Source organism: Methylobacterium organophilum (genome assembly GCF_022179465.1).
GTDB lineage: Bacteria > Pseudomonadota > Alphaproteobacteria > Rhizobiales > Beijerinckiaceae > Methylobacterium > Methylobacterium organophilum.
This window is the reverse complement of sequence record NZ_BPQV01000010.1, coordinates 115,344-170,168: the sequence shown is the minus strand read 5'-3', so window position 1 is coordinate 170,168 and position 54,825 is coordinate 115,344. Positions and strand designations below refer to the sequence as shown.

The 54,825-nt window shown below is 70.4% G+C and carries 54 protein-coding genes and 1 tRNA gene (2 of these 55 running past the window's edge); 32 read left to right on the top strand and 23 right to left on the bottom strand.

The genetic code is table 11. The features are described from left to right. The 4 genes from MFF21_RS17065 to MFF21_RS17050 all read left to right on the top strand — a co-directional run. Positions 1–1,752 carry the 3' portion of a magnesium chelatase subunit D gene (locus tag MFF21_RS17065; protein WP_238312491.1) on the top strand. The gene continues 15 nt to the left of window position 1, outside the view, so only the last 1,752 of its 1,767 coding nucleotides appear in the window; its start codon lies off the left edge, out of view; it ends in the stop codon at positions 1,750–1,752. 49 nt (positions 1,753–1,801) lie between these two features. Next, entirely contained in the window at positions 1,802–2,725 is a 924-nt protein-coding gene (bchO, locus tag MFF21_RS17060) for an alpha/beta fold hydrolase BchO (RefSeq protein WP_238312490.1), read from the top strand. 66 nt (positions 2,726–2,791) lie between these two features. Then, the gene (locus MFF21_RS17055) at positions 2,792–4,321 is read left to right on the top strand and encodes a phytoene desaturase (RefSeq protein ID WP_238312489.1); all 1,530 of its coding nucleotides are present in this window, start codon (positions 2,792–2,794) and stop codon (positions 4,319–4,321) included. Continuing rightward, positions 4,302–5,351 (top strand): phytoene/squalene synthase family protein, encoded by a 1,050-nt coding sequence (locus MFF21_RS17050; protein ID WP_238312488.1) that lies wholly within the window; start codon positions 4,302–4,304, stop codon positions 5,349–5,351. The genes MFF21_RS17055 and MFF21_RS17050 overlap by 20 nt, the downstream gene beginning before the upstream one ends. Positions 5,352–5,526: 175 nt before the next feature. Here MFF21_RS17050 and MFF21_RS17045 read toward each other — a convergent pair whose 3' ends face one another. Beyond that, positions 5,527–6,417 (bottom strand): LysR substrate-binding domain-containing protein, encoded by an 891-nt coding sequence (locus MFF21_RS17045; RefSeq protein WP_238312487.1) that lies wholly within the window; start codon positions 6,415–6,417, stop codon positions 5,527–5,529. Positions 6,418–6,497: 80 nt separating this feature from the next. On the opposite strand from MFF21_RS17045, the gene MFF21_RS17040 reads away from it, so the two are divergent. Continuing rightward, a complete protein-coding gene (locus MFF21_RS17040; RefSeq protein ID WP_238312486.1) occupies positions 6,498–7,670 on the top strand; it encodes an MFS transporter in 1,173 nt (390 codons plus the stop codon). 68 nt (positions 7,671–7,738) lie between these two features. Here MFF21_RS17040 and MFF21_RS17035 read toward each other — a convergent pair whose 3' ends face one another. Next, the gene (locus MFF21_RS17035) at positions 7,739–8,305 is read right to left on the bottom strand and encodes a NifU family protein (protein ID WP_238312485.1); all 567 of its coding nucleotides are present in this window, start codon (positions 8,303–8,305) and stop codon (positions 7,739–7,741) included. 166 nt (positions 8,306–8,471) lie between these two features. On the opposite strand from MFF21_RS17035, the gene MFF21_RS17030 reads away from it, so the two are divergent. Both MFF21_RS17030 and nudC read left to right on the top strand, forming a co-directional pair. Next, positions 8,472–8,888 carry an HIT domain-containing protein gene (locus tag MFF21_RS17030; protein ID WP_238312484.1) on the top strand — a complete coding sequence of 139 codons (417 nt, stop codon included), beginning with the start codon at positions 8,472–8,474 and terminating at the stop codon, positions 8,886–8,888. Further along, positions 8,885–9,808, top strand: a complete 924-nt coding sequence (gene nudC, locus MFF21_RS17025; protein WP_238312483.1) for an NAD(+) diphosphatase — start codon at positions 8,885–8,887, stop codon at positions 9,806–9,808. The genes MFF21_RS17030 and nudC overlap by 4 nt, the downstream gene beginning before the upstream one ends. Before the next feature lie 6 nt (positions 9,809–9,814). Here the strand turns inward: nudC and modC are convergent, their stop codons facing one another. Continuing rightward, positions 9,815–10,912, bottom strand: a complete 1,098-nt coding sequence (gene modC / locus MFF21_RS17020) for a molybdenum ABC transporter ATP-binding protein (RefSeq protein WP_238312482.1) — start codon at positions 10,910–10,912, stop codon at positions 9,815–9,817. 62 nt (positions 10,913–10,974) lie between these two features. Between modC and MFF21_RS17015 the strand changes: the two genes are divergently transcribed. Further along, the gene (locus MFF21_RS17015; protein ID WP_238312481.1) at positions 10,975–11,631 is read left to right on the top strand and encodes a glutathione S-transferase; all 657 of its coding nucleotides are present in this window, start codon (positions 10,975–10,977) and stop codon (positions 11,629–11,631) included. Between the two features lie 2 nt (positions 11,632–11,633). On the opposite strand, the gene modB is transcribed toward MFF21_RS17015, so the two are convergent. Together modB and modA are read right to left on the bottom strand one after the other, a co-directional pair. Next, on the bottom strand, positions 11,634–12,329 hold the full coding sequence (modB, locus tag MFF21_RS17010) for a molybdate ABC transporter permease subunit (RefSeq protein ID WP_238312480.1): 696 nt from the start codon (positions 12,327–12,329) through the stop codon (positions 11,634–11,636). Positions 12,330–12,354: 25 nt separating this feature from the next. After that, entirely contained in the window at positions 12,355–13,158 is an 804-nt protein-coding gene (modA, locus tag MFF21_RS17005) for a molybdate ABC transporter substrate-binding protein (protein ID WP_238312479.1), read from the bottom strand. A 539-nt stretch (positions 13,159–13,697) separates the two neighbouring features. Between modA and MFF21_RS17000 the strand changes: the two genes are divergently transcribed. From MFF21_RS17000 to MFF21_RS16985, 4 genes are all read left to right on the top strand, one after another. After that, positions 13,698–14,618 carry a 50S ribosomal protein L11 methyltransferase gene (locus tag MFF21_RS17000; RefSeq protein WP_238312478.1) on the top strand — a complete coding sequence of 307 codons (921 nt, stop codon included), beginning with the start codon at positions 13,698–13,700 and terminating at the stop codon, positions 14,616–14,618. Positions 14,619–14,683: 65 nt separating this feature from the next. Then, a complete protein-coding gene (locus MFF21_RS16995) occupies positions 14,684–16,519 on the top strand; it encodes an aminopeptidase P family protein (RefSeq protein ID WP_238312477.1) in 1,836 nt (611 codons plus the stop codon). After that, positions 16,516–16,986 (top strand): low molecular weight protein-tyrosine-phosphatase, encoded by a 471-nt coding sequence (locus MFF21_RS16990; RefSeq protein WP_238312476.1) that lies wholly within the window; start codon positions 16,516–16,518, stop codon positions 16,984–16,986. Before MFF21_RS16995 ends, MFF21_RS16990 begins: the two co-directional genes overlap by 4 nt. Further along, positions 16,983–17,786 (top strand): fructosamine kinase family protein, encoded by an 804-nt coding sequence (locus MFF21_RS16985; RefSeq protein WP_238312475.1) that lies wholly within the window; start codon positions 16,983–16,985, stop codon positions 17,784–17,786. The genes MFF21_RS16990 and MFF21_RS16985 overlap by 4 nt, the downstream gene beginning before the upstream one ends. A gap of 4 nt (positions 17,787–17,790) precedes the next feature. On the opposite strand, the gene MFF21_RS16980 is transcribed toward MFF21_RS16985, so the two are convergent. The 3 genes from MFF21_RS16980 to MFF21_RS16970 are packed head-to-tail and all read right to left on the bottom strand — an operon-like array spanning position 17,791 to position 19,792. Further along, positions 17,791–18,285 carry a hypothetical protein gene (locus tag MFF21_RS16980; protein WP_238312474.1) on the bottom strand — a complete coding sequence of 165 codons (495 nt, stop codon included), beginning with the start codon at positions 18,283–18,285 and terminating at the stop codon, positions 17,791–17,793. Continuing rightward, positions 18,272–18,637, bottom strand: a complete 366-nt coding sequence (locus MFF21_RS16975; protein ID WP_238312473.1) for a rod-binding protein — start codon at positions 18,635–18,637, stop codon at positions 18,272–18,274. Before MFF21_RS16975 ends, MFF21_RS16980 begins: the two co-directional genes overlap by 14 nt. Before the next feature lie 15 nt (positions 18,638–18,652). Then, on the bottom strand, positions 18,653–19,792 hold the full coding sequence (locus MFF21_RS16970; protein ID WP_238312472.1) for a flagellar basal body P-ring protein FlgI: 1,140 nt from the start codon (positions 19,790–19,792) through the stop codon (positions 18,653–18,655). Positions 19,793–20,039: 247 nt separating this feature from the next. Between MFF21_RS16970 and MFF21_RS16965 the strand changes: the two genes are divergently transcribed. Then, positions 20,040–20,468 (top strand): flagellar assembly protein FliX, encoded by a 429-nt coding sequence (locus tag MFF21_RS16965; RefSeq protein ID WP_238312471.1) that lies wholly within the window; start codon positions 20,040–20,042, stop codon positions 20,466–20,468. 188 nt (positions 20,469–20,656) lie between these two features. Here the strand turns inward: MFF21_RS16965 and MFF21_RS16960 are convergent, their stop codons facing one another. Next, positions 20,657–21,694, bottom strand: a complete 1,038-nt coding sequence (locus tag MFF21_RS16960; protein ID WP_238312470.1) for a Hint domain-containing protein — start codon at positions 21,692–21,694, stop codon at positions 20,657–20,659. Positions 21,695–22,100: 406 nt separating this feature from the next. On the opposite strand from MFF21_RS16960, the gene MFF21_RS16955 reads away from it, so the two are divergent. The 4 genes from MFF21_RS16955 to MFF21_RS16940 all read left to right on the top strand — a co-directional run bounded on the left by MFF21_RS16955 (position 22,101) and on the right by MFF21_RS16940 (position 25,485). Next, on the top strand, positions 22,101–23,474 hold the full coding sequence (locus tag MFF21_RS16955) for an MBOAT family O-acyltransferase (protein WP_238312469.1): 1,374 nt from the start codon (positions 22,101–22,103) through the stop codon (positions 23,472–23,474). A gap of 14 nt (positions 23,475–23,488) precedes the next feature. Beyond that, positions 23,489–24,496: a hypothetical protein gene (locus tag MFF21_RS16950; protein ID WP_238312468.1), complete on the top strand. Its 1,008-nt coding sequence runs from the start codon at positions 23,489–23,491 to the stop codon at positions 24,494–24,496. A 312-nt stretch (positions 24,497–24,808) separates the two neighbouring features. Next, the gene (gene dksA / locus MFF21_RS16945; RefSeq protein WP_238312467.1) at positions 24,809–25,228 is read left to right on the top strand and encodes an RNA polymerase-binding protein DksA; all 420 of its coding nucleotides are present in this window, start codon (positions 24,809–24,811) and stop codon (positions 25,226–25,228) included. Between the two features lie 80 nt (positions 25,229–25,308). After that, entirely contained in the window at positions 25,309–25,485 is a 177-nt protein-coding gene (locus MFF21_RS16940) for a hypothetical protein (RefSeq protein WP_238312466.1), read from the top strand. Positions 25,486–25,523: 38 nt separating this feature from the next. On the opposite strand, the gene flgH is transcribed toward MFF21_RS16940, so the two are convergent. The 4 genes from flgH to flgF are packed head-to-tail and all read right to left on the bottom strand — an operon-like array spanning position 25,524 to position 28,947. Then, a complete protein-coding gene (gene flgH, locus MFF21_RS16935; protein ID WP_238312465.1) occupies positions 25,524–26,288 on the bottom strand; it encodes a flagellar basal body L-ring protein FlgH in 765 nt (254 codons plus the stop codon). A gap of 29 nt (positions 26,289–26,317) precedes the next feature. After that, the gene (gene flgA, locus MFF21_RS16930; RefSeq protein ID WP_238312464.1) at positions 26,318–27,385 is read right to left on the bottom strand and encodes a flagellar basal body P-ring formation chaperone FlgA; all 1,068 of its coding nucleotides are present in this window, start codon (positions 27,383–27,385) and stop codon (positions 26,318–26,320) included. A 14-nt stretch (positions 27,386–27,399) separates the two neighbouring features. Next, on the bottom strand, positions 27,400–28,191 hold the full coding sequence (gene flgG, locus MFF21_RS16925) for a flagellar basal-body rod protein FlgG (protein WP_238312463.1): 792 nt from the start codon (positions 28,189–28,191) through the stop codon (positions 27,400–27,402). A gap of 15 nt (positions 28,192–28,206) precedes the next feature. Then, the gene (gene flgF / locus MFF21_RS16920) at positions 28,207–28,947 is read right to left on the bottom strand and encodes a flagellar basal-body rod protein FlgF (protein ID WP_238312462.1); all 741 of its coding nucleotides are present in this window, start codon (positions 28,945–28,947) and stop codon (positions 28,207–28,209) included. Between the two features lie 282 nt (positions 28,948–29,229). Between flgF and fliL the strand changes: the two genes are divergently transcribed. The 6 genes from fliL to MFF21_RS16890 all read left to right on the top strand — a co-directional run bounded on the left by fliL (position 29,230) and on the right by MFF21_RS16890 (position 35,122). Further along, positions 29,230–29,739, top strand: coding sequence for a flagellar basal body-associated protein FliL (gene fliL, locus MFF21_RS16915; RefSeq protein ID WP_238312461.1), 510 nt, complete (start codon positions 29,230–29,232; stop codon positions 29,737–29,739). A 15-nt stretch (positions 29,740–29,754) separates the two neighbouring features. Next, the gene (gene fliM / locus MFF21_RS16910) at positions 29,755–30,993 is read left to right on the top strand and encodes a flagellar motor switch protein FliM (RefSeq protein WP_238312460.1); all 1,239 of its coding nucleotides are present in this window, start codon (positions 29,755–29,757) and stop codon (positions 30,991–30,993) included. Between the two features lie 7 nt (positions 30,994–31,000). Next, complete coding sequence (locus tag MFF21_RS16905; protein WP_238312459.1) at positions 31,001–31,477, top strand: DUF6468 domain-containing protein; 477 nt, start codon at positions 31,001–31,003, stop codon at positions 31,475–31,477. Then, the gene (locus tag MFF21_RS16900; protein WP_238312458.1) at positions 31,474–32,289 is read left to right on the top strand and encodes a MotE family protein; all 816 of its coding nucleotides are present in this window, start codon (positions 31,474–31,476) and stop codon (positions 32,287–32,289) included. The genes MFF21_RS16905 and MFF21_RS16900 overlap by 4 nt, the downstream gene beginning before the upstream one ends. Positions 32,290–32,617: 328 nt before the next feature. Next, on the top strand, positions 32,618–33,685 hold the full coding sequence (locus tag MFF21_RS16895; protein ID WP_238312457.1) for an HD-GYP domain-containing protein: 1,068 nt from the start codon (positions 32,618–32,620) through the stop codon (positions 33,683–33,685). Positions 33,686–33,982: 297 nt separating this feature from the next. Beyond that, positions 33,983–35,122, top strand: coding sequence for a hypothetical protein (locus tag MFF21_RS16890; protein WP_238312456.1), 1,140 nt, complete (start codon positions 33,983–33,985; stop codon positions 35,120–35,122). A 139-nt stretch (positions 35,123–35,261) separates the two neighbouring features. Here MFF21_RS16890 and MFF21_RS16885 read toward each other — a convergent pair whose 3' ends face one another. From MFF21_RS16885 to MFF21_RS16860, 6 genes are all read right to left on the bottom strand, one after another. Then, entirely contained in the window at positions 35,262–35,588 is a 327-nt protein-coding gene (locus MFF21_RS16885) for a catalase family protein (RefSeq protein ID WP_238312455.1), read from the bottom strand. A gap of 123 nt (positions 35,589–35,711) precedes the next feature. Beyond that, positions 35,712–36,023: a hypothetical protein gene (locus MFF21_RS16880; RefSeq protein WP_238312454.1), complete on the bottom strand. Its 312-nt coding sequence runs from the start codon at positions 36,021–36,023 to the stop codon at positions 35,712–35,714. Between the two features lie 164 nt (positions 36,024–36,187). Then, entirely contained in the window at positions 36,188–36,460 is a 273-nt protein-coding gene (locus MFF21_RS16875) for a hypothetical protein (protein ID WP_238312453.1), read from the bottom strand. 482 nt (positions 36,461–36,942) lie between these two features. Beyond that, complete coding sequence (locus MFF21_RS16870) at positions 36,943–37,197, bottom strand: hypothetical protein (RefSeq protein WP_238312452.1); 255 nt, start codon at positions 37,195–37,197, stop codon at positions 36,943–36,945. A gap of 249 nt (positions 37,198–37,446) precedes the next feature. Further along, positions 37,447–37,522 (bottom strand) — tRNA-Lys (locus MFF21_RS16865). Positions 37,523–37,630: 108 nt separating this feature from the next. Next, positions 37,631–39,181, bottom strand: coding sequence for a 2-isopropylmalate synthase (locus tag MFF21_RS16860; RefSeq protein WP_238312451.1), 1,551 nt, complete (start codon positions 39,179–39,181; stop codon positions 37,631–37,633). A 411-nt stretch (positions 39,182–39,592) separates the two neighbouring features. On the opposite strand from MFF21_RS16860, the gene MFF21_RS16855 reads away from it, so the two are divergent. Together MFF21_RS16855 and MFF21_RS16850 are read left to right on the top strand one after the other, a co-directional pair. Continuing rightward, the gene (locus MFF21_RS16855; RefSeq protein WP_238312450.1) at positions 39,593–39,919 is read left to right on the top strand and encodes a hypothetical protein; all 327 of its coding nucleotides are present in this window, start codon (positions 39,593–39,595) and stop codon (positions 39,917–39,919) included. A gap of 104 nt (positions 39,920–40,023) precedes the next feature. Further along, the gene (locus MFF21_RS16850; protein ID WP_238312449.1) at positions 40,024–43,254 is read left to right on the top strand and encodes a PAS domain-containing protein; all 3,231 of its coding nucleotides are present in this window, start codon (positions 40,024–40,026) and stop codon (positions 43,252–43,254) included. A 52-nt stretch (positions 43,255–43,306) separates the two neighbouring features. On the opposite strand, the gene MFF21_RS16845 is transcribed toward MFF21_RS16850, so the two are convergent. The 4 genes from MFF21_RS16845 to MFF21_RS16825 all read right to left on the bottom strand — a co-directional run bounded on the left by MFF21_RS16845 (position 43,307) and on the right by MFF21_RS16825 (position 48,275). Then, positions 43,307–45,325: a family 2A encapsulin nanocompartment cargo protein cysteine desulfurase gene (locus tag MFF21_RS16845; protein ID WP_238312448.1), complete on the bottom strand. Its 2,019-nt coding sequence runs from the start codon at positions 45,323–45,325 to the stop codon at positions 43,307–43,309. Beyond that, entirely contained in the window at positions 45,312–46,703 is a 1,392-nt protein-coding gene (locus MFF21_RS24000; RefSeq protein ID WP_276518033.1) for a family 2B encapsulin nanocompartment shell protein, read from the bottom strand. The genes MFF21_RS16845 and MFF21_RS24000 overlap by 14 nt, the downstream gene beginning before the upstream one ends. 484 nt (positions 46,704–47,187) lie before the next feature. Continuing rightward, on the bottom strand, positions 47,188–48,069 hold the full coding sequence (gene cysE / locus MFF21_RS16830) for a serine O-acetyltransferase (protein WP_238312447.1): 882 nt from the start codon (positions 48,067–48,069) through the stop codon (positions 47,188–47,190). A gap of 14 nt (positions 48,070–48,083) precedes the next feature. After that, positions 48,084–48,275, bottom strand: coding sequence for a hypothetical protein (locus MFF21_RS16825; protein ID WP_238312543.1), 192 nt, complete (start codon positions 48,273–48,275; stop codon positions 48,084–48,086). 286 nt (positions 48,276–48,561) lie between these two features. Here MFF21_RS16825 and MFF21_RS16820 point away from each other — a divergent pair, with 286 nt between their 5' ends. The 7 genes from MFF21_RS16820 to MFF21_RS16790 form a co-directional block, all read left to right on the top strand. Then, a complete protein-coding gene (locus MFF21_RS16820; RefSeq protein ID WP_238312446.1) occupies positions 48,562–49,005 on the top strand; it encodes a protein tyrosine phosphatase family protein in 444 nt (147 codons plus the stop codon). After that, positions 49,002–49,418, top strand: coding sequence for a YeeE/YedE family protein (locus MFF21_RS16815; protein ID WP_238312445.1), 417 nt, complete (start codon positions 49,002–49,004; stop codon positions 49,416–49,418). Before MFF21_RS16820 ends, MFF21_RS16815 begins: the two co-directional genes overlap by 4 nt. After that, a complete protein-coding gene (locus tag MFF21_RS16810) occupies positions 49,415–49,873 on the top strand; it encodes a DUF6691 family protein (RefSeq protein WP_238312444.1) in 459 nt (152 codons plus the stop codon). The genes MFF21_RS16815 and MFF21_RS16810 overlap by 4 nt, the downstream gene beginning before the upstream one ends. A 312-nt stretch (positions 49,874–50,185) precedes the next feature. Continuing rightward, positions 50,186–50,536 carry a septal ring lytic transglycosylase RlpA family protein gene (locus tag MFF21_RS16805; protein WP_238312443.1) on the top strand — a complete coding sequence of 117 codons (351 nt, stop codon included), beginning with the start codon at positions 50,186–50,188 and terminating at the stop codon, positions 50,534–50,536. A 124-nt stretch (positions 50,537–50,660) separates the two neighbouring features. Then, positions 50,661–50,975, top strand: a complete 315-nt coding sequence (locus MFF21_RS16800; protein ID WP_238312442.1) for a polyhydroxyalkanoic acid system family protein — start codon at positions 50,661–50,663, stop codon at positions 50,973–50,975. Positions 50,976–51,357: 382 nt separating this feature from the next. Next, the gene (locus tag MFF21_RS16795; protein WP_238312441.1) at positions 51,358–53,175 is read left to right on the top strand and encodes an ABC-F family ATP-binding cassette domain-containing protein; all 1,818 of its coding nucleotides are present in this window, start codon (positions 51,358–51,360) and stop codon (positions 53,173–53,175) included. 450 nt (positions 53,176–53,625) lie between these two features. Beyond that, positions 53,626–54,825, top strand: the 5' portion of a protein-coding gene (locus tag MFF21_RS16790; protein WP_238312440.1) for a porin. Its footprint extends 480 nt past the window's final position; 1,200 of the gene's 1,680 nt are visible here — the first part of the coding sequence; the start codon lies at positions 53,626–53,628; its stop codon lies off the right edge, out of view.

Here is a 54,825-nt window from a genome sequence, read left to right as displayed (position 1 = left end):
TGGAGCGACGCCCTGCGCGTGGCCGCCCTCGTCGCGGCGGATCCGCATGGGCTCGGCGGGGTGGTGGTGCGGGCCGGAGCCGGCCCGGTGCGGGAACGCTGGCTCGCGGCCCTCCGGGCTCGGCTTCCGCCGGAAACGCCATGGCGGCGGATGCCGGCGGGAATCGCCGACGACCGCCTGATCGGCGGCCTCGACCTCCCCGCGACGTTGCGCGCCGGCCACCCGGTGGCGCAGGCGGGGCTGCTCGCGGAGGCCGATGGCGGGCTCATCGTGGTGCCGATGGCCGAGCGCCTCGCCGCCGGCACCGTCGCCCGGCTGGCCGCCGCCCTCGACACCGGTGCGGTCGCCCTCGAACGGGAGGGCTCGAGCGCCCGGCTCCCGGCCCGGATCGGCCTGATCCTCCTCGACGAGGGCGGCGCGGAGGAGAGCGTGGCCGAAGCCCTGGCCGACCGGCTCGCCTTCCGCATCGATCTCGACGGCCTCCGGCTCGCGGATCTGGCAGGCGGCCCCTCCGGGGCGACAGGCGACGGGGATCACGCCGAATCAGTCGGGGCGGGGCCGTCCGCACTCTCCTCCCCCCCTGCTCCCGCGGTCGCGGAAAAGCCTGCCGACGCGGCCGCGATCCTATGCGAGACGGCTTTGGCCCTCGGCATCGCGTCTCTGCGCGCGCCCCTGCTCGCCCTGCATGTGGTCCGGCTCGTCGGGGGGGATGCGCCGGTGGAGGCGGATCTCGCCGAGGCGGCGCGGCTCGTCCTCGCTCCGAGGGCAACGCGTCTGGCTTCGGAGCCGGCTTCGGAGCCGGAGGCGGAAGGCTCCGAAGCCGATGCGGGTGAGGAAGCGCCCCCTCCGCCCCCCGCCGATCCCGGCACGGGCCCGGACGAGTCCGTCGGCGAGGCCGCCGAGACGGTGCTCGACGCGGCCCGGGCGGCGATCCCCAAGAACCTCCTGGCGCAGCTCCTGGCGGAGGGGCCGCGCCTGCGTTCCGCCAAGGCGGGCCGCATGGGCGCTGCGGCGAGCGCCCCCCGCTCCGGCCGGCCGGTCGGCAGCCGGAAGGGGGATCCACGGCGCGCCCTCCTCGACCTGATCGCCACCCTGCGGGCCGCCGCGCCCTGGCAGCGCCTGCGGAAAGGACCGGAGGAGACGCGGCGCATCGTCGTCCTGCCCGACGACCTGCGCATCCGCGTCCTGCGCCAGAAGAGCGAGACCACGACGATCTTCTGCGTCGACGCCTCCGGCTCCGCGGCCCTGGAGCGGCTGGGGGAGGCCAAGGGTGCGGTCGAGCTGATGCTGGCCGAAGCCTATATCCGCCGCGACCGCGTCGCCCTGGTCGCCTTCCGCGGCCGCGGCGCGGAGGTGGTCCTGCCGCCGACGCGCTCCCTGGTGCGGGCGAAGCGCAGCCTCTCCGGCCTGCCGGGGGGCGGGGGCACCCCGCTCGCCGCGGGGCTCGATGCGGCCACGAGCCTGGCGCTGGCGGTGCGCCGGGCCGGCGGCCATCCGGTGATCGTCCTGCTCACGGACGGGCGCGCCAATGTCGCACGCTCGGGGGAGGGCGGCCGGGCGCGGGCCTCGGAGGACGCCCTCGCGGCGGCCCGCGGGCTGCGGGCGCAGGCCCTGCCGCTCCTCGTCATCGACACGGGGGCGCGGCCGGACGGCGCCCGCCGCCTCGCGGAAACCGCCGCCGCCCGCTACTGTCCCATGCCCAACGCCGATTCCGGCGCCCTCACCGCGGCCGTGCGCGCGGCCGCTTCCTGACCGGCTCCGCGAGCCTTCCCCCGGGAAGGCGCCGGGCCAGCGAGATGCCATGGCGCTACAGAAGAACTTCGACCGCCTGGACTGGGCGACGGACGGCGCCGACTGGCCGAACCGGGCGGCGAGCCGCCGCGTGGAGACCGCGGGCCTGACCTGGCATGTGCAGGAATTCGGCGCGGCGGAGGCGCCGGGCCTGCTGCTGCTCCACGGGACCGGCGCCTCCACCCACTCCTACCGGGCGCTCGCGCCCCTGCTCGCCCGCGATTTCCGCGTGGTGGTGCCCGACCTGCCGGGCCACGGCTTCACCGATCCGCTGCCGCCCGACCGCCTGTCGCTGCCCGGCATGGCCCAGGCCATCGCCGGCCTGCTCGACGCGCTCGGCTTCGCCCCCGTCGTGGCGGCGGGGCACTCGGCCGGAGCGGCGCTCCTCGTCCGGCTCTGCCTCGACGGGGCGATCGCGCCGCACCTGCTCGTCGCCTTCAACGGGGCGCTGAAGCCCTTTCCCGGGGCGGCGAACTTCCTGTTCCCGACCATGGCGCGGCTCCTGTTCCTCAACCCGTTCACGCCGCGGGTCTTCGCCTGGACCGCCGACCGCCCGGCGGTGCAGCGGCTCATCGGCGGCACCGGCTCGAAGCTCGATGCGGAGGGCATCGCCCTCTACAAGCGCCTCTTCGCCAGCCCCGGCCATGTCGCCGGGGCGCTCGGGATGATGGCGAACTGGGACCTCGCCGGCCTCGACCGGGACCTGCCCCGGCTCACCACCCGCACGCTCCTGATCGTCGGGGGCGAGGACAAGGCGATCCTGCCCGACACCGCCTTCGCCGTGCGCGATCGGCTGCCGGAGGCGCGGGTCAAGCTGATCCGCGGCCTCGGCCATCTCGCCCACGAGGAGGCGCCGGAGCGCGTCGCCGGTCTCCTGCGCGCGGAAGCGGAGGCGATGGGCATGCTTCCCGCGGATACCTCAGTCCGCGCCTGACGAAGGCCTTGTCCGCGCCTGACGAAGGCCTTGCGAAGCGTCAACTTCGCACGATAGTGTCAGCTTATGTTGACACTCGACGACAGGCCGCGCGCCGAACCGTCGACCGATCGGCGGCCGCATGCGGTGGTGATCGGGTCCGGCTTCGGCGGCCTCGCGGCGGCGGTGAGACTTGGCGCGCGAGGCTACCGCGTCACGGTCCTGGAGCGCCTGGAGCAGCCTGGAGGCCGCGCACGCGTCCACCGGCAGGACGGCTTCACCTTCGATGCCGGGCCGACCATCGTCACCGCGCCTTTCCTGTTCGAGGAGCTGTGGCGGCTCTGCGGCAAGCGCCTCGCCGGCGACGTCGCCCTGGTGCCGATGCAGCCCTTCTACCGGATCCGCTTCGCCGACGGGGCGAGCTTCGACTATTCCGGCGACGAGGCGGCGATGCGCGCCGAGGTACGCCGCTTCGCCCCGGACGACGTGGCCGGCTACGAGCGCTTCATGGCCCACAGTCGCCGGGTCTGCGCCCTCGGCTTCGAGGAGCTCGGCCACGTGCCCTTCGACCGGGTCGGCCGCATGCTGCGCATCGCGCCGGACCTGCTGCGCCTCGGCGGCCACCGCTCGGTCTACGACGTGGTCGCCCGCTTCGTGAAGGACGAGCGGCTGCGGACCATCTTCAGCTTCCACCCCCTGCTGATCGGCGGAAACCCGTTCCGGGCGAGCGGCATCTACTGCCTGATCGCCTCTCTGGAGCGGCGCTGGGGCGTGCATTTCGCCCTCGGCGGCACGGGCCGCCTGGTCGAAGGAATGTGCGGGCTGATCCGGGGGCAGGGCGGCAGCCTCCGCTGTGGGGCGGAGGTGGAACGGATCCGGGTCGAACGCGGCGTGGCCACCGGCGTGACGCTCGCCGACGGAAGCACCATCCCCGCCGATATCGTCGTCTCCAACGCCGATTCGGCGGTCACCTACGCAAAGCTCCTGAAGGACCAGCCCCGCCGCCGCTGGAGCGACCGGCGGCTCGCCCGGGCCGCCTCCTCGATGGGGCTGTTCGTCTGGTATTTCGGCACGAGCCGCAAATATCCGGGCGTGGCCCACCACACGATCCTGATGGGACCGCGCTATCGCGGCCTGCTGCGCGAGATCTTCGACACCAAGACCCTCGCGGAGGATGCGAGCCTCTACCTGCACCGGCCGACCGCAACCGACCCGCTGCTCGCCCCGGAGGGCTGCGACGCCTTCTACGTGCTCGCCCCCGTGCCGAACCTGGCCGGCGGCCAGGATTGGGGCCGGATCGCCGAAGGCTACCGCGCGCGCATCGCGGCGATGCTCGAAGCCTCCGTGCTGCCGGGCCTCGAAGCGGCCCTCGTCACCTCCAAGGTGACGACGCCGCAGGATTTCGCCGACGATTTCCTGAGCTATCGCGGCTCGGGCTTCGGGCTGGAGCCGGTGCTCACGCAATCGGCCTGGTTCCGGCCGCATAACCGCTCGGAGGAGGTCGAAAACCTCTTCCTCGTCGGGGCCGGCACCCATCCCGGCGCCGGCCTGCCCGGCGTGCTCTCCTCGGCACGCGTCCTCGATTCCCTGGTGCCGGATGCCCGCCTTCGTGCCTGAGCCGTCCCCGGCGACCGATCGCGCCGCCTGCGCCGCGATGATCCGCACCGGCTCGAGGAGCTTCCACGCCGCCTCCCTGCTGCTGCCGCCCGCCGTGCGAGCCCCGGCCTACGGCCTCTACGCCTTCTGCCGGCTCTCCGACGATGCCGTGGACGAGACCGGGGGCAACCGCGCCGCGGCGGTGGCGCGCCTGCGCGAACGGCTGCGCCTCGCCTATGCCGGCCGCCCCGGCAACCACCCGGCCGACCGGGCGCTCGCGGCGATCGTTGCCCGGCACGCCATCCCCGAGGCGCTGCCCGCCGCCCTGCTCGAAGGCCTCGCCTGGGACGCGGAGGGGCGCCGCTATGCCGATCTCCCGGCGCTCTCGGCCTATGCGGCGCGGGTGGCGGGAGCGGTCGGGGCGATGATGTGCCTGATCATGGGAACGCGGGACCCGAAGGTGCTCGCCCGGGCCTGCGATCTCGGCGTGGCCATGCAGCTCACCAACATCGCCCGGGACGTGGGCGAGGATGCCCGGGCCGGTCGCCTCTATCTACCCCTCGACTGGCTCGACGCTGCGGGGCTCGCGCCGGACGAGCTGCTCGCCCGCCCGCAGCCGAGCCCGGCGCTCGCCGCCGTCACCGCGCGCCTGCTCGCGGCGGCCGACATCCTCTATGCCCGCGCGGAATCCGGCATCCCCGATCTGCCCCTGGCCTGCCGCCCGGCGATCCGCGCGGCCCGGCTGATCTATGCGGAGATCGGCCGCGCCATCGCACGGAACGGCCATGACAGCATCGGCCCCCGCGCCCGCGTCCACGGCGCCCGCAAGGCGGCCCTGCTGGCCCGCGCCACGCTGCCCCTGCGCGGAACGGACCGCGACGCGCCGCCCCTGCCGGAGACGGCCTACCTGATCGAGGCGGTCGCCCGGCACCCCGCGCCCCTGCGCAGCCTCCCGCCCTGGTGGAACATCTCCGGCCAGGTCGTGCGGGTGCTCGATCTCATCGAGGTGCTGGAACAGCGCGACGCCTTCCGACGCTCGGCGCCGTCCTGAGCAGGGCACGCGCTGGCTCCGGATGAACGCCGCGGGCCGTCTCTTCCTTGCGAGCGCGAGCGAAGGAAGCCAGGGGCCGGGCTTTTCCCGGAAAGATCGCGCCCTGGATTGCTTCGGCTCCGCCTCGCAATGACGGTGGAGGGCTTTGTCGAGGAAACTCGACCGCGTGGTGGCTTCAAGTCACGGCCGCCGCTTCCGCCAGGATCCAGTCTCGGAAGGCGGCGATGCGGGAGATCCGGGTCCGGTCGGGCCGGGTGACGACGTAATAGGCCACTGTCGTCGCCACGGAGGCGGGAAAGGCGCGCAGGATGCTTCCCGCTCCGAGCGCCCGGGCCGCGTAGACGTCCCGCACGACGGCCAGGCCCTGGCCCGCGATGGCGGCCTGGATCAGCAGGGCGTCGTCGGCATAGCTCGGCCCTCGGGCTGCGGCGCGGCCAGGCTTTGCCCCCTGCGCTTCGAGCCATGTGGACCAGTCGGCGCGGTCGCGGTCCTGAAGCAGCGGGTAGTCCAGGCAGGCGGCCAGGTTCGGCAGGGATCCGTCCCGCAGCAGGGCCGGAGCCCCGATCGCCACCAGGCGCGGCGAGGCCAGCAGAGCCGTGTCGAGGCCGGGATAATCCCCGGAGCCGTGCCGGATCGCTATGTCGACCCGGTCGCCAGCGAGATCCGCCAGCTGCACCGAGGTCTCGATGCGGATCTCGATGCGCGGATGCCGGGCGGCGAACCCGCCGAGGCGTGGCGTGAGCCAGCAGGCGGCGAAGGAGGGCGTGGTGCTGACGACCAGGGAGCTTGGTCCCGGCCGGCGATGCTCGAAAAGCTGCACGGCGGCGTCGATCAGCTCGAAGCTCGACGCGATCTCGCCGAGGAGGCGCCGGCCATGGGCCGAGAGCGTCACCCGGCGATGGCCGCGTTCGAGAAGCAGCACGCCGAAGCGCGTCTCCAATGCCTTGATCTGCTGGCTGACCGCGCCCGGCGTCACGTTGAGCGCCTCCGCGGCGCCCTTGATGCTGCCCCGGCGCCCCACTTCGACGAAGCTGCGCAGGGCGCCGAACGAGACCGGGGACGTCATGGCCCGAGTTTAGCTGAACTAAACCGTCGGGGACCAGGGATGGTTTGCGCGATGGGCGGCGGATCGCCTGTCTACCGGGCATGCAGACGAACGCCCTCCGCTCCGAGATCCTGTCAGCCGCCCTGATCCGCCTCCTCGCCTTGGGGGCCGGCGCGGCGGTGGCCAACAGCTACTATAACCAGGCCTTCCTCGGTCATCTCACCGTGGAATTCGGGCTCGCCTCCGGCACGGCCGCTCTGGTCCCGGTGCTGACGCAGGGCGGCAACGCCCTCGGCGTGCTGTTCCTGGCGCCCCTCGGCGACCGGCTGGAACGCCGCGCCCTGATCCTCGCCACCATCGCCGCCCTGGTGGCGGCACTGATCGGCGGGGCGCTCGCGCCGGGTTTCGCTTGGCTCGCGGCAGCGAGCCTTGCCATCGGATTGTTCGCCACCGTCGCGCAGCAGATCGTGCCGCTCGCCGTGCATCTGGCCCCGGCTGCGGAAAGCGGGCGCGTCCTCGGCATGGTGACCGGCGGCATCCTGATCGGCATCCTGCTGGCGCGGACGGTCAGCGGCACGATCGCGGATCTCTGGGGCTGGCGCTGCGTCCTTTGGTTTGCCGCCGGGCTCATGGTGGCGGTCGGCGGAGCGCTCGCCCTGTGGCTGCCCCGCGCAACCCCGACGACCGACCTGAGCTATCCGCGCCTGATCGGCTCGCTCTGGACGCTGGTCCGGACGCATCGCGTCCTCCGGCAGGCGGTCGCCGTCCAGTTCCTGATCTTCGCGGCCTTCATGGCCTTCTGGTCCAACCTCGCCCTGCTGCTGATCGCGCCGCCCTACCTCATGGGGGGAACCGCGGTCGGCCTGCTGGCGCTGGTTGGCGTCGTCGGCGCCCTCGCCGCGCCGCTCGCCGGCGGCTTCGCGGATCGCAGGGGGCCGGCAATCGTCGTCTCCGCCGGCGCCGGGATCGTGCTCCTCGCCTTCGTCCTGTTCGGGCTCTGGCGGAACTCCCTCGTCGGCCTAGTCGCCGGCATTCTAGTGATGGATCTCGCGGTGCAGTCCTCGCAGGTCGCCAACCAAGCGCGGGTCTACGCCCTCGACCCGAGCGCGCGCAGCCGCCTCAACACGGTGTTCATGGCGACGATGCTGGCCGGAGGCGCGCTCGGCGCCGGGATCGGCGGGGCCGCCTACGCCGCTTGGGGCTGGGCCGGCACCTGCCTGTTCGGCGCCCTCACGAGCGGGGCAGCACTGCTGGTTTCGCGCCGGAGCGCCTGACCCGGCCTCTGGATACGTGCTGCCGCCTCGCGATGACGGCAGCAGCGGGGTCGTCGCGCGGACGGCGGTTACACCGCCTGCACTTCCCGCACGCTCGGCAGGAAGTGGCGGAAGAGGTTCTGCACGCCCTGGCGCAGGGTGGCGGTGGAGGAGGGGCAGCCGGAGCAGGCGCCCTTCATCTCCAGGTAGACGATGCCGTCGCGGAAGCCGCGGAAGGTGATGTCGCCGCCGTCGCTCGCCACCGCCGGGCGCACCCGGGTCTCGAGCAGATCCTTGATGGTCACGACCGTGTCGTGGTCCGCCTCGTCGTAGAACTCCTCGCCGTGGGGCGAATCGAGCACCGCGCCCTCGGCCAGGACCGGGGCGCCGGACTGGAAATGCTCCATGATCGCGCCGAGCACCGCCGGCTTCACCTGCGGCCACTCGCTCACGCCGTCCGCCTTGGTGACGGAGATGAAGTCGTGGCCGAAATACACGCCGCTCACGCCGGGAATGGCGAACAGGGCGCTGGCCAGGGGCGAGCGCTCGGCGCTCTCGGCATCCTTGGCCTCGAAGGTGGCCTCGGGCAGCACGACGCGGCCGGGCAGGAACTTCAGCGTCGCGGGATTGGGGGTGGCTTCGGTCTGGATGAACATGGGGGAATGGACCTCGTCCTCTGCGCCGGTTCAAGGCCGGCCGGGAACGGCGCCAGGAGACGCGGCGCCACCTCCCATGTGGACCGTAAAGCGGCGTTTCACAACTGCGGAAGGCTCTCACGTCCCGGCTCGCAGAAGCCGTGTTCCTGCCCTACATCGCTTCTCCATGAGCGATGCCTTCGATCTGGACTTCCGCCTCGCCGCCGAGACCACTCCGGTGGGCGATTTGAGCCTGTGCTCGGTCCTGCTGCGGGACGACGCGCGCTTTCCCTGGCTGATCCTGGTGCCGCGCCGGGCGGCGTTGACCGAGATCACCGATCTCTCGACGGAGGATGCTGGCGCGCTCATGGCCGAGATCCGCATCGCCGTCTCGGTGATGAAGCTGCTCTCCAAGCCCGACAAGGTGAACGTGGCTGCCCTCGGCAACGTCGTGCCGCAGCTCCATGTCCACGTGATCGGCCGCTTCCATTCCGATCCCGCCTGGCCGAACCCGGTCTGGGGCGTGGGCGAGCGCATGCCCTACCAGCCCCATGCCCGTGCCCAGCTGATCGAGCGCGCCGCCGGGCTCTTCGCCGCCCAATGAACAGGTCGGGGAGCGGGCGGGACGCCCTCGGCTTCGCGACGAGCCGCCTGATCCGCCATTCCGCGGAGCGCGAGCACCTGCCTCTCCCCGATCGCGAGGCGCCCGACAGCCTGCACGTGCTGCTGGTCGGCGGGGACGTGCTGCTGCGCGCGGGGAGACCGGAGACCTGCCTGCTCGGCCCCGCCCAGAGGCGGGCCGCGGCCGGACCCGCCATCGACGTCTTCCTCGGCACGCTCGACGAAAGACCGGTCTTCGCCGCTTCGCTGCCGGCGGAGGCCGCCGCGTCCTTTCCGGAGCCGGATTTCCGCACGAGCGACCTGCGCTGGCTCGCGGTCGAGGGCAGCGTCGAGCCCCACGAGCTCGGCCTGCTCGCCACCGCGAAATCCCTGCTGACCTGGCATGCGCGCCACGGCTTCTGCGCCAATTGCGGGACGCCGACCGAGATCAGGGCCGCCGGGTTCCGCCGGGAATGCCCGAACTGCGGGACGCACCATTTCCCCCGCACCGACCCGGTCGTGATCATGCTGATCCGCGACGGGGATCGCTGCCTGATCGGCCGCGGCCCCCACTTCCCGGAGGGCATGTATTCCTGCCTCGCCGGCTTCCTCGAACCCGGCGAGACCATCGAGGACGCGGTCCGACGGGAGACCGCGGAGGAGACCGGCATCCGCATCGGCGCCGTGCGCTATCATGCCTGCCAGCCCTGGCCGTTCCCCTCCTCGCTGATGATCGGCTGCGTGGCCGAGGCCGAGAGCCGCGACCTCGTCATCGATCCGGCCGAGCTCGCCGATGCCCGCTGGGTCGACCGGGTCGAGCTCGCGACCCTGTTCGCCCGCACGCATCCGGAGGGGATCTTCGCCCCCCAGCCGATGGCGATCGCCCATCTGCTCCTGCGGAACTTCCTCGACGGGCGGCTCTGAACGGCCTCAGATCTCGATCCGCCCCGCCGCGCCGACGCCGAGACCGACGGGATCGACGGCGACGCTCTTGACCACCGCATAGACCGGCAGCCCGACCACGAGCCCGAGGTCGCGTGCCGAGGCGGCGGTGAGCCGGGCGGGCACGGGCGTGCCGTTGCAATCGATCTCGACCAGGGCGCCCGGCCCCGCCTCGGTCAGGCTCGCGATCCGGCCCGCCAGCACGTTGCGCGCGCTCAGCCCCTCGGGGATCCGCGTCGCGACGAGGACGTCCCGCGCCGGCAGGCGCACGCGCACGGAGCGGCCGGCGGGCAGGGCGAGCAGCGGCACCGAGAGCTGCCCGGCCTCGCCCGAGAGCCGCGTCAGGCCGGCCGCCGCGTCGTGCGCCGCAACGGTCAGGGTCAGCACGGCGCCCGCCTCGTCGGGCACGAGGTCGAAGCGGCGCAGGACGGCATCGGCCGGCCCCTGGCCCGCGACCCTGCCCCCGTCCAGCATCACCACGGTGGTGGCGAGGCGGGCGACCTCGGCCACCGAATGGCTGACATAGACGATCGGCAGCCCGGCCTCGTCCCGCAGCCGCTCGAGGCAGGGCAGGATCTCCCGCTTCCTCGCCTCGTCCAGCGCCGAGAGCGGCTCGTCCATCAGCAGGAGGCGCGGGCGGCTGAGCAGGGCCCGGCCGATCGCCACGCGCTGGCGCTCGCCCCCGGAGAGCCCGGCCGGGCGCCGATCGAGCAGGTGGCCGATGCCGAGGAGCGCGACCACGTCGGCCTCCGCGAGCTGCTCGGGCCGGCGCCGGGCGAACCAGCGGCCGAAGCCGAGATTCTGCCGCACGCTGAGATGCGGCAGCAGCCGCGCCTCCTGGAAGACGCAGGCGATCCGGCGGCGATGCACCGGCACGAACAGCCCCTGCTCCGTGTCGACCAGGGTCTGGCCGTCGAGGGTGATGCGCCCGCGATCCGGCCGGGAGAGGCCGGCGATCAGGTCGATCAGCGTGGTCTTGCCCGAGCCGGAGCGGCCGAACAGGGCCGTGAGCCCGCTGCCCGCCGCGAAGCGGGTTTCCAGGGCGAAGGCGCCGCGGCGCAAGGCGACGTCGACCGCGATCGTCACGAGAGCGGGCTCCGATCCGGCGCAGCGGCGTTGTCGGCGGGGAATGCACAGGAGCCCGCCCGTTGATCACCGTCCATCATCTCGAGAACAGCCGCTCCCAGCGCGTGCTCTGGCTCCTGGAGGAGCTGGGCCTGGCCTACGAGGTCAAGCGCTATGCCCGCGATCCCGAGACCATGCTGGCCCCGCCCGAGCTGCGGGCGATCCATCCCCTCGGCAAGTCGCCCGTGATCACGGACGGTGACGTCACGGTCGCGGAATCGGGCGCGATCGTCGAATACCTCACCGGGCGCTGCGGGGGCGCCCTGGTGCCGGAGGCGGGCAGCGCGGCGCGGCGGGCCTATGCCTACTGGCTGCATTACGCGGAGGGCTCGGCCATGCCGCCGCTGCTGCTGAAGCTCGTCTTTTCCCGCCTCGCCCCGGGCAGTCCGGCCCTGGTGCGGCCCCTGGTGCGCCGCGTCGCCGACCGCGTCCTGGCCCGCTTCGTCGATCCGGAACTGCGCCGCCATGCCGCCTACTGGGAGCAGGCGCTCGCGGAGGGGCCGTGGTTCTGCGGGCAGGACTTTTCCGCCGCCGACATCCAGATGAGCTTCCCCCTCGAAGCCTTCGCCGCCCGCGGCACCGGCGCGGGCCCGCGCGTCACGGATTGGCTCGCGCGGATCCATGCCCGCCCGGCCTATGCCCGCGCGCTGGAGCGGGGCGGGGCCTACGCCTATGCGTAGCATCAGGCGGAGAGCCTGCGCCCGAGGCGGCGGGCCAGGAGCTCCGACAGCATCAGGGCGAACATGGAGACGGCGACCGAGATCAGGGTGAGGCGCAGGGCGCCGGCCTCGCCGCCGGGCACCTGGGTGAGGGTGTAGATCGCCGAGGGCAGGGTCTGCGTCTCGCCGGGGATGTTCGAAACGAAGGTGATGGTGGCGCCGAACTCGCCCATCGCCTTGGCGAAGGCGAGCACCGCCCCCGCGAGGATGCCCGGCAGGCTGAGCGGCAGCGTCACCGTGAGGAAGACGGCGGCCGGCCCGGCGCCGAGGGTGGCCGCCGCCTGTTCCAGCTTCCGGTCCACCGCCTCGATCGACAGGCGCATGGCCCGCACCATCAGCGGGAAGCCCATCACGGCGCAGGCGAGCGCCGCCCCGGTCCAGCGGAAGGCGAAGACGATGCCGATCTCGGAGAGAGGCGCGCCGAGGAAGCCCTTCCGCCCAAAGGCGATGAGCAGAAGATAGCCCGTCACCACCGGCGGCAGGATGAGCGGCAGATGCACGAGCCCGTCGAGGAGCGCGTGGCCGGGAAAGCGCCGCCGGGCCAGCAGCCAGGCGACGAACAAGCCCGGGATCAGGCTGCACAGGGTCGCGAGAGCGGCCACCCTCAGGCTGAGGGCGACCGCCGTCCACTCGTCGGGCGTGAGGCCGAAAGCGTCCAAAGGTGGGCGTCCGGTCGCCGGTGCGTCAGGACTTCTTCTCTTCGCCGATCACGGTGAAGCCCTGGCGCTCGAAGAAGGGCCGGGCGGCCGGGCTCTTGAGAAAGCCGATCAGGGCCTCCGCGTCGGGGTTCTTGGAATCCTTGGTCACCGCCAGGGGATAGACGATCGGCGGGTGGCTGTCGGCCGGGAAAGTGCCGACGATCTTCACCGCCGGGTCGGAGACGGCATCCGTCGCGTAGACGATGCCGAGGGGCGCCTCGCCGCGGGAGACCAGGAGCAGGGCGGCACGCACGTTGTCGGCCTGGGCGACCTTGTCCTTCACGCCGTTCCAGGCCCCGAGCTTCTCCAGAGCCGCCTTGCCGTACTTGCCGGCGGGCACCGCTTCGACGTTGGCCATGGCCAAGCGCCCGCCGCCGAGCGCACCGGCGAGGTCGAAGCCCGAGCCGATCTCCACCTTGGCGGACGAATCCTTCGGTGCCGCGAGCACGAGGGCGTTGCGCAGCACGTCGCTGCGGGAGCCGGCGCGGAGGGTGCCCGCCTTCTCGGCGTAATCCATCCAGGCGATGTCGGCGGAGAAGAACAGATCGGCCGGGGCGCCCGCCTCGATCTGCTTCGCGAGCGCGTTGGAGCCGGCATAGGAGACCCGGGCCTGCTTGCCCGTCTCCTTGCCCCAGGCGGCCAAAGCCTCGTCGAGGGCGTTCTTGAGGCTTGCGGCGGCGAAGACCACGACCGGCCCATCGGCCGCCCGCGCCGCCGACAGTCCGGCCGGCGTGCCGAGGAGGGCAGCGCCGAGCAGCCCCGCGAGCCATCCGCGTCTGGTCGAGATCATGACTTCTCCTTCCGCCCGTCCGCACCCGCCGCACGCGCGCATGCTCCGGAGCGGCGCAAAGGCAGGACCACCCGCGCCTCCGGAGAGATGCGTTATAGCCGAACGGGAACGACGCTTCCAGGCGGAAAGGCGTTCCTCACAGGGTCTGCGGCCCACCGCCCCCCTGGCCCGAGCCGCGCTCGGAACGGTGGAGGCGGCTGAGCAGGACCAGCATCTCGCCGGGCATCGGCGGATCCTGCGCCTCCGGCGCGGTCAGGTCGAACCGGGATGGACGCCTCCGCCCCTTCTGCGATGCGGGATCGCGAGGGAGCACGATGGGACTGCGTTTCCTAAGATCTTTTCTTGTTGTCATCACACGCAACGGACTCTGCGGCGTCGCCCGCAAGGGGAAGCGACGGCCAGAACGCGAAGCTTGGCCATTCGTTCCATCCGGCGGGATTTCGCCTAGCGATTGTACAATCTGCCAACCCGGCGGGCGTTCCCGCGCCGGATTCTGGAATGCGTGGCGGTCCGGGCCGGCCGGTGCTAAAGCCCGCGCCATGCTCGAAGGCCTGCCGCCCCACCGCCCGACCCACCTGCTGCGCCTCCTCACCCACGAGGCCGCGGCCCGCTCGATGACGGACCTCCTCGGCGAGGTCTTCGACCCGACGGAGACGGCGGTCGCCGCCTTCGAGGCGGAGGACGGGCAGACCTGGAGGCTGGAGGCCTATTTCTCCGAAGCGCCCGACGAGGAGATCATCCGCGACCTGATCCGACCGATCGTCGGTGACGCCGCGGACGAGGCGGTGTTCGAGACGATCGACCAGCAGGACTGGGTCCGCGCCTCCCTGGAGGGGCTGAAGCCCGTGCGGGCCGGCCGCTTCCTCGTGCACGGCGCCCATGACCGGGAAAAAATCCGGCCGAACGACCTGCCGATCGAGATCGAGGCGGCCCTCGCCTTCGGCACCGGCCATCACGGCACCACCCTCGGCTGCCTGCGTGCCCTGGTCGACGAGCTGAAACGCGGCCGGCCGGCCCATGTGCTCGATGTCGGCACCGGCACCGGCATCCTCGCCTTCGCCGCGGCCAAGGCTCTGCGCGCACCGGTGCTCGCCGGCGATCTCGACCCGGAGGCGGTCTGGACCGCCAAGGGCAATGCCCGGCTCAACGGGCTCACCCCCTTCCTGCGGCTCTACGAGGGGCCGGGGGTGCGCCACGCCCTGGCCAACCGGCCGCGCCGCTTCGACATCGTCTTCGCCAACATCCTGGCCCGGCCCCTGAAGCGCCTCGCCCCCTCGCTCACCGCCGTGGTGGCCGATGACGGCGTGCTGATCCTCTCCGGCCTGATCGAGCGCGACGTGCCCGGCGTGCTCTCCACCTACCGCCACCGCGGCTTCCACCTCGTGCGCCACGGCCTGATCGAGGGCTGGGCGACCCTGGTCCTGCGCCGTGGCGGCGCGGCGCCCCGACCAATCGTTTGAACGCGATCCTGCGCCAGGCGATGGGCCGGTAGACGCCGCCCGGGGCGCGGCGTAACCCTCTGGCCATGACGAGCCAACGCCCGCGCTTCCAGTCCTTCGAGGATCCGAGCCATGCCAAGGGATCCGAGCGCATCGAGGCCCTGCGCTCCGCCCTGCGGGAGACCGGCATCGACGGCTTCGTGGTGCCGCGGGCGGACGAGCACCAATCCGAATACGTGCCCGCCCATGCCGAGCGCCTCGCCTGGCTGACCGGCTTCACCGGCTCGGCCGGAACGGCGGTGATCCTGGCCGACAAGGCCGCCCTGGTGGTCGATGGCCGCTACACGCTGCAGGCGCCGGAGCAGGTCGATACCGGGGTGATCACGGTGGTGCCGCTCGCCGAGAAGACGGCGGAGGCTTGGCTCGGCGAGAATCTCGGCAAGGGGCAGGTGCTCGGATACGATCCCTGGCTGCACACGCCGGACGGCGTGGCCCGGCTGGAACGGGCCGCGGCCAAGGCCGGCGGCAGCCTCAAGCCCCTCGATGCGAATCTCGTCGACGCGGTCTGGGCCGGCCGGCCGAAACCGCCCGGCGGCCCCGTCGTGAGTCACCCGGCGGAGATCGCCGGCGAGAGCGTGGCGGACAAGCTCGCGCGGGTGCGCGCGGCCCTCGCCGAAGCCGAGGTCGACGCCCTCGTGATCTCCGATCCGCACAACCTCGCCTGGGCCTTCAACCTGCGCGGCGCGGACGTGGCGCACACGCCCCTGGCGCTCGGCTACGCCATCGTGAAGCGGGAGGGGCTGGCCGGCCTCTATCTCGCCTCGCGCGAGATCGACCCAGATCTGCGCGCGGCGCTCACGCCCCACGCCATCCTGGCGGGGCGGGCGGATTTCGAACCGGCGCTGTTCGCGCTCGCCACGGGGGCGGCCCGGGTCCGGCTCGACACGGTGACCGGCGCCGTGGCGCTGAAGAACCGCATCGAGGCGGCCGGCGGCGTCGCCGATCTCGGCGCCGATCCGATCACCCTGATGAAGGCGGTGAAGAACCCGGCCGAGATCGCCGGCACCCGCGCCGCCCATCACCGGGACGGCGTGGCGCTCACCCGCTTCCTCGCCTGGCTCGACCGGGAAGGCGCCAACGGCCTCACCGAGATCGCGGCGGTGGAGGCGCTGGAGGATTTCCGGGCGGAGGGCGGTCTGCTGCGCGAGGTCTCCTTCCCGACGATCTCGGGCTCGGGACCGAACGGCGCCATCGTGCATTATCGCGTCACCCGCGCCACCGACCGCCGGCTGGGGCCGGGCGAGCTCTTCCTGATCGATTCCGGGGCGCAATATCTCGACGGAACCACCGACGTGACCCGCACGGTCGCGATCGGGACGCCGAGCGCCGAGATGCGCGACCGCTTCACCCGGGTACTGAAGGGTCATATCGCCATCGCCCGGGCCGTCTTCCCCAAGGGCACGACCGGCACGCAGATCGATGCCTTCGCCCGGGCGAGCCTGTGGGAGGCGGGGTTCGACTACGACCACGGCACGGGCCATGGCGTCGGCGCCTTCCTCTCGGTGCATGAGGGGCCGCAGCGCATCGCCAAGGTCGGCACCGTCGCCCTGCAGGCGGGGATGATCCTCTCGAACGAGCCCGGCTACTACAAGGCCGGCGCCTACGGCATCCGCATCGAGAACCTGATCCTGGTCGAGCCCCGCACGCTGCCCGGGGGCGAGCGGCCGATGCTCGGCTTCGAGACCCTGACCCTCGCGCCGATCGACCTGCGCCTCGTCGAGCCGGCGCTGCTCGGCCCGGCGGATGCGGCCTGGCTCGACGCCTATCACGCGCGGGTCCGCGAGGCCCTGTCGCCCGATCTCGATGCCGAGACCCGCGCCTGGATCGACGCGGCGACCCGGCCGGTGGGGACGCCCACGTGAGCGCGCGCAAGCCCGCCATCCTCTTCGTCTGCCTCGGCAATATCTGCCGCTCGCCCCTGGCCGAGGCGGCCTTCCGGCAGGAAGCCGGGCGCATCGGCCTCGACGTGGAGGTCGATTCCGCGGGCACCGGCGCTTGGCATATCGGCGAGCCGCCCGACCGCCGGGCGCAGGCCGTGGCGCTTCGCCACGGCGTCGACATCTCCGGCTATCGCGCGCGGCAGGCCTCCCGGGAGGATTTCGCGCGCTTCACCCACGTGGTGGCGCTCGATCCGGACAATCTCGCCGCCCTGCGCCGCCTGCGCCCGGCCGAGGGCGCCGAGCTGTCCCTGCTCCTCGACCACGTGCCCGGCCGGCGTGGCGAGGCGGTGGCCGACCCCTATTACGGCGCGGATTCCGGCTTCGACACGACCTGGGCCGACGTGACCGCGGGCGCCCGCGCCCTGGCGGCCCGGCTGGCGAAGGGATGAGCGGGCTCGCGGAGACCGGCGCGGCCCTGCTCGGCGGCGCGCTGCATCAGGCGCGGCCGCTCTCGGGCGGGGATCTGTCGCGCCTCGTCGCGATCACGCTGGAGGATGGGCGGCAGGCCATCGTCAAGGGCGGCCCCGATCCCCGCGAGGAGGCCCGGATGCTGGAGGCGATCCGCGCGAGCGGCGCACCCGCGCCGCAGGTGCTCGCCGTCGACGAGAGCGTGCTCGTGCTCGACGTGCTGGCGACCGGTCGGGCAAGCGGCGCCGACGCGGCCCTGGGCGCGGCGGTCGCGCGCCTGCACGGGGCGACGGGGCCGCGCTACGGCTGGGAGCGGGATTTCGCCTTCGGCCCCGTGACCATCGCCAATGGCTGGTCGGAGGATTGGCCGGCCTTCTGGGCCGAGCGCCGCCTGCTCTGCCACCTGCCGCACATCCCGGCGGATCTCGGCCGGCGCATCGACCGGCTCGCCGCCTCCCTGTCCGGACGTCTGCCGGAGAGGCCGCGCCCGGCGCTGCTGCACGGGGATCTCTGGAGCGGGAACGTGCTCCTCGACGGCGACCGCGTCTCGGGGCTGATCGATCCGGCCTGCTCTTACGGCCATGCCGAGGTCGATCTCGCCATGCTCGATCTGTTCGGCCGCCCGGGACCCGCCTTCCGTGCCGCCTACGGCCCGGCCGAGCCGGGCTTTGCCGAGCGCGTTCCCCTCTACAAACTCTGGCCGGCCCTGGTGCATCTGCGCCTGTTTGGCGCCGGCTATCGCGGCATGGTCGAGGGCTTTCTCAAGGCGGCGGGGGCGTGAGGCGTCACAGGCTCCGCGAGAGCACCAGCGGACCGTTGCGGGCGGGGCCGCGCCCGTAGGGGGAGGGAGCGGTGGAGGGCTTGCCGTAGACCGTCGGCGTGCGGGTGCGGCCGATCTCCTCGGCGAGCGTCTTCACGAGCCCTTCCGAGACGCTGCGGGCCGTGGCGAGCACCGCCTGGTTGGTCTCTACCACCTCCATGAAGCGGCGATGGGCGCTCTTCAGCGCCTCGATGCTCGCCGGCGCAAAACGGGCCAGGGCGATGGCATTGGCTTTGGCCGCCTCCAGCCCGGTCATGTAGGCCGCCGAGAGCATCGTCTTGCGCGGGGAATCCGCCAGCGCCTCCCGCAGGCGGCCGGCGCGGACACCTTCGCTCTCCCGGACGAGCACGCCTTCGAGCTCCCGCATCGTGGTGGTCAGATCCGCCACGAAGGCTTCCGCGGTGGCGCGGTCGAGGATGCGCAGGGGCCCGGTTTCCGGCCTGCCGTCACTTGCCGCCATTGCCCGCCTCCTGCAGCTTGAGGATCTCGCGATAGACTTGGTCGGCGATGCCGACGCCGCCGCTCTTCACGATCGAGCCCGCATATTCCTTGCTGAGCATCGAACGCCACACGCCGCCGCCGGTGCCGTTCTCGCCCAGCGGCCCCTCGGTGCCCTCGGACTTCGTCAGTTCCTCCATGCTGTTCTCGAGAAACATCGATTCGAAGTCGTTGGCGGTCTTGCGCGCCTTGGTCTCGGAGGCCGTCTTGGCGGCGTCGGAGAGCGTCTTGGAATTGTCGCTGGCGAGGGCGTTGACGATGGACTTGCCGACGCCGACGGCCGCCGAGGCCGCGAAGGTTGCGAGCGGGAGCATGTCTCTCCTCCTCCGTTACATCAGCTCGATATCGGCCTGGAGCGCCCCGGCCGTCTTGATCGCCTGAAGGATCGAGATCAGGTCGCGGGGGCCGACGCCGAGCGCGTTGAGCCCGTCGACGAGTTCGCGCAGGGTCACGCCCTCCTTCACGAGGGCGAGCTTGTTGCCGTCGCCGGTATCGACCTTCACGCCGGTGCGCGGCACGACCACGGTCTGGCCGTTCGAGAGCGGGGCGGGCTGGCTCACCTGCGGCTGCTCGGTGATCGTGACCGTGAGGTTGCCCTGCGCGATCGCCACCGTGGAGACGCGGACGTCGCGGCCCATCACGATGATACCGGAGCGCTCGTCGACCACGACGCGCGCGGTCTGATCGGGCTCCACCTTGAGCTGCTCCACCTCCGTGATCAGCTTGATCATGTTGCCGTGGTAGCGGTTCGGGATCTGCAGGGTGACGGTGGCCGGGTCGGTCGGCTCGGCGGTGTCGGCGCCCATGAAGTCGTTGATCGCGGCCGCGATCCGCTTCGAGGTGGTGAAATCCGGGTTGCGCAGGGACAGGCGCAGGGAACGGGCGTCGTTGAGCTTGAAGGCGACCTCGCGCTCGATCATGGCGCCGTTGGAGATGCGCCCGTTGGTCGGCACGCCGCGGGTGATCTTGGCGGCGTCGCCCTCGGCGGAGAAGCCGGCGATGGCGACTGAGCCCTGGGCCAGGGCATAGACCTCGCCGTCGGCGCCGAGGAGGGGCGTCACCAGCAGGGTGCCACCCTGGAGCGACTTGGCGTCGCCGAGGGAGGACACGGTGACGTCGATACGGTTGCCCTGGGTGGAGAAGGGCGGAAGGTTCGCCGTCACCATCACCGCGGCGAGGTTCTGCGTGCGCATGGTGGCGCCCCGCGTATTGACCCCGAGCCGCTCGAGCATCGCCTGGAGCGACTGCTTGGTGAAGGGGATGTTGTTGAGGGTGTCGCCGGTGCCGTTGAGGCCGACGACGATGCCGTAGCCGACGAGCTGGTTCTGCCGCACGCCCTCGATCGAGGCGAGGTCCTTCACCCGCGACAGGGCGAAGGCATCGGCACAGGCGAATCCCCAGAGCAGGAGCGCGCCGGCGGCGAGCCGCAGGATCGAGAGGGGAAACGGGCCGTCGCGGAAGGCAGCCATGGCAACCAAAAGAGGTGACGAACGCTGGTCCATCGCGTTGCCAGGAGCATGCCAGCCCGCCCTCTTCGCCAAGCAACTGCGATTGCTCGACTTTTACGAAAGTCGCCTTGGTTTCGCCGGGGAGGCAGGGCCGGTTCCTGCCGGGCGGCCGGCAGATCCTGCCGGGCCGTTTACGCCCGGTTAACCATGCGGGCCGATGGTCGGTCGGGCTTTCACCGGCCCTCTGCGAGGCGGTCCCGAATCCCTGATGCGCGTCGAAACCCGCCCCACCATCGCCGCGGCCGGCTCGGCCGCCAGCCGCAAGACCGCGGGCGGGACATTCGAGCTCGCAGGCGGCACCGGGGCGGGCGAAGCCCGGTCCGCGGCCGCCGCGGCCCAGCCCAGCATGCTCGCCGGGCTCGACGCGATCCTCACCCTCCAGGCCGAGAGCGACACGCCGGAACAGCGCCGCCGCCGTTCGGTCCAGCGCGGACATGACCTGCTCGACGGTCTCGATCGCCTCAAGGCGGCGCTGCTCGGCGGCCGCGTCTCGGCGCGCGACCTCCAGGCCATCGCCGGCCGTCTGGCCGAGCGCGCCCCGGAGAGCGGCGATCCCCGTCTCGACGCGCTCACGGCGGAGATCGAGCTGCGAGCGGCGGTGGAACTCGCCAAGCTCGAGGCGGCGCGGGGCGTCTGATCCGGTCTCTCTCTGCGAGGGCGGAGCATGCCCCTCCCTGCGCGCCCCGATCGGCATCCGCCAGGCTCGCTCTGAGGCGAGGTCACGCCGTTCTTGCGGAGTGATTCCGCAGCCCTCCATCGGACACGAAAGAGGGTGCGGAACGCGTTCCGCACCCTCGAGACGTTCTGCCGGGTCGGCGTGACGGATCAGGCCGAGAAGGCGCTCAGCGCGGCGGTCGGCCAGGCGGCGTGGTGGCTCAGCGAGAGGGCAAAGACCTGATCGAGCCGTGCCCGCTCGGCCTCGACGATCGCACCGTCCACCGCGACCGGGCGGCAGCGGCCGTTCCAGCCCGGGGCCACGAAGTCCGGGTTGTGGAGCGCGTGGTCGGAGGCTTCCGCGAAGAAGGCGCGGTCACCGCCATCGATGTAGCTCTCCGCCGGCAGCCCTTCCGCGAGGAGGATGTCGTGGGCGTCGAGCTCGACATGCCAGTAGGTCACGCTCTCGGCGGGCATGCGGGCGATCGTGGTGCCGTTGATCAGGCACATGATCGGCACGAGCACGCCGCCTTCGCCATCGGCATCCGCGCCGACGAGGACAGGATGGCCGGGCGAGAGACGGAGGTCGCGGGCCGGCAGGCCGGGGCCGAAGGCGTCGGCACGCACCCGCACGGGCCGCTGATCGTCGGACAAGGCCTTGCCGGCGCCGCCCAGCTCACGGTGACCGATCCAGGTGATCGGACGCAGCGCGCCGGAGGCGGTCACGGCCATGTCGCCGACCTGCAGGGCCTCGACCGCGATCTCGCCGCGGGCGGTGCGGATCAGGGTGCCGGTGGTGAAGCAGACGGGCACGACGTAGTCGCCGCCGGTTCCGTTGCCGTCATCCGCGAAGGTGGTCCGGTTCGGATTGCCACTGCCGAACATCTGGGTGTTGGAGAAGACGTAGCGGTTGGTGGTGCCGTTCGCGCTGCCGGGGACGCCGTTGGAGCCCAGGAACAGGATCTGGTTCGGGTTATCGAGTCCGGTTGCCTTCAGGGTCTCCGTCGTCGGCGTCGTGTTGCCGGGGAGGGTGTAGGTGAGCGTGACCGTGCTGTTGGAGTCGGTCACGGTGCCGTTGAGCGTCACCGGGAAGTCGTAGGTGTCGTCGATCCGGAAGCTGCGCGTGGCATTGGTCGGCACGCCGCCATCGTCGGTGCCGAAGAACCCAGCCTGGTACACGGTGTTGTTGAATGTGATTGGCAGTGCCATTGCCCGGTCCTCCGATTGTATTGTCTATTTTTGAACGGGTCAGCGGACGGGGACTGGCAGATCAGCACATCGCCTTTGCCAGCACCGGTTGTCGCTGGCTCGGTTATTCTGAGAATTCAATAATTGCGCTAGGGCAAAGGGTCCTGGCCTCTTTTGCCTAAACATCCCGATGACTGGGTTTTCCTTCGAGGCGCCTACAACGGAGCCTTGTAATTCCATGGATTGTTGCTGGATTGCGACAGTTGCGGCGCGCCGGCGGTGGATAAGTGCCCGCCTGCGGGTTGCGCCCCCTCGGATTGAGGCTCGGCGCCTGCGGCGTTGACGCCCGCGGCGGGATTGCCGAGAAGGGCGCCCGCGCGAAGGGCCGGGCGCGAGAGACGGCTCCGGGTGGCCCGATCACGCGTCGATGCTGTTCAATTCCTTCGTCTTCCTCCTGGCCTTCCTGCCCGCGGCGCTGCTCGCGCACGCGCTCGTCGAGCGCTACCGGCCGGAGGGGCGGCTGCCGCTCCTCGTCCTCCTCTCCTTCGTGTTCTACGGCTGGTGGGATCCGCGCTTCGTGCCGCTGCTCGCCGCCTCGATCGGGGTGAACTGGCTCGTCTCCCGCGCCTTCCTCCGCACGGGCACCGGCTGGCTCGTGCCGGCGGCCATCGCCGGCAACCTCGCGGTGCTGGCGGTCTTCAAGTACTTCGATTTCTTCGCCGATCTGGCGAACCTGATCCCGGGCATGGCGGCGCCGCGGCTGGACCTCGCCCTGCCGCTGGGCATCTCCTTCTTCACCTTTCACCACATCATGTACCTGACGGACCTGAGGGCCGGCCGTGCGCCGGGCTTCGGGCTCACCAAATACGCGCTCTACATCGCCTTCTTCCCGCAGGTTCTCGCCGGGCCGCTCGTGCGCTGGAGCGAGATCATGCACCAGTTCGACGAGCGCCCCTATGCGCGGCCGGACGCGGCGGAGCGGATCGGGCGGGGCGTGATGCTGCTGACCATCGGCCTCGCCAAGAAGGTGCTGCTCGGCGACCCGCTCGCCGCCTATGTGAACCCGGTCTTCCAGACGGCCGCCGCCGGCAAGGCGGTGAGCGCGGCCGAAGCCTGGCAGGCGACGCTCGGCTTCACCTTCCAGATCTATTTCGACTTTTCCGGCTACACCGACATGGCGCTCGGCATCGCGCTGCTGTTCGGCCTGGTGCTGCCTCAGAACTTCGACGTGCCCTACCGCGCCACCTCCCTGCGGGATTTCTGGCGGCGCTGGCACATGACGCTGTCGCGCTTCCTGCGCGACTACCTCTACATCCCCCTCGGCGGAAACCGGCGCGGCCTTGCCCTGCAGATCGGCGCCCTCTTCGCCACCATGACGCTGGGCGGCCTCTGGCACGGGGCCGGCCTCACCTTCGTGGCCTGGGGCGCCGCCCACGGCCTCGGCCTCGGGGCCGGCGTGCTCTGGCGCCGGGCGGGCGGCCGGATGCCGCAACTCGTCGGCTGGGCGCTGACCGCCGCCTTCGTGATCTTCACCTGGGTGCTGTTCCGCGCTGCCAGCTTCGAGGCGGCGGTGACGATCTACAAGGGGCTGCTCGGGCTGGCGCCCGCGGGCTCCGGCTTCAAGTGGCGCACCCTCGCCTTCGCGGCGGCTGTCGCCCTGATCGGCCCGAGCGCCTGGGCGGCCGTACACCGGCTGCCGCCCCGGCGAAGCCTCGCCCTCGTCTTCGCACTCCTGTTCGTCGTCGTGCTCCTGAAGATCGGGGACGATGCGAACTACGAGTTCATCTACTTCCAGTTCTGAGGCGGTCGCATCCGATGAGCGCACCGCCGGACGCCGCACGCTGGGCCGCCTTCGCGAGAACCTTTCTCGCGACCCTGGTCCTGATCGTCGCCGGCTACCTGACGCTGGCCTATCTGGTCGATCCCTACGACAGCGGCCGCTCGACCCTGCTCTCGGCCGGCGCGGTGCGGCCGCAGGGGCCCCGCACCGCCTCCGCCCTGCGCGGACGCGATCCCGCCTTCGCGGGAGCCGTCTTCGGCAATTCCCACATCCAGCTCGTGGAGCCGGAGCGCCTCGCACAGGGCAGCGGCATCCCCTTCGTCCAGCTCTCCGTGCCGGCGACCGGGCCGCTGGAGCAGCTGACGCTGATGCGCTGGTTCCTCGCCCACCATCCCGCGCCGCGGGCGCTGGTGGTGGCGGCGGACGATTACTGGTGCACGGGCGATCCGGCGCTGACCAACGAGAAGCCGTTCCCGTTCTGGTTGCTCGCGCCGGATCTCGGCAGCTATCTGCGCGGGCTGCTGCGCTGGCCCGTGGCGCAGGAGGTGGCCGGGCGGATCGGCTGGCTCCTCGGCAAGCGGCACAAGACCGCCCGGCCCGACGGCTGGTGGGACTACGAGCAGAACTATCTCGATCTCGGCTTCGGCACGAACCCCTCCTGGGACGCGCAGCGGGAGATCCGCCCTCCCGCGACCCCGGCGCCCGGGCGCGGCGGGCCCGCCTTCCCGGCCGCGGCGCGCTTCGGGGCTTTCGTCGAGGCACTTCCGGCGCGCACGGCGCTGATTCTCGTCTTCCCGCCGGTCTATGCCGCAGCCCTCCCGCCCCCCGGCAGCGCGCGGGCCGAGGCGGAAACCGCCTGCAAGGCCGCCATCGCCACGGCGGCGCGGCGGCACGCGCGCAGCGCCGTGATCGATTGGCGGCGCCCGCGTCCCGGCGTCGAAGATCCGGCCCTGTTCTTCGATCAGACCCATTATCGGCACGCCCTCGCCCGGCGTGTGACCGACGAGATTGTACAATCACTGCGGGAATTGGAAGATCGATAGCTTGTAGGGCCCGGCCTGCCTCGGCGGGTCTCGCGGCGAGGGGAGGGGCCTCGGGCAGGAGCTTTCGTGCCAGCGTTTTCATTCGGGAGCGACTTGGCCGAAGCTTGCGCTCGTCATCGCAAAGAATTTCGATTTCTTTCAAAGCATTGAGTCTCAAACTTTCCGAAATGACCGTGGCGAGTTTGCCGCAGCGCCGCGACTTCGTCGCTCCGCCGAAGATCGCACGCGATCCATCCGTTGTGGTGCACTACCACCTCGATTATACGCCTGCCGAAATCGCCGCAGACCGGCAGGAGTTGCGAGGGGCAACGCATGGCGAAGGTCACGATCGAGGATGGCTACGTGCCCTCCGAAGACGAGCCCTTCATGAACGAACGGCAGCGCGAATATTTTCGCCGCAAGCTGTTGAGTTGGAAGAACGAGATCCTGCGTGAAGCGCAGGATACGCTGACGACGTTGCAGAGCGAGAACGAGAACCACCCCGATCTCGCCGACCGCGCCTCCTCGGAGACCGACCGTTCGATCGAGCTGCGCGCCCGCGACCGCCAGCGCAAGCTGACCAGCAAGATCGACGCGGCCCTCGCGCGGCTCGAGGACGGCTCCTACGGCTATTGCGAGGAGACCGGCGAGCCGATCTCCCTCAAGCGCCTCGATGCCCGCCCGATCGCCACGCTCTCGCTCGAGGCCCAGGAGCGCCACGAGCGCCGCGAGCGGGTCTACCGCGACGACTGATCCGGTCGCGCCTCTTCACGTTTCGGAACAATCGAGACGGGACGTTCTTCCCCCGAAAGCAGTTTTCGGAGGGTTCGCCCATGTCCAACGACGTCTTGATCCTCGTTCTCGCACTCGCCACCATTGTCATCGTCGCAGCCTTCGCGATCTGGCAGCGCGGCCGGGTTGCCCGCCTGAAGGGCGATCCGCGGCGGTCGAGCTTCACGCAGAACCACGGCGGGCCGCCGCGGCCGAACCGGCCGGGGACCGAGCACTGAGCCGAGCCCCCGCTGGAGCGGGCAGGGCGAGCCGCGCCTCAGAAGGGCAGCAGGATATCCACGATCTGCTGGCCGTAGCGCGGCTGCTGCACGTCGGTGATCTGGCCGCGTCCGCCATAGGCGATGCGGGCCTGGGCGATCTTCGTGGAATCGATGGTGTTGTCGGACTCGATGTCCTCCGGCCGTACCACGCCGGCGACGATCAGCTCGCGCACCTCGTAGTTGATCCGGATCTCCTGCTTGCCCTCGACCACGAGGTTGCCGTTCGGCAGCACCTGCGTGACCACGGCGGCGACGTTGGTCGAGACCGTCTCCGCCCGCTGCACGGAGCCGGCGCCATCGTTGGAGGTGGTCGAGGTCGCGTTCAGCAGGCTCTTCGGCGTGATGCCGGCGGCGGTGACCGCGGCGTTGTTCTCGAAGCCGAAGGCATTGGGCAGGCCGAAGGATTCGGTGTTGGCGCGCGAGCGCTTGCTCTCGTTGTTGAGGTTGGCCTTGTCGGTGACGTTCACCTTGACGGTGAGCAGGTCGCCGATCCGGGCGGCGCGCTGGTCCTTGAAGAAGGCCCGCGAGCCGGTGCGCCATAGGGAATTCGGCGCATAGGAGACCGGCTGCACGTCGGGCATCGGCATCCGCACGGGCTTGTAGCCCGGCTGGCTGGTCGGATCCTCGATCGCCGAGAGCGCCGGCGTGGCGCCGACCTGCGAGAGGCGGTCCACCGTGTTGCAGGCGCCGAGGCCGGCGCAGGCGAGGAGGGCGAAGCCGAGGGCGGCGGGCCGGGCGGGGGTGATGCGGCGGACGGTCATGGGACGGGCCGTGATCGTGAGGAGCGGGGTCAGTTCACGCCGGGGGCGCCGGGGGCGGCGCTCGCCTGGCGGCCGGGCAGCGGGGCCGGGCCGACGGAGACGCGGCCGGGGCCGGTCACCACGGCCTGCAGCAACTTCTTCGAGGCGCTGTTGACGACGGAAACCGTCGCGCCCAGACGGCCGCCCTCGTTGGCGATGCCGCGCAGGGAGAGCACCACGCCGGGCGTCTCGTAGACGATCGTGACGGCATCGCCCCGGGCGACGAGATCCGGCGGGGCGACGTCGCCCGAGCGCAGGATACTCCCGGCGGAGAGGCTGCGCTGCGCGACCTGGCCCGCCACCGGGGCGGCGATGCCCTGGGCATCGGCCGGCACGGCCTCGCGGGGGCGGCGCTCGATCGTGAGATCCTCGGCCGCGATCGTCTCGCCGCGGTTGAGGCTGCGCATCAGCACCGCCACCTCGCGGATCTCCAGAGCCTGGCCGGAGACGCGCAGGGAGGCCTGCCGCTCGCCGAGCACGATCAGGCCGGCGAGCCGGCGCGTGCGCGGATCGTAGGTCACGTCGAGGGCGTTGGCCTGCCCGTCGAGATCGACGGGGGCGAGCAGGACCGGGGTCTCGCCGTCGAGGCGCACGGCGATCGTCCGCGGGTCGAGGCCGAAGCCGGTCTCCAGGGCCCGCTTCAGAGCCGCCTCGATCTCCGGGCCGGTGACCCGGCGGGCGGCGCGCTGCACGCTGATCTGGGCCCGGCCACCGGTCTCGACCACGAGGCCGAGATGGGCCGCCGCCTCGACGATGCGCCGGGCCTGGATCGTGCCCGTGGCGCCCAGCGGCGGGGCACGGAACAGCGGCCGGCCGGCAATGTCGGCGGGCGCGCCCTCGACGAGCTCCCCGAGGCTGAGCACGTCGCCCGAGGCGGTGACGTCGCCGCGCAGGCGCGGCGCGGCGTCCTTTGCCGATTCCTTCGCCATGAGCGGCGCCGAAAGGACGGAGAGGGCGGCGAGCAGCACCACGAGGAGCAGCGCGCGCAGGATGGCGGACCGGCTCGGCGGCACCGCCTTCGGGAGGGACACGGTCCGGATCGGCTTGAGGTCGTACATCGCGCGCGCCCGCTTCAGCTGCGGAACATCTGGGAGGTGGTGGACAGCATCTGGTCGGCGGCGGTCACGACCTTCGAGTTCATCTCGTAGGCGCGCTGCGCGGCGATCAGAGACGAGATCTCGGTGACGGCGTTCACGTTCGCCTCTTCGAGATAGCTCTGCTGCAGGTTGCCGAAGCCCTCCGCGCCGGGGGAGCCGGTGATGGCGGGGCCCGAGGCCGCGGTCTCGATGAAGAGGTTGTCGCCGATGGATTCGAGGCCGACCTTGTTGACGAAGCGGGCGAGCTGGAACTGGCCGAGGGTGGCGGGGCCGGTCTGGCCCGGCAGCGTCGCCTGCACCGCGCCCGTGGCGCTGATCGTGACCGAGGTCGCGTTGTTCGGGACGGTGACGCCCGGATCGATCAGGTAGCCGTCGCGGGTGACGAGACGGCCCTGCGCGTCGAGATCGAAGGAGCCGTCGCGGCTATAGGCGGTGCGTCCGTCCGGCAGGGTGATGCGGAAGAAGCCCTCGCCGCGGATGGCGACGTCGTAGTCCTTCTCCGTGGAGGTCAGGGTCCCCTGCGACATCTGCCGGGCGGTCGAGGTGGTCTTCACGCCCGAGCCGAGGGCGAGACCCGCCGGCAGGATGGTGTTCTGGTCGGAGGTCGAGGAACCGGACCGGCGCAGGTTCTGGTAGAGCAGGTCCTGGAAGTGGACCTGCTGGCGCTTGTAGCCCGTGGTGCGCAGGTTCGCGATGTTGTTCGAGATGACCTGGACGTTGAGTTCCTGGGCCGCCATGCCCGTGGCGGCGGCGTAGAGGGCGCGCATCGGTCAGGCTCCTTGTCAGGCGACGTCGGCGAGGCGACGGATCGCCGTGCCGCGCAGGTCGTCGAGGCGCGAGATCGTGTTCGAGACCATCGCGTAGCTGCGGTTCACGTCCATGAGCCGGGTCATCTCGATGACCGGGCGCACGTTGGAGCGCTCCAGGGCGCCGGTCTCCAGGCGCCCCTCGAGCCCCGCCGGCTGCGGCTGGGCGGTGGAGGAATAGGTGTTGCCGCCTTCGTTCCGCAGGGCCTGCGGGTTGGGGAAGCGGACCATGCGCAGGCGCCCGCGCACCCCGAAATTCGTCGAGATCGTGCCGTCCGGCGCGATGGCGATGCCCGTCTCCTGCTGGCCGATGGCGATCGGGCCGTTGTCGCCCTGGACGATGTTGCCGTCCGAATTGACGAGGTTGCCCTTGGCGTCGATCTCCAGGGCGCCGTTGCGGGTGTAGCGGGTGCCGTCCTTGGTCTGCACGACCAGGAAGGCATCGCCCTTCACCGCCACGTGCAGCGGGTTGCCGTCCGGCTCGATCGGCCCCTGCGAGAGGTCAAGGGGCGTGCCAGTATCCATCACGTAAGAGACCCGGCGGTCGGGCATGGGGAAGCTGTCGGCCCGGGCGGTCGGGCTCAGGAATTCCTCGAAGCGGGCGCTGCGGGCCTTGAAGCCGGTGGTCGAGACGTTGGCCATGTTGTTAGCGATGACGTCGAGCTCGCGCGCCAGGGCGACCTGGGCGGAGGTTCCGACGAAGAGCGCGTTCTGCATGGGCGGCCTCGGACAAGGGACGTCGTTCGCGGACAGCACCGCAGGCAACGTGCCAGAGCGAGACATAAAATTTTACGCATTTATTTCATATATTTAGTCTAAAAATCCTTCGTTTTCCCGGGCCGGGCGCGATGGTCCATCGGCAGGTTCGACCCGGCAGAATCTGCCGCCTTAATCACACGTTAACCACGTTGGCCGATAAGGCGAAGGTCGCCCCTTGCCCGCTCGGGCAGGCGGGGCCGACATCGCTGGACGTGCGCGTAGGACCGGGACGCTCGGATCATGGCCAAGAAGCCGCAGAAGGCACCGGAGGCCGAAGGCGAAGCCGGCGAGGACGCCCCGAAGTCCAAGAAGAAACTCATCATCGGCGCGGTGGTCGGCCTGCTCCTCCTCGGAGGCGGCGGCTTCTTCATGATGAAGGGCCATGGCGGCGGGGAGGGCGGCGAGCACGGCGCCCATGCCGCCGTCGAGGAAAAGAAGCCGGCGGTCTTCCTCGACGTCCGCGACATGATCGTGAATCTGAGCCCGGAGCCGGGCCAGCAGAAGGGCGGCTTGCTCAAGCTCCGCGTCGCCCTCGAACTCAAGGACGCCAAGGTCGAGCAGGAGGTGTCGCCGCTGCTCCCGCGCGTCGAGGACGCCTTCCAGACCTACATGCGCGAATTGCGTCCGAGCGACCTCGCCGGGTCGGCCGGCCTCTATCGCCTGCGCGAGGAGCTGTTGCGGCGGGTGAACGTCGCGATCCACCCGGCCAAGGCCGAGGCGGTGCTCTTCAAGGACGTCGCGGTTCAGTAGGGGCGGGAGCGACCCATGGCCGGACCCGACGACGATCTCCAGTCCGGCGCCGCAGGCGGCGCGGACGAGGACGATTGGGCCGCTGCCCTGATGGAGCAGGGCGCGGGCGGCGATGCCTCGCTCGCCGAGGAATGGGGCGCCGCGCTCGCCGAGCAGGGCACCACCAACAACACGGGCGACGTCGCCGCCGAATGGGCGACGATGATCGAGGACGGGGAGACGGAGAACCTCCCCGAGCTCGCCGGCAACGACCGCATCCTCAACCAGGAGGAAATCGACGCGGTCCTGGGCTTCTCCCTGCGCGAGCTCTCCGCCTCCGGGGCGGGGGGCGTGCGCGCCATCGTCGATTCGGGCGTCGTCCAGTACGAACGCCTGCCGATGCTGGAGATCGTCTTCGACCGGATGATCCGGTTGCTGTCGACCTCCCTGCGCAACTTCTTCCAGGACAACGTCGAGGTGACCCTCGACAACATCACCTCGGTCCGGTTCGGCGACTACCTCAACGCGATCCCGCTCCCCACCCTGCTCGGGGTGTTCAAGGCGGATGCCTGGGAGAATTCCGGCCTCGTCGCCGTCGAGCAGACGCTCGCCTACTCGACCCTCGACCTGCTGCTCGGAGGCAAACGCGGCGGCGCCTCGACCCGCCTCGACGGCCGTCCCTTCACCTCGATCGAGATGACGCTGGTGCGCCGCCTCATCGAGATCATCCTCACCGACCTGGAGCAGTCCTTCCAGCCGCTCTCGCCGGTGCGCTTCGGCATCGACCGCATCGAGACGAACCCCCGCTTCGCCACCATCACCCGGCCGGCCAATGCGGCGATCCTGATCAGCCTCAAGCTCGACATGGACGGCCGCGGCGGCGGCCTGCAGATCCTGTTCCCCTACGCGACCATCGAGCCGATCCGCGATCTGCTCATGCAGAGCTTCATGGGCGAGAAGCTCGGGCGCGATCCGGTCTGGGAGGGGCACCTCGCCACCGAGCTCTGGCAGGCGGATGTCGAGATGGAGGCGGTGCTCCACGAGATGACGCTGCCCCTGAAGCGCGTGCTCAACCTCAAGGTCGGCGATACGCTGATGTTCGACAAGAAGCCGTCCGATCTGATCGCCGTGCGCTGCGGCGACTGGGCGCTCACCCAGGGACGGATCGGCCGGATCGACGACGCCATCGCCGTGCAGATCGCCCGGCCCCTGCGTCAGTCGCGCACCACGCTCCAGGCCTACGAGGCCTCCATGAACAACCGCAACGACGGGTGATGCGGCCGTGACGCTCTTCGTCTCTCTCGCCGCCGACATTCTCGTGGCGATCCTTCTCGTGGCGACGATCGCCACCTCGCTGAAGCTGTCGCGGCGCATCACCACCCTGAAGGCGGACGAGGCCGCCATGCGCCAGACCATCGGCGACCTCGTGGTCGCCTCGGCCACCGCCGAGCGGGCGATCACGGGCCTGCGCGCCACCCTCGACGACTGCGACCGCACCCTCGCGGAGCGCCTCGCCGCCGCCGAGCGCGGCTCGGCGGAGCTCGCCGCCCAGGTCCGGGCGGGGGAGCAGGTCGTGGCCCGCATCGGCGCGATCGTCGCCAATGCCCGCGCAGCCTCCGCGGCCGAGGCGGCGCCGGCCCGCGTGGTCGAGCCGATGCCCGAGGCCGCCGGCAATGGCGAGCGTCTCGGCGCGGCGCTCGCCGCCGCCCAGGCCCTGTCCGAGCGCGCCCTCGACCGGCTCCGGGCCAGGGCCGCATGAGCGCGCCGACGCGCCGCCCGATCCGCCCACTCGTGCGCCTGGCCAAGCTTCCGGCGCGCCCCCTGCAGCTGCGCCTCATCGATGCCGTGGCGCTGGCGGCCGGCGGGCTGCTCGTGCTGAAGCTCGCCGCCCTTCTCCAGGTGACCAGCGCACCGGCGCCCGGAGCGCCGCTGCCCGACTTCGCCCGGGCGCTCGCCAGCCCCCGCACCGGCTACGAGCCGCCGGATCCCGCCACCACCGGCTCGGTCGGGCATGGCAGCGCCCCGGAGAAGACGGAGGAGAAGCCCGCGGAACCGCCGGTCTACCAGCCGAAGGTGCCCGAACCGGTCTCCCCCAGCGAGAAGGTTCTCCTCGAGAAGCTCAGCGCCCGCCGCGACGCGCTCAAGCAGCGCTCCGACAGTCTCGACCTGCGCGAGCAGCTCCTCAACGAGGCCGAGAAGAAGCTCGAGACCGGTGTGGCCGACCTCAGGCAATCCGAAGACAAGATGGATGTCGGAGGCACGAAGAAACTCGAAGCGGAGCGCGTGGCCCTCAAGGGCATCGTCACGATGTACGAGACGATGAAGCCGAAGGACGCGGCGCGCGTCTTCGACCGGCTCCGCCTCGACGTCCTGGTGCCGATCGTGCTCGCCATGAACCCGCGCAAGATGGCCGAGGTGCTGGCCGTGATGCAGCCGGAACCGGCGGAGAAGCTGACGGTGGCGCTCGCCAACCGCGCCCGCGGCGTCGACGCACCGCAAACGGGCCAGACAGCCGCCGGTTTACCGCCGAACGAACTACCCGCGATTGATCCGACCGCAAATTCCCGCTGAAGTTGTATTTGCTCCGCTACGATCTCAATATGAGATAAATTGTGCGGTTCAAGAGATCGGTTGGTCTATCGATTCCCGCATGTGATGCTCTCGCCGAAGTTGTAATGCCGGCGTCCCATCCAAATGCAAAAAGACCAACTTAGAGGCTCCGAATACGCCGAATCTAAGCACGTGTCTTTCCAAACTTTTTACGAGCGGGGCCTAAAAGTGTCCCCGCGCTGGAAACTGTTTTGCGTACGGTGGCACATCGGGGAGGTGCCAGCCTGTCGTGCGCGGAGCTGGGTGTTCGGCAAATTCTAGTTGTGCGGGAACGAGGCCTGCGCCGACCATGCTCAACCGCGCCGTCACCGTTCTCACAGACAGGCTCGACCGCAGCCATGAGCTTGTCGAGGTGGCGAAGATGGTCGCCGATTGCCGCGTGGTCGGACTCGATGTCTCCTGGCCCCAAGAGCACTGCGCCGGCGTCATCGCCGATGTGACGCTGTCGCGTCCGCAGACGAGGAGCTGCCTGCGCGCCCTCGCCGCCAGCCGCCGGGGCAAGCCCCCGCTGCCCCTGATCTTCCTGACCCGCGGCAACGACCAGTCGCTTCTGCGCGAGGCACAGAGCCTCGGCGCCACGGCCTGCATGCCGGCCTATTCGGATCCCAAATCCGTCGTGAACGCGCTGGTCCACCAGATCAGCCCCGGCAAGACCATTGCCGACATCATCGTCACCCGGGAGGTCGCCCGCACCGGCTCGGTGATGACGGCGCTGTTCAAGGGGGCGGAGCGCGGCGCCGTCGCCATGGAGACGGTCGAGCGGGGCATCGACCCCGTCCTGACCGCGATCAAGGAGGGCGGTCTGGCCCGCTGGCTCGACGACGTCTGGGCGCATGACGACGTCACGTTCCAGCATTGCCTGCTCGTCTCGGGTCTGACCGCGACCTTCGCGTGCAATCTCGGCCTGTCGAAAGCCGACCAGCGGCTGCTGACGCGGGCGGCCCTCGTACACGACGTCGGCAAGTCGAAGATCCCCCTCGAGATCCTCAACAAACCGGGCAAGCTCGATGACGACGAACGGGCCGTGATGCAGACCCATGCCCCCCTCGGCTACGACATTCTCGCGGCCTCCGGCGATTGTGATCCCGTGACCCTCGCCGTCGCCCGCCACCATCACGAGCTTCTCGACGGGTCGGGCTATCCCGACAGCCTCAGCGGCAACGCGATCAGCGATCCGATCCGCCTCCTGACAATCTGCGACATCTACGCGGCCCTGATCGAGCGACGGCCCTACAAGAAGCCGCTGTCGTCCCCCGAAGCCATGCACATCCTCGAAAGCATGCGCGGCAAGATCGAGCAGAGCCTGGTGGTGGCGTTCGGAGAGGCCGTGGTCTCGCACGAACGGCTGGTCGCCTAACGCGCCGCGTCGAAGTCGAGGCCAGCCAGAAACCTCGCCGGAATGGAAGGCCTGCAGAGACGCGCTCGGGCGCGACCCCAAGACATGCACCGAGAGGCATGCACCGAGAGACATGCGCCGACAGGTTTTCGCGGCGCAGCACAATCTCGCACAGCATTGAATCGTGCGCGACAAGGCTCCGTCGAAGCTTTGCCGTTGCGTTACTCGTTAAAAATCCAAAAATTCCGCCGAACCCTTCTGCCGAGATCGGCGTTCCAAGGCGCAGAACCCTGGAAATCTTTCTCGGAGAACGGGTCCATGAAAAAGTATGCGATCGGATTGGCGGCTCTTCTGCTGAGCACCTCCGTGTACGCGCAGCAGCAGGGCGGTGCGGGTGCCGCGGCGGGGGCCTCGGGCAGGGCGACGTCCGAGGCGGGCGCGTCCCAGCGCGGCAGCGAAGCCGGCGGCAGGACCGGCGGACAAGCAGGCCTCGGCGCCGAGTCGCGTTCGGGCGGCCGTGCGGCCGGCGGCGAGGCTGGCGACCGGCAGACGGGCATGGGCCGCGAGGGCCGCGGCTCCTCCGCCGGGGATGCCCGGGGCAGCGAGGGTCGCAATGCCGGGCTGGACCGTGAGGGCCGCCACGGCGGGATGGGCGATAGGGATCGGCAGGCCGACCGCGCCGGTCGTGGCGAAGGCCGCGACTCGTTCCGCGGCGAGCAGCGGGACCGCTTCAGCGAGGATCGCCGCAGCGTCAGCACCAGCCGCTCCAGCCGCGTCGAGGGTGGTTTCCGCCGCGAAGGGCGTTTCGTCTTCATCGGCGGTCAGCGGGTGGTCTACGGATCGCCGGAATATCGCCGCCTCATCGTCGAGCACCGGCACGGCCCGCGGGTGCGCTACGTGACGATCCGCGGCCAGCGGGTGATCTACGGTTCGCCGGAATACCGCCGGCTGGTCGTGTCCGAGCGTTCGGGTGGCTCCCGCGAGCGCTACGTCACCATCCGCGGCCAGCGCGTGCTCTACGGCTCGCCGGAATATCGCCGCCTGACCACCGTCGAGAGCCGCACCACCGTGTCGGGCCGCGGCGGGGGTTACGAGCGAGCCAGCGTCGGCGTGTCGAGCCGCTCGGAATCCCGTGTCAGCGAGCGGGGCGGTTTCCGCCAGGATCGCTCCCATGCTGAGCGGAACACGACAACCGAGCGCGGCAGCCGCGAGTCGACCGAACGCGGCAGCGTGCGCGATGCCGGCATGAAGGGCGGCGAGGATCGCGGCAACATCCGCAACACCGGTGCCCGCGACGGGAGCGGTGCGGGCCTGCGCAACGCAGGTGAGCGGTCCGGCAGCGGTCGCATGGGCGGTGAGGCCGGCAGCGGCACGATGGGCCGCGGCGACACCACCGGCTCCACGAACTCCGCCGACGGCGGCAAGCAGGGCGGCAGCATGGGCGGCCGCGGCAACTGAAGTCGACACACAGCGAACCAAACCGAAGAGGGGCTCCAGGGCCCCTCTTTTTTCATGTCGCTCCGCGCCGGGTCACGCGGGATGCGCTTGGTCTTCGAAGAACATCGCCACCGTCGCACAGGCCGAGACGAAGCCCAGATCAGGCCGGCACATCGCTCACGGAACGGGGCTCGACCTTGGCCACCTGATTGCGCGCATGCCGGAACCGCGAGAGCGCCTGATAGGTCTTCAGCGGCGCCGACATCAGCGAACCCGAAGGTTGGCGTGCGGCAAGGCTTTGGGCGGCCCAGAACGAGAGAACGTCGTCGGCGAAGGTCCGCTTCGCTTCCGCGAGGCCGTCCTGCGGCAGCAGGACGAGGCGGGCTGTCGTTCGGTAGGGGCTCACCTCCTCGTCCCAGGATTGCGAGGCGTCCTCGATCGGCATCGTGTCGAGATCCAGGCCAAGCTGGACGCGGATCTCGAACACACCTCCCGTCCTGCAGGTCCGCGGCTCCGAGAGGTGGAGGCGGATGCCGGACGAGTCCCCGCGGGACAAACGAAAAGGGCCGGGCAATGGCCCGACCCTCTCCGTCTCGACGGTTTGGATGATTCAGCGGCCAGCGGCGCCGCCACCGCCGGCATCGGACCCGCTATTGCCCATGTTGCCGCCGGCATTGGCGCCGGCCGCGCCGCCCACCGAGGGATTCACACCGGTTCCGGTGCCCCGGCCGATCGAGCCCGTGGCGTCGCCGGTCGCCGATCCGGTCGTGCGTTCCATGCTCTTCTCGGAATTGCTCTTCACACTTCCGGGATTGTTCATGTTGCCGGTGGCGCTGCCGCCCCCGGCCGCCGTCTGAGCGAAGGCTACCCCCGAGAGCGACAAGGTCAGTGCGGCAGCAATCGCAATGGTTCCGTTACGCATATCTTCTCCATCCTTAGAGGTTTCCCCCAAACAACTCCAGGATTCAGAGATTGTTCATTCCTTCATTGCGACCTGTGACAAATATCATCGACGCTATACGCCTGCGCCATGCTTTGCCGCGTGAAGCGAGGGAGGGGAGGTTTGGCCCTCCCGCGCCGCCAGGGTCAGCGGGCCGCCGGAGCGGAGGTGGCGCCGTTGCTGTTGGTGCTCTTGGGATGGCCAACGGACCCGGTCGTATCCTGGCTCGGGTTTCCGGCCGGAGCGCCGGCGTGGGGAGCGCCCGTCCGCTCGAGGCCCTTTTCGGAATGGCTCTTCACGCTGCCGGGATTGTTCAGGTTGTGCTCGGTTCCCGCCGGGGCGGTCGTGCTCTGAGCGAGGGCGCTGCCCGTGAGGCCGAGGCTGAATGCGGCAGCGAGCGTCAGGATCGTGATGCGCATGGCGTGTCGTCCTCCTGTGTCGTGGACTTCGACAACCCCAGGCACGGTCGATAGTTCGGTCCGGGCGCTCCGGGCGCATTCAGAGGCCAGGCCTTCAAGAGCGCGCTGTCAGCGACGCTCCCGAACCGAGCGATCGCCGCGTCCGAGAACGGACTCGATCACGCTCCGGGTCGAAGGGCTGAGCCCGCGGTCGCCGCGCAGGCGACGGGGATCCGCCCGCTCCAAGCGCTCCACCTCCGGTGCGCAACGCCGGAGCAGGACCGCCGGCGAGGCCCGCGTCGGCCTTGCCCCCTCCCTCTCGAAGCGCAGGCAGGAGGCGAGGGCGTCTTTCAGATCGTCAAAGGGAGCCGCTTGAGCCGGCGAGGTGAGGGCCAGGGGAAGCAGAGCCGCGCAGACGAGCCTGAACCGTCCCGCCGGCAGGGTCCGCCCCTGGCGCGGCGAAGGGCAGCCTTCCTGAGAAGAAGCCACGACCGGCGGGACGGTCACGGCGCCTCGCGAATCACGCGCCGCGCTTCCTGAAGCAGAATCGTGTGGCGGATCGCCTCCGGCCCCTCGTTCGGCGTGTCCTGTCCCTCCTCGCGCACGCAGCGCAGGAACTTGCGCCGGTTGAACCCGAGGGGGCGCAGGCTGGCGACCAGGGCACGCAGCACCATGCGCACCGCCTCCTCGCGCTGTTGGGCGAGAGCAAGCTTGGCGCGCAGCGCCGCGACTTCGCCGGCCGGGTCCGGCCGGAGCATCGGCAAACCGGATCGTATCTCGCCCGCCACCTTGTCTCTCCCCATATTGGCCGCCGTCCATTGGCCTGCCACCGCGCGCTTGTCGAGCGCCGTCGGAGGCTGCCCTGCGACGGTTCGCCGGAAACCGGTCGGGTCGTCCGAAAGTCGGGAAGATGCGCCGCCACGCGAAGGGCCGAAGGCTGCTTCGCCAGCAACCTCACGCCGTTCATCGGAAGAACGGCAGCAGGGAGTCAGTATATCTTGGATGATTGGTGGGCGCACTAGGGTTCGAACCTAGGACCCGCTGATTAAGAGTCAGCTGCTCTACCAACTGAGCTATGCGCCCATCGCCTTTTCGGCGATGCCGGGGTGGCCACCAGTCCGCCCCGGAACGAGGCGGCTGATACCAATGCCGGCGGGGGCTGTCCACCCCCGCCGGCATGATTTTCGTCGGCTATTCGGCCGCCGCATGCTGGGCATGCAGGCGGACGCTGGTGGCCGACAGCTTGTTGAGCGCCGAGAGATAGGCCTTGGCCGAGGCGACCAGGGTGTCCGGATCGGCACCGCGGGCGGTCATGGAGCGCTCGCCTGCCTTCAGGCGCACGGAGACCTCGGCCTGGGCGTCGGTGCCCTCGGTGACGGCGTGGACCTGATAGAGCTCGAGCTTGGCCTCGTGGGGCACCAGCGCGTGGATGGCGTTGAACACCGCGTCGACCGGCCCGTTGCCGTCGGCCTCCTCGGTGAAGAAGCGGCCGTCCATCTCGATCTTCAGGGTGGCGCGCTGCGGGCCGCGGGTTCCGGCGATCACCGAGAGCGAGACCAGACGGATGCGGTCGTGGGCGGTGGCGAGATTCTCGTCCACCAGCGCCTCGATATCCTCGTCGTAGACGTGCTTCTTGCGGTCGGCCAACGCCTTGAAGCGCTCGAACACGTCCTGGAACTGGTTCTCGGCGAGGTTCAAGCCCAGCTCCGTCAGCTTGGTGCGGAAGGCGGCCCGGCCCGAATGCTTGCCCATCACCAGAGAGGTCTTGGTGAGCCCGACCGAGGCCGGGGTCATGATCTCGTAGGTCTCGGAATGCTTGAGCATGCCGTCCTGATGGATGCCGCTCTCGTGGGCGAAGGCGTTCCGGCCGACGATGGCCTTGTTGTACTGCACCGGGAAATTCGTCGCGTGGGAGACGAGCTTCGAGGCGCGGGTCAGCATCGTGGTGTCGATGCCGGTCTCGAAGGGCATCACGTCCGCGCGGGTGCGGATCGCCATCACGATCTCTTCCAGGGCCGCGTTGCCCGCCCGCTCGCCGATGCCGTTGATGGTGCACTCGACCTGCCGGGCGCCGCCCTCGACGCCGGCCAGGGAGTTGGCGATCGCGAGGCCGAGGTCGTTGTGGCAATGGACCGAGAACACGGCCTTGTCCGCGTTCGGCACGCGCTCGCGCACCTGCCGGAACATGGCGCGATACTCGTCCGGCGTGGCGTAGCCCACCGTATCGGGCAGATTGATGGTGGTGGCACCGCATGTGATCGCCGCCTCGACGCAGCGGCACAGGTAGTCGATGTCCGTGCGGGTCGCGTCCATGGCCGACCATTCCACGTCCTCGACGAGGTCGCGGGCCTGGGTCACGGTCTTGTGGATGATCTCGATCACCTCGTCCTGCGTCTTGCGCATCTGGTGGGCGAGGTGGATCGCCGAGGTCGAGACAAAGGTGTGGATGCGGCCGCGCTGGGCCTGCCGCACGGCCTCGCCGGCGCGGGCGATGTCGGCGGGGATGGCGCGGGCCAAGCCCGCCACGGTGGCGCGCTTGGTGCGCCGGGCGATCTCGGCCACGGCCTCGAAATCGCCGTTCGAGGCGATGGGGAAGCCGGCCTCAATGATGTCGACGCCCATCGTGTCGAGCAGCTCGGCCACGGCCAGCTTCTCGTCGAGGGTCATGGTGGCGCCCGGGCATTGCTCGCCGTCGCGCAGCGTCGTGTCGAAGATGACGACGCGGTCCTTGGTGGTGCTCATAACTCTCGTCTTCCTTCTCACGGCGCGCTCGACGGTCACGGAGCGGCGCCGAACCCTTGGGATCGGTGGCTGCGAGACGACATCCCCTGAGAGCCCAGGCACATGCCCGGACGGCCCTCAGGGGCGGCTAAGGAGAAGGCGGGCGAGGGTCAGAGGCGCGCACGCGGACGCGACCGCGAAAGCGGCGCCTCCCGTCGTCAGCGCTGAGCCGGCACAGGCCACGGCTCGTCCTCTTCTCGTCGGGCCGCCAAGCGCGGACCCGGATTCGGGGATTTATCTACCGACGCGCCCTGCCTGTGACAAGTCGGCGACGATCGATTGACCGGCCCGGGCCGCCGGGCGCAGAACGCCGCCGGAGACAAGCTTCGCCGTTTGTCCCGATCACCGCTCCAACGCGCTGGGAAAACCGCCGTGCCGCCATTCCGCCCGGGCCTTCTCGCCGTCCTGCTCGCCGTGCCGCTCTGTGCCTGCCAGTCCAGCGCACCGCCGCCCGCGCCCATCGCCGCCGCGATGCCGGCGGTGCCCCCGCTTCCGCCGGAGGGGAGCGGCTGCGCGCCCACCATCGCCCGCACCAAGGCGATCGTCGCCAGCGACCTCGCCACCGGCAATCTGAACGATCCGGTCGCCAAGCGCTTCGATGCCGATCTCGACGCCGCCGCCGCGGCCTGCGCCGCCGGCCGCTCGGCGGAGGCCCTGCACCTGCACGCCGCCGCCAAGGCCCGCTACGGCTACCGGTAGATCGAGCGCACGCTTCGCTTGTCGGTTGTGCTCCCCTGTCGTTATGGGGAGACCATGACCGAGGACGCCGCGACCGCCCTCCCGCCCGCGGGACACGACGCTCCGTGAACGACGCCCTTGCCTTCCTGGCCGGGGGCGGCGAGGCCGCACGGCTGATCCGCGAGCGCGACTGGACCGATCATCCCCTCGGGTCGCCCGAATCCTGGCCCGAGGGCCTGCGCGTCGCGCTCTCCCTGGTCCTCAACTCGCCGGAGAGCATGATCCTGGCCTGGGGCCCGGAGCTGCACTTCTTCTTCAACGACACCTACATCCCACTGCTCGGGCCGCGGATCTCCTGGGCCATGGGCGAGCGCTTCGACCGCGTCTGGGCCGATGGCTGGGACCAGGCCAAGCCGATCATCGACGAGGCCTTCGCCGGGCGCAGCCGGCGCTTCGTCGACCTGCCCTGGAAGCTCGACACCGATCGCGGCGCCGCCGACACCTGGTGGACCTTCTCCTATTCCCGCATCCTCGATGCCGCGGGCGCCATTGCCGGCCTGTTCATCTTCACCAACGAGACGACGGCCCGGGTGCTCGGCGATGCGGCCCTGCGCGAGAGCGAGGAGCGCCTGCGCCTCGTCGTGGAAGGCGCGAAGGACCACGCCATCCTGACCACCGATCCCGGCGGCATCATCACGAGCTGGTCCGCCGGGGCGCTGGAGGCCTTCGGCTGGCGCGCGGAGGAGGCGATCGGCCAGCCCTGCGCCATCCTGTTCACGCCGGAGGATCGGGCGAAGGGCGCCGACGTGCGCGAGCTCGCCACCGCCGCCCGGGACGGGAAGGCGGATGCGGCGCGCTGGTATGTCACGAAGTCCGGCGCGCAGGTCTACGTGACGGGCTCGGTCCATCCGCTGCCGCAGGACGCGCAGGGCCGCGAGCGCGGCTTCATCAAGGTCGCCCGCAACGAGACCGAGCGTCAGCAGGCGGAACGCCGTCTGCTCAAGGAGGTCGAGCGCCAGCGTCTCAGCCTGCAGCAGATGCCGGGCTTTGCGGCCCTGCTCGCCGGCCCCGACCACGTCTTCGACTACGTCAACGACGCCTATCTCGCCGTCGCCGGGCAGCGCGACTTCATCGGCCGCTCCGTGCGCGCGGTCTTCCCCGAGCTCGAGGGGCAGGGCTTCTTCGAGCTGCTCGACCAGGTCTATGCCAGCGGCGAGCGCTACACGGCCCGGGGCATGCCGGTCAGCCTCAGCGGCGACGCGTCCCCGCGCTACATCGACCTGCTCTACGAGCCGATCCGCGACGATGCGGGCGACGTGATCGGCATCTTCGTCGGCGGCTACGACATCACGGAAGCCATGCGCGTCGCCTCGGCACTGGCCGACAGCGAGGCGCGCTACCGCACGCTGTTCAATTCGATCGACCAGGGCTTCTGCATCATCGAATTCCTCGACGGCCCGCATGGGCCGCTGAGCGACTACGTGCATGTCGAGGCGAACCCCGCCTATGCCGCCCATGCCGGCATCAGCGACGTGGTCGGCCAGAAAGTACGGGAGATGGTGCCCGACGAGGCCGGCGGCTGGGTCGAGCTCTACGGCAAGGTGTTGCGCACCGGCGAGCCGATCCGCTTCGAGCGGGAGCTCGTCGCCACCGGCCGGCACCTGGAGCTCTCCGCCTTCCGGGTCGAGCCGGAGAGCCGGCGGCAGGTTGCCGTGCTGTTCCAGGACGTGACCGCCCGCAAGCGGGCGGAGACCGAGCTGCACCAGCTCAACGACAATCTGGAGCGGCGCGTCACGGAGGCGCTCGCCGAGCGCAAGCTCTTCGCCGACCTCGTGGAAGGCACGGATGCCTTCGTGCAGGTGGTCGCCCCCGATTACCGCTGGCTCGCAGTCAACAAGGCCGCGGCGGACGCGTTCGAGGAGATCTACGGGGTTCGGCCGAGCGCCGGCCTGTCGATGCTCGACCTTCTCGCCGACCTGCCGGAGCATCGAGACGCCGTGGAGGCGGTCTGGAGCCGCGCGCTCGCGGGCGAGGAATTCACGGAGATCGCCAGCTTCGGCGATCCGAACCGCGAGCGGCGCCATTACGAGATGAAGTTCAGCGTGCTGCGCGAGCCCGACGGCACGCTACTCGCCGCCTACCAGTTCGTCCACGACGTGACCGAGCGGATCCGGGAGCAGGAACGGCTCCGGCAGGCCGAGGAGGCCCTGCGCCAGTCGCAGAAGATGGAGGCGGTGGGCCAGCTCACCGGCGGCATCGCCCACGACTTCAACAACCTGCTCGCCGGCATCTCCGGAAGCCTGGATCTGATGCAGACCCGCGTCAGCCAAGGCCGGCTCAAGGACATCGACCGCTACATGACGGCGGCGCAGGGCGCGGCCAAGCGGGCGGCGGCGCTGACGCATCGGCTGCTGGCTTTCTCCCGCCGCCAGACCCTCGACCCGAAACCCACCGACGTGAACCGGCTGGTGGCCAGCATGGAGGACCTGATCCGGCGCAGCGTCGGCCCGGGCATCACGGTCGAGGTGGTCGGCGCGCCGGGTCTCTGGGCGGTGCTGGTCGATCCGCCGCAGCTCGAGAACGCCCTGCTCAACCTCTGCATCAACGCCCGGGACGCCATGCCGGAGGGCGGGCGCATCACCATCGAGACCGCCAACCGCTGGCTCGACGACCGGGCCTCCCGAGAGCGCGACCTGCCCACCGGGCAGTATCTCTCGCTCTGCGTCTCCGACAGCGGCACCGGCATGGCGCCGGAGGTGATCGCCAAGGCCTTCGACCCGTTCTTCACCACGAAGCCCCTCGGGCAGGGCACCGGCCTGGGCCTGAGCATGGTCCACGGCTTCGTGCGCCAGTCCGGCGGCCAGGTGCGGATCTATTCCGAGCTCGGGCAGGGCACCACGGTCTGCCTCTACCTGCCCCGCCATTACGGCGAGGTCGGCGCCGAGGACGGGATCCCGCATCTCTCCGACGCGCCGCGGGCCCAGCAGGGCGAGGCGGTGCTCGTCATCGACGACGAGCCGACCGTGCGCATGCTCGTCACCGAAGTGCTGGAGGATCTCGGCTACACGGCCATCGAGGCGGCGGATGGCCCCTCCGGGCTGAAGGTGCTGCAATCCGATCTGCGGATCGACCTGCTCATCACCGATGTCGGGCTGCCCGGCGGAATGAACGGCCGGCAGGTCGCCGACGCCGCCCGGGTGACGCGGCCGGAGCTGAAGGTGCTCTTCATCACCGGCTATGCGGAGAACGCCGCCGTGGGCAACGGCCATCTGGAACCCGGCATGCAGGTCATGACGAAGCCCTTCGTCATGGAGGCCCTGGCCGCCCGGATCCGCGAGATGATCGAGGGCGCCTGACAAAAGGGCGCCCGCGAAGCAGGCGCCCTTCCGTGTCGAAGCTGCGGCGGCGTCAGTGCCGCGGCAGGGTCTGCAGCGCCCTGAGGAAGACGTCGACGTCGTCCCGGTTGTTGTAGAAGGCGAGCGAGGCGCGCACCGACTGATCGACGCCGAAGCGGCGCAGGGCCGGCAGGGCGCAGTGATGGCCCGAGCGCACCGCGATGCCGTGGGCGTCGAGGTGATGGGCGATGGTCTCGTTCTCGAGCCCGTCGATCACGAAGGACATCACGCTCGCCTTGTTCCGGGCGGTGCCGATGAGGCGCAGGCCCTTGATCTCGGCGAGGCCGGCCTGCGCGTATTCGAGCAGATCGTGCTCGTAGGCCGCGATGCCGGGAAGGCCGACGCTCTCCAGGTAGTCGAGGGCCGCGCCCAGGCCGACCGCCCCGGCGATGTCCGGCGTGCCCGCCTCGAACTTCTCCGGAGCGCCCTTGTAGACGGTCTTGGAGAAGGTCACGTCCTCGATCATGTGGCCGCCGCCCTGCCAGGGCGGCATCGCCTCGAGTAGGTGCTTCTTGCCGTAGAGCGCACCGATGCCCGTCGGCCCGAACACCTTGTGGCCGGAGAAGACCACGAAGTCGGCATCCAACGCCTGCACGTCGATCGGGATATGCGGGGTGGACTGCGCGGCATCGACCAGAACCGGCACGCCATAGGCATGGGCCAGGGCGATGATCTCCCGGACCGGGTTCACCGTGCCGAGCGCGTTGGCGACATGCGTCACCGAGACGATCTTGGTGCGGCCCGAGAGAAGCGCGGCGAACTGCTCGAAGATGATGTCGCCGTTGTCGTCCACCGGGATCACCCGGATCGTCGCGCCGGTCGCCTGGGCCAGGAGCTGCCAGGGCACGATGTTGGCGTGGTGCTCGATCGTCGAGACGATGATCTCGTCCCCCGGGCCGATATGGGCCCGCCCGTAGGAATTGGCGACGAGGTTGATGCCTTCCGTCGTGCCGCGCACGAAGACGATGTCGTCCTTGCTCGGGGCGTTGAGGAAGCGGCGGGTCTTCTCGCGGCCGCCCTCGAACAGGTCCGTGGAGCGCGCGGCGAGCGTATGCGCGGCCCGGTGGATGTTCGAGTTGTGGCGGCCGTAGAACTCGCTCGTGGCGTCGATGACCGATTGCGGCTTGTGAGTCGTGGCCGCGTTGTCGAGCCAGACGAGGCGATGGCCGTTCACGCTCTGGTGGAGCGCCGGGAAGTCCTTGCGGACATGCTCGACGTCGAAGGGCGCGGCGACCGGGCTGGACCCGTGCGAGGTCACCCGCGGAGCAGGGCCGGCATGGCGGGAGGGTTCGACCCGCGGCTGGGCCGCGGCTTTCTTGCCCCGGGTCGGTGCCGAGGCCGGGCTCAGGAAGTAGTAATCGCCCGTGCCCGCGGGCTCCGGCGCGCGCGAGAGGCGGCCGGTGCGCGCGAAGCTCTCCTGCGCCTCGTCCTTGCCGGCCCTCGCGGGGTCGAGAGGGACGAGATGAGGCGCCAGCGCATGGGCGAAGCCGTTGGCGCGGGGATGGTCGGCCGCGATCTGGCGGTGCAGGTCGGGACCGCCCGGGAGCCCGGCCGCGACCTCCGGCAGGCTCGGCACGAAGAACTCGGGCAGCCGCGGCTGGCCCGGAAAGGGATGCACCGGCGGGATCGCCGAGACGTCGAGCAGGTTCGCGCCCGCCGGGGCCGGGGTGGCGCCGATGGGATTGGCGTAGGACGGCCCGGTCAGGCCCGGCAGGCCGACCGGCGGCGCACCGAAGGAGCGGGCCGCCTGCGCCGAGGCGTCGGGCTGGTAGCCCGCCGGCAGGGCACCCGAGGGGGCAGAGGGCGTGCCGAGATTGGCGCCGGGCAGCGCAGGCTGCCCGGATCCGGTGGGGAGGCTCTCCAGGCCCTGCGGGGCCTGGGGCGTCTGCGGCAGGTGGGGCTGGAACGGCGCGCTCGCCGCTTGACCCTGGCCGTAGATCTCGCGGGCGAGACGCCCGACGAGATCCGCATGAGCGAGGTCGCCAGCGCTGCCTGTGGGAAGGCCGATCGCCGGCGCCTCAGGCGTAGTCATGGTAGTTTCCCAGCAGCACGTTATCGAGGCGGGCGATGGCGTCCTCGACCAGAACCGCGGCCGAGAAGTAGCGGGTCACCAGATGCGAGGCGATGGAGTGGTCGTTGGTGCCCGCGTAGCGCACCGACAGGCCGGGCTCGATCTCGCCGGTGACGCCGGTCTTCTGGAGGCCGACCACGCCCTGCTCGCCCTCGCCGACGCGCAGCAGCAGGATCGAGGTGGTCTGGGCGCCGGTGACCGGATCGATGTCGATCGGCAGCTTATCGCTCGGCACCAGCGGCACGCCGCGCCAGGTGATGAAGGGCGCGCCGAACAGGTGGACGACGACCGGCGGCACGCCGCGGCGGGTGGCCTCGCGGCCGAAGGCGGCGATGGCGCGGGGATGGGCCACGAAGAAGGCGGGCTTCTTCCAGACCAAGGTCAGCAGCTCGTCGAGATCGTCCGGGGTCGGCGGGCCCGAGCGGGTCGGGATGCGCTGGCGGCCGGAGACCTCGTTCAGGAGGCCGAACTCGGAATTGTTCAGGAGCTCCCACTCCTCCCGCTCCTTCACGGCGTCGACCGTGAGGCGGATCTGCTCGCGGAGCTGGTCGATCTCGTTGGAGTAGAGATCGGTCACGCGGGTATGGGTGTTGAGGATCGTCTGGATCGTCGAGAGGTGATACTCGCGCGGATCGGTCTCGTAGTCGACGAAGGTGGTCGGCAGGCGCGGCTCGCCGGCATGGACCGCCAGAAGCTCGATGCCCTGTTCGCCGTGGGAGTTGGTGTGCCCCTTCAGGCGATCACGCTCCTCGCGATACTGGCCGATGCGCGAACGGATGCCCTCCTCCTCGATCGCGGCGCGGTCGAGGGTGAGCAGCGTCACCGCCGAGAGCGCCTTCACGGCCGGGGCCGGGCCGGTCTCGCCGAGGAGATCGGCGTCGCCGAAATAGTCGCCGCGGGTGGCGAGCCCCTGGCGCAGGCGACCCTTGTAGGGGCCCGACAGGGTCAGCTCGACGGTGCCGTCGGCCACCACCACGAGGCTGCGGCCCGTGGAGCCCTCCTCGGCGATGGTCTCGCCGGCCTTGTGCTTGCTCTCGGTGAACTTGCCGGCCAGCGCGGCGAGATCGGCATCGCCCAGGCGGCTGAACAGCGGCACGGCGCGGAGCGAGCCGGGACGGATGGCGCGGCCCTTGTCCTCGGTGGCGAGATCGACGCGGCCGGGCTTGGCCAGCACCACGGCCCGACGGTTGACGCGGTACACACCGCCAGCGACATCCACGAAGGGCAGGAGCCGCAGGAGCCAGCGCGGCGTATTGGCCGCGTTCTGGACCGACGTAACGGTCGCAGTCGCTAGATTGCGCGCGGCGGAGGCGCTCACGCTCAGGCCGGGTCCACTCATCTGTCGTCGTCTCCCTTTAGATCTCGATTCGTCATCATGGCCGGCACGCATGCGGAAACCCTCGACACGGCGACATGCCCGTATCGGAGCCGCGCTCTATTGCGAGCGCGTCCGGCCTGAACTTGTGAATGCTTTTTCTCCGAGGCCGCGACTTGTGTCGGCTTCGCGAGGTGATGGGAAGCTAGGCCCGTCCCTCAACATGGGTCAATAGGAACTTTTTTCTTATTGCAGCGGATTTGTAAAAAATCCTCCTGCGTTGCCGGCCAATGGAGGTATTTGTTTCTACTGATTATTATCGAAGTAGAATTACATTCTAAATTACGCAGCTCGCGCAGAGAACTTGGTATGGAATTCTCATTCCGGCGCGCGGAAGCGCGCAGCAAGCCTGCCGCCGGTGGTCGCCGAACGGCGGCGTGCCCTTTCCGGAACGATCGCGGCCCAAAGCGCCACGACGCCGCCGGTAGCCCGGTTCATACGGGACAGCTCAGATGCCCTCGCCGTAACCGACGAAGGACTGGTCCATGGTCTGGGCCGGTTCCTCGTCCTTCGACAAGCGCGAGACCACGCGCGCCGGCACGCCCGCCACGGTGGTGTGGGCGGGGACCTCGTGGAGGACCACCGCGGCGGCGGCGACCTTCGCCCCCTCGCCGACGCGGATGTTGCCGAGCACCTTGGCTCCGACACTCAGGAGCACGCCGCGCTCGATCTTGGGATGGCGGTCGCCGCTCTCCTTGCCGTTGCCCCCCAGCGTGACCGATTGCAGAATCGAGACGTCGTCGGCCACCACCGTGGTCTCGCCGATCACGACGCCGGTGGCGTGGTCGATGAACACGCCCGAGCCGATCCGGGCCGCCGGATGGATGTCGCAACCGAACACTTCGGAGATGCGGCTCTGGACGTGCAGGGCGAGGGTCGCCCGGCCCTGATGCCAGAGCCAGTGCGCCACGCGGTAGGCTTCGAGGGCGGCGAAGCCCTTATAGAACAGGAAGGGGTCGAGATAGCGTCGGCAGGTCGGATCTCGTTCGCGGATCGCCACCAGGTCGCGGACGGCCCGGGCGGAGGCTTGCGGATCCGCCTCGAAGGCCGAGAGGCAGAGGTCGCGCATCGAGAGGCGGGAGAGGTCGCCATCTCCGAGGCGGTGGGCCAAACGATAGGCGAGGGCGCCGGAGAGGCTGCGCTGGTCAAGCACCGTCGCCTGGACGAGACCCGCATAGAGCGGCTCCTCGATCAGGGCCGCCTCGGCCTCCGACCGCAATTCCTGCCAGACATCGGCCTCCGCCGTGCTGTGATGCGTCGCCCGGAGGGGCCGGGGCAGGATTCCGGCTCCGCCCTCGAAACCTGTGGCGGCGGGCTTGGCGGCGGCCATGGGTTCGTCCGCCCTCAATTCACGCGGCGGAAGACGGTCGGCAGGTATTCCTGCAGCGTCTCGTGCCCGTCGAACTTCACGTCGACGGTCGGCGCGCGGCCATAACCCGTCCGGATGCCGACCACCCGCCCCTTGGCGTTGCGCCAGATCCCAAGGGTCTCCGCCAGGTCGAGCCGCGCGAACACCACCGCGTCGCCGGGTTTCATGCCGTGTCCCGTCACCGTGTTCTCCCGATGATTCTCGCCGATCTCCGATGCCCTGCCTGGGGTGCCGGAGGAGGAAGGAAGTCTTTTCCAAGTCCGTTCTTCGTGAGGGAAGACTTCCATCGTGCCGTGTCCCTACCCTAGCAAAATTTTCGCTAAGTCCTTGTTATAGCTGCATATTTATGGAGGACACGGCGCTTTGCAAGCCTTGTTTCGCCGGGCTCGGCGCGCTACCCCGCTGGGACACCGCCGGACCGGACACCCCGCGCCGACGGACGGGACGGACGCCATGACGCGCAGGATCATCGACGAGAAACTCTCCGTGGGAGGCCAACCGAGCCTCGCGGAGATTGCGGCTCTGGGCGGTGAGGGCGTCACGCTCCTCATCAACAACCGGCCGGACGGGGAGACGCCGGGCCAGCCCGGTGGCGCGGCGGAACGGGCGGCCGCGGAAGGGGCGGGGCTCGCCTATCTCGATCTGCCGGTGACCCGCGAGACGATCACCCGCGCGGCGATCGAGCGCTTCCACGCGGCGGTGACCGGCGCCCCCGGCCCGGTCTTCGCCCATTGCGCCGGGGGCACCCGCTCGCTCACGCTCTGGGTGCTGGGCGAAGTGCTGGCCGGCAAGCTGCGCCGCGAGGACATCCCGGCCTATGCCGCGCGGCATGGCTACGACCTTTCCGGCGCCCTGCGCTGGCTGGAGGCGAACGACGCGGCGGGCGCCCCCCGATGAGCGCCTATCTCCCCGCCCTCGCCGGCGGCGCCCTGATCGGCCTCGCGGTGACGATGCTGCTTCTTCTCAACGGTCGGATCGCCGGCATCAGCGGGATCGTGGCGGGACTCGGGGAAGATCGGGGAGAGCGCCGGCTCACCGACATCGCCTTCGTGGCCGGCCTCGTGGCAGGGCCGCCGGTCTTCGCTCTCCTGACCGGCGCCTGGCCGCAGATGCGCTTCGTCGCCTCGCTCCCGGTGCTGGCACTCGCCGGCCTGCTCGTCGGCTTCGGCACCCGCCTCGGCTCGGGCTGCACCAGCGGCCACGGCGTCGCCGGGCTCGCCCGGCTCTCGCCCCGCTCCTTCGCCGCGGTCCTCACCTTCCTCGCGAGCGGCATGCTGACGGTCGCGCTGCTTCGGATCCTCTCTCCATGAACGCGGCCCTGCGCCTCGCCTCGGCGCTTGCCGCCGGCCTCGTCTTCGGCCTCGGCCTGTCTCTGTCGGGCATGCTCGATCCCACCCGGGTCCGCGGCTTCCTCGACGTGACCGGGGCCTGGGACCCGACCCTGATCTTCGTGCTGGCCGGCGCGGTCATCGTCGCGACGCTCGGCTACCGCCTGTCGCGCCTTCTGACGCGCCCGGCCTTCGACGAAAGCTTCCAGATTCCGACCAACCGGCGCATCGACCTCCGGCTGATCGCGGGCTCCGCCGTGTTCGGCATCGGCTGGGGGCTGTCCGGCTTCTGCCCCGGCCCGGCGGTCGCCGCCCTGGCAAGCGCCGCCCTGCCACCGGCGGTCTTCACCCTGGCCATGGCCGTCGGCATGGCCGGGTACCACTTCCTCGCGCGTAGGCCGGGCGGGGCATCGACCACAGGTCGAACCGCCACCTGAGCCGCTACGGCCAAGCTCGGCATCCGATGCAGGGCAGGTTCCCGCTCCGGGCAGGGCAAGCAGTCATTCCACAGGGAAAGCCGGCTACGAACCAACACCCCAGAATACTTGCCCGCAAGGTTTGAGACTTTCAGGCACAGCTCGGGCGGCGCATTTCGCAAATAATCAATACATCGACACGGGACCGACCACGGGCCTGACAATATTACGCGCCAACGCGCAGGGAACCCGACCGAAAATCCCTGTCGCATTTTGGCCGCCTTCAGCCTCGATTGCACCGCCCGCCAAAACAACAAGGGAATGCAATCGTAAATGAAGGTTGTCAGCTGGACCGTTGCCGCCCTCCTCGGAACCTCGTTCACCGTCGGCGCAATGACGTCGACCGCGCAGGCTCGCGGTGGCAACGCCTCCTGGTACGCGAGCGGTCACCGCACCGCGAGCGGGGAGCGTTTCAATCCGAATGGCCTCACCGCCGCACACAGGACGCTGCCGTTCGGCACGCGGGTGCGGGTCACCAACCGCGCCAACGGGCGCTCTGTCGTGGTGACGATCAACGATCGCGGGCCGTTCGTGCGCGGCCGGGTGATCGATCTCGCCCGCGGCTCGGCCCGGGCCATCGGAATGAGCGGGACCAGCTACGTCTCCCTCAACGTGATGCATTGATGCGGCAGAGGCCGGCGGGATCGCCCGCCGGCCCGCCCTGCGCTTCCGGCGGTATGCACTTCCGGCCGGCATGCCCTAGTCTCTCGCCCAGGCCGCGTGGCGCGGCGCGTGGAGAGGCGTGACGATGGCGAAGCCGCTGGTGGTCGAAATCCCGCACGAGATCGGGCGAGCCGAGGCCCGCCGCCGGATCGAGGGCGGCATGGAGAAGGCCCGCGCCTTCCTCACCAAGAGCGGCATCACCATCAAGACCCTGGAATGGGTCGGGGACCGGCTCGACTATTCGGTCTCGACGCTGGGCCAGAGCGTCGACGGCTCCGTCGACGTACAGGACGACCGGGTGCGCCTGGAGGCCCGCCTGCCGATGCTGCTCGCGCTCTTCGCCGAGAAGGTCCAGGATTTCGTGGGCAAGGAAGGCACCAAGCTCCTGACCAAGAAGTAGCTCCCCGGCTGCGGGGACGCCGCTTCGGCGAAGCGCGTCCCGGCCGGAACCGCCTCCGCCGCCGGCTGTTCAACTTCGACGCTGACGTATCGAGACGCGTTTGGAGTTCCTGCTCATGGCGAATCCGGGCCCCATCCCCGAACAGCCCGTTCCGGCGCAACCCGTCCCCGACACGCCCTACGAGCCGCCGCAGGTCCCGCCGCCATCGGAGGCGCCCGAGATCCCCGGGAACGCGCCGGCCGATGTCCCAGGCCAAGCGCCGCCCGAGATCCCGACCGAGTCGCCCCCGGTACCGCCGACGCCGACCGGGCCCGCGAACCCGACGGCCTGAGGCGCCGGAGAGCGTTTGTTCGCGGAGGCCGGTGCTGCCATAAGCCCCGCCATGGCAGCCCCTCCGCTTCTCACCCTCCAGGACATCGCCCTCACCTTCGGCGGCACCCCGCTGATCGAGCAGGCCTCCCTCAGCATCGCCCCCGGGGAGCGGGCCTGCCTCGTCGGGCGCAACGGCTCGGGCAAATCCACCCTCATGCGGATCGCCGCGGGGCTGGTCGAGCCCGATCGCGGCGTCCGCTTCCTGCAGCCGGGCACCACGGTCCGCTATCTGGCCCAGGAGCCCGACTTTTCCGGCTTCGCCTCGAGCCTCGCCTTCGTGGAGGCCGGCCTCGCTCCGGGCGACGACCCGTATCGCGCCCGCTACCTGCTGGAGAGCCTCGGCCTGTCGGGAACCGAGGATCCGGCGCGCCTGTCCGGCGGCGAGGCGCGACGCGCGGCGCTCGCCCAGGCGCTGGCGCCAGAGCCCGACATCCTGCTCCTCGACGAGCCCACCAACCACCTCGACCTGCCGGCGATCGAATGGCTCGAAGCCGAGTTGAAGCGAACCCGCTCGGCCCTCGTCCTGATCAGCCACGACCGGCGTTTCCTGTCCGCGCTGTCGCGGGCCACGATCTGGCTCGACCGCGGCGTCACCCGGCGGATCGAGCAGGGCTTCGAGAGCTTCGAAGCCTGGCGCGACGCCTTCTTCGAGGAGGAAGAGCGGGAGCGGCACAAGCTCGACCGCAAGATCGCCGCGGAGGAGGATTGGCTGCGCTACGGGGTCACCGCCCGGCGCAAGCGCAACGTGCGCCGCCTCGGCAATCTCCACGCCCTGCGCAAGGAGCGGAAGGAGGATCGCCGCCCGGTCGGCACCGTGACCATGGCCGCGACCGAGGGCGAGGCTTCGGGGACGCTGGTGGCGGAGGCCCGCAACGTCACCAAGGCTTACGGGGATCGGCGGATCGTCGACGGCCTGTCCCTGCGGGTGCTCCGCGGGGACCGTCTCGGCATCGTCGGACCGAACGGCGCCGGCAAGACCACCCTCATCAAGCTGCTGACCGGGGCGCTCCCGCCCGATTCGGGCGAGATCCGCCTCGGCACCAATCTCAGCATGGTCCATCTCGACCAGGCCCGGGCCAGCCTCTCGCCCGACATGACCGTCTCCGACGTGCTCACCGGGGGCCGCGGCGATTCGGTGATCGTCGGCGGCCGCAGCCGTCACGTGATCGGCTATCTCAAGGACTTCCTCTTCGCCCCCGAGCAGGCCCGCACGCCGGTGAGCGTGCTTTCCGGCGGCGAGCGCAACCGCCTGCTGATCGCCCGGGCGCTGACCCAGGCCTCGAACCTGCTCGTCCTCGACGAGCCGACCAACGACCTCGACCTCGAGACCCTGGACCTGCTGCAGGAAATGCTAGGCGACTATGCCGGCACGCTGATCCTGGTGAGCCACGACCGCGACTTCCTCGACCGGGTGGTCGGCAGCGTGCTGGTGAGCGAAGGGGAGGGGCGCTGGGTCGAGTATGCCGGCGGCTACAGCGACATGGTCGCCCAGCGCGGCCGGGGCGTCGAGGCCCGCGCCACCTCGGTTCCGGAGAAGTCCGAGCCCCGCGCCCGCACGGAGAAGGCCGCGGAGGCCCCCTCCGCCGCGCCGCGCAAGCTCGGCTTCAAGGAGCAGCACGAACTCAAGACGCTGCCTGGCCGCATGGTCGAATTGGAAGGAACGGCGGAGAAGCTGCGCGCGATTCTGGCCGATCCGGGTCTCTATGCCCGCGACCCGGCGAGATTCGAGAAGGCTTCCGGATTGCTCGCGGCGGCGGAAGCCGAACTCGCGGCCGCCGAGGAGCGCTGGCTCACCCTCGAACTGCTGAAGGAATCGCTCGGGGGCTGAAGGACGCCGCCAGCGGCGCCGGGTGGATACGTCCTCGGCCCGCGATTCTTCCATCCGGCCGCTGGCGCATGGACATCGCGCCGCCGGGAAGCAGGCTTGCCGCGGGCCAACAAGCTTCCACCCGGCGAAAAATACTTTGCCGGTTCTAGGATTCGGAGTGCGGTCTTCTTTGGGCGTCTGAAGATCGTGGCCTGGCTGCAACAGCGTGTCCGGAAGCCGGTTCGTGACACTTCGAAGACGCCGATGTTTGTTGCCTGAGCGTAACTGGTCGCCCATGGTGACTGCGCGGACGGAGCGCCAAGCTCCGACGCGGTTCGGCCAGTGCCCGTGCGGGGAGGGCCAAACCTCCAAGGGAACACGAACGAAAACCGGGACGGCCCGCTGGGGGCGCCCACCGGTTGAAAACAACGTTCGATCCCATGGGTCTCGAAACTTCTGGAGGTTTCAACAATGAAGCTCGTCAAGAGCCTTCTTCTGGGATCGGCGGCGGGGCTGACCGTCGTTGCCGCGGCGCAAGCCGCCGACCTTCCCGTCAAGAAGGCAGTGCCGATCGAGTACGTCCGCGTCTGCACCGCCTACGGTGCCGGCTTCTTCTACATCCCGGGCACCGACACCTGCCTGCGCGTCTCGGGCCGTGCCCGCGCCGAGTACGGCTACATCGGCAGCGACAGCCGCAACGTCTCCGGCGGCGGCGACCTCTCGGGCTTCACCGGCCTCGCGCGCTTCAACCTCGATGCCCGCACTCAGACCGGCTACGGCACGCTCCGCGCCTTCCTGCGCCTCGATGCGGCGAGCCGGACCGGTCACACCAAGCTCTCCTCCGGCACGAACCTGCGCGGCGCCTATGCCTTCTCCGGCACCGGCCAGGACCAGCTCGGCCGTGTCCAGAACTTCCTGAACGTCGACAAGGCCTTCGTGCAGTTCGCCGGTCTCACCGCCGGTCGCGCCTCGTCCTTCTTCGACTTCTACGCCCACGACTACGAGATCATCGGCTCGTCGCTCGGCTCCGACATGCCCTCGACGAACCTCCTCGCCTACACCCAGAAGATCGGTGAGGGCTTCTCCGCGACGCTGTCGATGGAAGACCCGAACTACCGCAAGAACCCGCTCTACTCCGACGCGGTCGGCGCGACCGCCCTCGTCCCGGGTCAAGCGGGCCTGAACAACGTCTTCACGACGGCCCCGACCCCGATCATCCTGGGCACCAACGCCGCCGGCAACGCGACGGCCGTGGCCTTCCTCGACGCCGTGCAGCGCTCGCGCATGCCCGACTTCGTCGGTTCGCTGCGCTACGACGCCCCGTGGGGTTCGGCCCAGATCTCGGGTGCGGTCAAGGACGTGAACGTCGGCGGCTTCATCAGCGGCTCCGGTATCTTCAACGCCACCCCCGGCACGGGCACGAACGCCGTCCTCAGCCAGCCTGCGGTCGCCACGCTGCTCGCCGCTCGCGGCATCTCCTCCACCGGCGCGCAGACCGAGTACGGCTGGGCGGTCCAGGGCGGTCTGAAGTTCAACCTGCCCTTCATCGCTCCGGGCGACGGCCTCTACCTGCAGGGTGCCTACGGCGAGGGTGCCTCGTTCTACACCGGCATCAACCGCTTCACCGCGGGCTACCTGAGCAATGCCGCCGTCTACACCGGCAACCCCTTC

Excerpts from the sequence above, each read along its gene's own strand:
- bchO (WP_238312490.1), top strand. The coding sequence starts at position 1,802 with ATGGCGCTACAGAAGAACTTCGACCGCCTGGACTGGGCGACGGACGGC.
- MFF21_RS17055 (WP_238312489.1), top strand. The coding sequence starts at position 2,792 with ATGTTGACACTCGACGACAGGCCGCGCGCCGAACCGTCGACCGATCGG.
- MFF21_RS17050 (WP_238312488.1), top strand. The coding sequence starts at position 4,302 with ATGCCCGCCTTCGTGCCTGAGCCGTCCCCGGCGACCGATCGCGCCGCC.
- MFF21_RS17045 (WP_238312487.1), bottom strand. The coding sequence starts at position 6,417 with ATGACGTCCCCGGTCTCGTTCGGCGCCCTGCGCAGCTTCGTCGAAGTG.
- MFF21_RS17040 (WP_238312486.1), top strand. The coding sequence starts at position 6,498 with ATGCAGACGAACGCCCTCCGCTCCGAGATCCTGTCAGCCGCCCTGATC.
- MFF21_RS17035 (WP_238312485.1), bottom strand. The coding sequence starts at position 8,305 with ATGTTCATCCAGACCGAAGCCACCCCCAATCCCGCGACGCTGAAGTTC.
- MFF21_RS17030 (WP_238312484.1), top strand. The coding sequence starts at position 8,472 with ATGAGCGATGCCTTCGATCTGGACTTCCGCCTCGCCGCCGAGACCACT.
- nudC (WP_238312483.1), top strand. The coding sequence starts at position 8,885 with ATGAACAGGTCGGGGAGCGGGCGGGACGCCCTCGGCTTCGCGACGAGC.
- modA (WP_238312479.1), bottom strand. The coding sequence starts at position 13,158 with ATGATCTCGACCAGACGCGGATGGCTCGCGGGGCTGCTCGGCGCTGCC.
- MFF21_RS17000 (WP_238312478.1), top strand. The coding sequence starts at position 13,698 with ATGCTCGAAGGCCTGCCGCCCCACCGCCCGACCCACCTGCTGCGCCTC.
- MFF21_RS16995 (WP_238312477.1), top strand. The coding sequence starts at position 14,684 with ATGACGAGCCAACGCCCGCGCTTCCAGTCCTTCGAGGATCCGAGCCAT.
- MFF21_RS16985 (WP_238312475.1), top strand. The coding sequence starts at position 16,983 with ATGAGCGGGCTCGCGGAGACCGGCGCGGCCCTGCTCGGCGGCGCGCTG.
- MFF21_RS16980 (WP_238312474.1), bottom strand. The coding sequence starts at position 18,285 with ATGGCGGCAAGTGACGGCAGGCCGGAAACCGGGCCCCTGCGCATCCTC.
- MFF21_RS16975 (WP_238312473.1), bottom strand. The coding sequence starts at position 18,637 with ATGCTCCCGCTCGCAACCTTCGCGGCCTCGGCGGCCGTCGGCGTCGGC.
- MFF21_RS16970 (WP_238312472.1), bottom strand. The coding sequence starts at position 19,792 with ATGGCTGCCTTCCGCGACGGCCCGTTTCCCCTCTCGATCCTGCGGCTC.
- MFF21_RS16965 (WP_238312471.1), top strand. The coding sequence starts at position 20,040 with ATGCGCGTCGAAACCCGCCCCACCATCGCCGCGGCCGGCTCGGCCGCC.
- MFF21_RS16960 (WP_238312470.1), bottom strand. The coding sequence starts at position 21,694 with ATGGCACTGCCAATCACATTCAACAACACCGTGTACCAGGCTGGGTTC.
- MFF21_RS16955 (WP_238312469.1), top strand. The coding sequence starts at position 22,101 with ATGCTGTTCAATTCCTTCGTCTTCCTCCTGGCCTTCCTGCCCGCGGCG.
- MFF21_RS16950 (WP_238312468.1), top strand. The coding sequence starts at position 23,489 with ATGAGCGCACCGCCGGACGCCGCACGCTGGGCCGCCTTCGCGAGAACC.
- dksA (WP_238312467.1), top strand. The coding sequence starts at position 24,809 with ATGGCGAAGGTCACGATCGAGGATGGCTACGTGCCCTCCGAAGACGAG.
- MFF21_RS16940 (WP_238312466.1), top strand. The coding sequence starts at position 25,309 with ATGTCCAACGACGTCTTGATCCTCGTTCTCGCACTCGCCACCATTGTC.
- flgH (WP_238312465.1), bottom strand. The coding sequence starts at position 26,288 with ATGACCGTCCGCCGCATCACCCCCGCCCGGCCCGCCGCCCTCGGCTTC.
- flgA (WP_238312464.1), bottom strand. The coding sequence starts at position 27,385 with ATGTACGACCTCAAGCCGATCCGGACCGTGTCCCTCCCGAAGGCGGTG.
- flgG (WP_238312463.1), bottom strand. The coding sequence starts at position 28,191 with ATGCGCGCCCTCTACGCCGCCGCCACGGGCATGGCGGCCCAGGAACTC.
- flgF (WP_238312462.1), bottom strand. The coding sequence starts at position 28,947 with ATGCAGAACGCGCTCTTCGTCGGAACCTCCGCCCAGGTCGCCCTGGCG.
- fliL (WP_238312461.1), top strand. The coding sequence starts at position 29,230 with ATGGCCAAGAAGCCGCAGAAGGCACCGGAGGCCGAAGGCGAAGCCGGC.
- fliM (WP_238312460.1), top strand. The coding sequence starts at position 29,755 with ATGGCCGGACCCGACGACGATCTCCAGTCCGGCGCCGCAGGCGGCGCG.
- MFF21_RS16900 (WP_238312458.1), top strand. The coding sequence starts at position 31,474 with ATGAGCGCGCCGACGCGCCGCCCGATCCGCCCACTCGTGCGCCTGGCC.
- MFF21_RS16895 (WP_238312457.1), top strand. The coding sequence starts at position 32,618 with ATGCTCAACCGCGCCGTCACCGTTCTCACAGACAGGCTCGACCGCAGC.
- MFF21_RS16890 (WP_238312456.1), top strand. The coding sequence starts at position 33,983 with ATGAAAAAGTATGCGATCGGATTGGCGGCTCTTCTGCTGAGCACCTCC.
- MFF21_RS16880 (WP_238312454.1), bottom strand. The coding sequence starts at position 36,023 with ATGCGTAACGGAACCATTGCGATTGCTGCCGCACTGACCTTGTCGCTC.
- MFF21_RS16875 (WP_238312453.1), bottom strand. The coding sequence starts at position 36,460 with ATGCGCATCACGATCCTGACGCTCGCTGCCGCATTCAGCCTCGGCCTC.
- MFF21_RS16870 (WP_238312452.1), bottom strand. The coding sequence starts at position 37,197 with ATGCTCCGGCCGGACCCGGCCGGCGAAGTCGCGGCGCTGCGCGCCAAG.
- MFF21_RS16860 (WP_238312451.1), bottom strand. The coding sequence starts at position 39,181 with ATGAGCACCACCAAGGACCGCGTCGTCATCTTCGACACGACGCTGCGC.
- MFF21_RS16845 (WP_238312448.1), bottom strand. The coding sequence starts at position 45,325 with ATGACTACGCCTGAGGCGCCGGCGATCGGCCTTCCCACAGGCAGCGCT.
- MFF21_RS24000 (WP_276518033.1), bottom strand. The coding sequence starts at position 46,703 with ATGAGTGGACCCGGCCTGAGCGTGAGCGCCTCCGCCGCGCGCAATCTA.
- cysE (WP_238312447.1), bottom strand. The coding sequence starts at position 48,069 with ATGGCCGCCGCCAAGCCCGCCGCCACAGGTTTCGAGGGCGGAGCCGGA.
- MFF21_RS16825 (WP_238312543.1), bottom strand. The coding sequence starts at position 48,275 with ATGAAACCCGGCGACGCGGTGGTGTTCGCGCGGCTCGACCTGGCGGAG.
- MFF21_RS16820 (WP_238312446.1), top strand. The coding sequence starts at position 48,562 with ATGACGCGCAGGATCATCGACGAGAAACTCTCCGTGGGAGGCCAACCG.
- MFF21_RS16815 (WP_238312445.1), top strand. The coding sequence starts at position 49,002 with ATGAGCGCCTATCTCCCCGCCCTCGCCGGCGGCGCCCTGATCGGCCTC.
- MFF21_RS16810 (WP_238312444.1), top strand. The coding sequence starts at position 49,415 with ATGAACGCGGCCCTGCGCCTCGCCTCGGCGCTTGCCGCCGGCCTCGTC.
- MFF21_RS16805 (WP_238312443.1), top strand. The coding sequence starts at position 50,186 with ATGAAGGTTGTCAGCTGGACCGTTGCCGCCCTCCTCGGAACCTCGTTC.
- MFF21_RS16800 (WP_238312442.1), top strand. The coding sequence starts at position 50,661 with ATGGCGAAGCCGCTGGTGGTCGAAATCCCGCACGAGATCGGGCGAGCC.
- MFF21_RS16795 (WP_238312441.1), top strand. The coding sequence starts at position 51,358 with ATGGCAGCCCCTCCGCTTCTCACCCTCCAGGACATCGCCCTCACCTTC.